Genomic DNA, 57671 nt, shown 5'->3' with positions numbered 1-57671 from the left:
GGTGATATCACGCTGCGGGGCAGTAATACGCTGGAGTCCGGCCAATACCTCAACGGCCTCCGGCTGACGGCGAGCGATAGTGCCGATAACATCCGCATCGGCTACGACGGGACCACCCCCTACAGCGGGAACATCCTCATCGAGACCAACTCACTGCTGCAGCGCGCGGTCAATAGCGGAGCCGGCTCAATCAGCGTGCGAGGTACGGGGAGTCTGACCATCCGCCCGGTCGGCGCTAGCTTTACCCAACTGCGCGCCGACACCGGCAGCCTGAGCTTCGACAACGACTGGAACTTCGGCACCACGCTGTCTGGTTTCACGCTGGGCAAGGCCGGCAACACCTTCGATCTGACGCTGAGCAACCCGCTCAGCGTGGCCGGACCGATCGCGCTGTACGGCGGCAATATCACGCTGAATGGCAACCTGACGAGCACGCAGGCCGGCGCCGGCATGCTGGTGAAGGCGACGGGCAACATCGTCACCAACACCGGGCGCATGCTGCAGACCAACCAGGGCGCGCTCACGCTGTGGAGCGACAGCGACGCGACCGGCGGCGGGGCCATCCAGCTGGGCGACAACAACTCTCTGAACACGGCCAACGGCTCGACGAGCAGTAACCTGTCGGGCGGCGGCACCATCGTATTGGCGGGCGGAGCCGACAACGGCGCCAATGGCGGCGTCGCTGGCGACGGGGTGCCTGATGGCTATGCGTCCAGCAGCACCGGCATCGGCGTCAAGCTAGGCGCCACCAGGGCCAGCACCATGCAGATGTGGTCTGGCGGCGGTGACATCGTGATCCGCGGTGCCAGCACGGCCAGCTCCGGCTCGGTGAGCGACAACACCGGCATCCACCAGCCGGGCTTTTTCACCGCGAATGCGGGCACCGGCGCCATCCTTATGGCGGGCACCAGCACCAACTTCTATGGGCTGAACTTCGGCGACCCGGTGAACGACAACGACGGCCTCTCGCACCTCAGCCTCGTGTCCAGCAAGGCGTCGGGCACGGCCATCTCGCTGACCGGCACCTCGGCTGCCAACCACGGCCTGGTCTTCAACTACAACAACCCCAAAGAAGTGTTGGCCACCGGCGGGGGCTCCATCGCCATTGCCGGCACGGGTGCCGGCTCGGGCTACGGCGTCTACCTGCAGAACCAAGATCTGCTGGCCACGACCGGTGCCGTGCAGGTGGATGGCGGCACCAAAGGCATCTACGTCCACGGCACCGGCGCACGCCTGGGCGGCAAGGCGGGATCGAGCATCACCGCCAGCAGCAGCAACGTCACGCTCACCGGTGATGTGTTGACCCTGGACGGGACCATGGCCGTCAACACCACCGGAACCTTGACGGTGCAACCCTTCAGCACCAGCTTCAGCAGCGCGTTGAGCTGGCCGCGTACCAACTTGAGCGTGGCCTCGGGCCTGACCGGCCTGACGCTGGGCAAGGCCGGCAACACGGCCGACATCACGGTGACAGCGGCACAAAACATCAACGGCCCGATCGCGCTGTATGGCGGCACTATCACGCTGAACGCCGGCCTGGCCACTACCAACGCCGGGACCGGCAATGTGGCCATCACCGCCGGCACGGGCCTCACCGGCAACGGGAGCGTCGGGCTGGCCGATGGCCGCACGATGACGGTATCGCAAGGCGGCACGTCCACCTACAGCGGCGTGGTCAGCGGCACCGATGCCTCGTTCGTCAAGGACGGCAGCGGGACGCTGACCTTGACCGGCACCAACCTCTATAGCGGCCCCACCACCGTGTCGGCCGGAACGCTGGCCGTGGGCAACGGCGGCGGCACGGGTGTGCTGGGGACCGGCGCGGTCACCACCAATGCCGCGCTCAGGTTCAACCGCGCGGGGAGCGTTGCCCTGTCCGCGTTGGCGCCGCATGCGAGCGGCATCACCGGCAGCGGGACCGTCAGCGCCACCGCGGCCACCGACCTGACGGTGGATCGGCCGATTGCAGTAGCCGGCGCGGTGGCCCTCACGGCCACTGGCGGGAACCTCGCCATCGACCGTGCGGTCGCCAGCAGCGGTGGGGCCATCACGCTGGCCGCGGGCGGCACGCTGACCGACGGCCCGAGCGGCGCCCTGACGGCGCCGCAATTGGCCATCACCGGCGGCACGGTCACGTTGGATAGTAGTAGCTCCAATGTGGGAACGCTGGCCGCCAGCGGCGTGAGTAATCTGCGCTACCGCAACAGCGGCGCCTTGACGTTGGGCAGCGTGGGCGCCACGACGGGGATCACGGCCAGCGGCGACCTCGACCTCAGCACGGCCAGTGGCGACCTCACCGTCGCGGCTGCCACCACGACCTCTGCCACCAGCGCCAGTGCCCTGGTCCTCAATGCGGGCCGCGACACCGCGGCCGGCACGGCCACCGGCGGCAACCTCCTCATAAGTGGCAGCCCTACGATCAGCGTGGGCAGCGGCGGCCGGGCCACGCTCTATTCGGGCAGCGTGAGCGGCAGCACCGGGCTGACCACGGTCGTGGGCAGTGGCAGCGGGCGATTCCGCTATCACAGCGACGAGGCAGCCAGCAATTTTACGGCGGCGCTGGGCAGCGGACGGTATGGAGTGTATCGCGAGCAGCCGTCGGTCACGGTGACGGCTACCAATCAGACGATGACCTATGGCGGCTCCGTTCCTACCTTCACCCTGTCCGCGACCGGGGTCAACGGCGATACGGCGACCCAGATCTTCAGTGTGGCCCCCACCGCCTCGGTCGGCGGGAGTACCTCCACTAGCGGGCATCTCACGGCTGGAAGCCATGCCGTGACGGCGAGCGGGGGGACGGAGCAGCTCGGCTACGCGAGTGGGAGTTCGGTAGTGGGGACGCTGACGGTCAATCAGAAAGCCTTGACCTACACGGGGACGGCCACGGATAAAGTCTATGACGGTGCGACGACGGCGTCACTCTCGCATAACACCAGCGGGATTGTGTCCGGCGATACGGTGACGGTGTCCGGCAGCGGTGCATTTGCTGATAAACAGGCCGGCGTCAATAAGGCCGTCACCATTACGGGCCTTACAGTCGGAGGACTCGACGGGAGCAACTATGCGCTGGCCGCCACGGCGTCGTCCACGGCCACGATCACGCCCAAAGCGGTGACGGTCAGCGGCCTCACGGCGGCGGATAAGGTGTATGACGGCACCACGACTGCGACGGTCAGCGGCAGCGCGGTGAATTTTGGCGGGCTTGTCAGCGGCGACAACGTGACTCTCGCCGGCACCACCGGCACCTTTGCCACGAAACAGGTGGGCACGGGCAAGACCGTCACCTTGAGCAGCACCTACGGCGGCACCGATGCCGCCAATTACACCATCACCGACCAGACCACTACCACGGCCGCCATCACGCCCAAATCCGTGACGGTCAGTGGCCTCACGGCGGTCGACAAGGTGTATGACGGCACCACGACTGCGACGGTCAGCGGCAGCGCGGTGAATTTTGGCGGGCTTGTCAGCGGCGACAACGTGACTCTCGCCGGCGCCACCGGCACCTTTGCCACGAAGCACGTGGGCACGGGCAAGACCGTCACCTTGAGCAGCACCTATGGCGGCACCGATGCCGCCAATTACACCATCACCGACCAGACCACCACCACGGCCGCCATCACGCCGAAAACGGTGACGGTCAGCGGCCTCACGGCGGCGGATAAGGTGTATGACGGCACCACGACGGCCACGGTCACTGGCACGGGCAGCGTGGCTACCGGCGTGGGGAGTGAAACCCTAGGCCTCACTGGCGGCACGAGCGCCACCTTCAGCGACCGTCACGCCGGCACCGGCAAGACCGTCACGGCCACCGGCTATAGTCTCGCAGATGGCGCAGGTGGCGGCCTCGCGAGCAACTATCAGCTGAGCAGCACCACCGCCACCACCACGGCCGCCATCACGCCCAAATCCGTGACGGTCAGTGGCCTCACGGCGGCCGACAAGGTGTATGACGGCACCACGGCTGCGACGATCAACGGCAGCGCGGTGAATTTTGGCGGGCTTGTCAGCGGCGACAACTTGACTCTCGCCGGCGCCACCGGCACCTTTGCGACGAAGCACGTGGGCACGGGCAAGACCGTCACCCTGAGCAGCACCTACGGCGGCACCGATGCCGCTAATTACACCATCACCGACCAGACCACCACCACGGCCGCCATCACGCCGAAAACGGTGACGGTCAGCGGCCTCACGGCGGCTGACAAGGTGTATGACGGCACCACGGCTGCCACGGTCACTGGCACGGGCAGCGTGGCTACCGGCGTGGGGAGCGAAACCCTGGGCCTCACCGGCGGCACGACTGCCACCTTTACTGACGCAAACGCCGGCATCGGCAAGACCGTGACCGCCACCGGCTATAGCCTCACCGATGGGACGAGCGGCGGCCTCGCCGGCAACTATCAGCTGAGCAGCACGACCGTGACCACCACGGCCGCGATCACGCCGAAAGCCTTGACGATACAGGCCAACCATGATGCCCGGTTTGTCACGGAAAGCGACGCGGGTGGATATGCGGGCGTGACCTACTCCGGCCTGGTGAATGGCGAGACGAGTAGCGTCCTGAGCGGCACCCTAGCCATTACCCGCAGCAACGTCGGCACCACGAGCGCGGGCACCTACGCCAACGTTCTCCTCCCCAGCGGCTTGACCTCCAGTAACTATGCCATTGCCTATGGCGCCGGGACCTACACGATCGTGCCGGCGAATCAGCTCCTGGTCCAGGTGGCGAATATCGCCACGACCTACGGCACGGCCCCGATCTACGGCATCGCGCGCGCGCGCTATTTGTCCGGCACCAGTGCCACGATCGTGGACCTGACCGGCAATGTGAGTGCGACGGGGAATGCGATCACCATTACCGATGGCGCCGGCGGAGCAGCCCACTTTACCGTCGGAGTGCCCGGCGCGACCCTGAGCGGTGCTGGACTGGTGCCGGTGGGCATTCACACCATTGGCGCCACCAACCTCTCCACCACCAGCGCGAATTTCAACCACACCGTGACCCTCACCGGCCAACACGCCGTCACCCCGAGCACCTTGACGGTCTTCCCCAGTGGGGTGACGAAGACCTACGACGGTACGGCGCTCCTCACCGGAACGGGTGTCACCGTATCGGGGGTCTGGACAGGCGATGCGGTTTCAGGCACCGGCAACGTGATCTTCGCCACGAAGAATGCCGGCACGAATCTCGGGTACACCATCAGCGGCGTCCACGTCAGTGGCGCGGATGTCGGCAACTACTCACTAGCCAGCGGCACGACGGTGGCCGGCACGAATGGCACCATTGCGCGGCGTAGCGTCACGGTGTCGGGCCTCACTGCCGCCAACAAACCCTACGACGGCACCACCACGGCCACCGTCGATCATGGCGGTGCCACCTTCACCAACATCGTGCCAGGCGACGAGCTGACCGCCCACGCCACCGTCGGCACCTTTGCCGATGCCCAGGTGGGCGTCGGGAAGACGGTCGCGCTCAGCGGGACGCTCTATGGCGGCGCCGATCTCAGCAATTACACGGTCCTCGGCCAGGCCTCCACGACCGCCGATATTACCGGCGTTCATGCCCAAGACCAATCCGTCGATGCGATGGCCCAATTGAGCCGTGGCACCCAGCCGCTGTTCGGTTCCTCGTCGACTGTGCCGGTTGAGGGGTCTCAGGCCTTGCCGAACTATAGACTGGAAGGGACGGTGCGAGGCGCAGCCGACGCACAACTGACCTCGTTGTCCTCTTCGTCGACCGACGGTCCTCACACGGTGGTGTTGAAGTGGGAGCCGCGCACGTCGAGTGAGGACCCCGAAATGGTCTACGTCTCGATCCCACGGAGCCTGCTGACACAGGGAAGCACGGTGTCCTTCACGCTGCCCGACGGCCTGATTCAGAACATCGGTGGGACTCCAGATGCGCTGAGCGGCCCAGAGGGCGCGCCATTGCCGGCGTGGTTGACGTACGATACCCAGACGGCCACTTTCCACATTGAGGCCACGGACGCCGTGTCGCTCCCCACGACGGTTGCCACCACCTTCCAGGAGCACCGGATCCTGATCGTGATCGAGGCGCAGACGCAGGAATAGGAGCCACGCGGAGCGAGAGGGAACGAGGGCGCAGCCCCTCTAGCCTCGAAGGCGCGGAGATCCATTGAGAGCTGGCTGAGATGCAACTCGAGATGTGAGCGTGTCTGCGAGGGGCTGGAGGGGAAGGCCGAGCCCCTGCGAACGGATCCAGTTCACCGGGGCGTTTGTGCACGAGCGGATTACGCCGCATCGCCATCCCGTGAACAGGATCTTGCCGATCCTGGAGTCACGGCATCCCGCCACATAGAGGTCAAGTCTCTCGGCCATCCATCGCCAGGCGTAGCGACATCAGCACTCGTCTGTTACTCCACCATCGACATAAAAACTCCTGAGCTAGCCCCGTTTTCATGGACACCTCAAAGAGGGGGCAATGCATCCCCAGGAGGCGTCCGATGGCGAAGCGACAACCATTCACCAAAGCGGTCGTATACAAGAGGTCGGGAGTTTTTGTTTGGGGTGTGGCATGATCGCCGTCACATTTGCAATGAATCCGAATATACGATGCTGCCGCGCATGATTTTGTTAGGAGTGAATATAGATGGTGGCATTCCTGCGGTGCAATGGCGGCTGCGTGTGTGGTGTCGTCACGGGATACTGCAATAAAGGAGTTTTTGAACATGAGTGAACCAAAAGACAAGGCCCTCAAATTAAATGTGCGGTTGAAGCCGAGTGAATCAAGCGCCCATCCGCTCGCAACGAACTACACGAATGTCGGCGTGGCGCAGGGCATTGCCTATGTGGATTTCGGGTTCATCGAGCCCACGCTGCTCGGGGCGATCGCGAAGACGGCAAAAGATGGCCAAGTGGCGCCAAAAGGTTTGGAAGGTCATCTCGTCACCCGCGTGGCGATGGGGGTGGATGTGCTGGCGCGATTGCATCAGCAGATTCAGCAAGTGCTGGTCAGCATGCGCAATGCGAAGCAGTCGAAGCCGAAAGCGTGAGGGCGGCGAGAAACTGGAAAGGATGCCAGCATGACACACAGACGTAGACGATCGATCCTGGCGCTTGGAGTGGTGTGGTTGTTAATTGCCGATGTGGCGACAGCTGGAGAATATGTTCTTGTTTTGGGGAAAGGCATTGAGGTCTGCGAGGCCTTCTTGAAAAATCTGAATTCGTTTCCTGGCGACCCCCCGATGGTCTGCGAGCGGAAGGTGAATCCAAAGTTTCCCGAATTCAGCAAGCCGACCTGGCAACCGTTGGATGCGTTGAAACATCTCGATCTCATTGAGCAGATTGAACGCTGGAAACCCTACGAGACTGGATTCGAAGATCCGAATCGGCGCGAGGAGATTCTCACGCGAATCAAAGAACGCATCGCTAACGGGGACATTCGACTTGCGACGATCGAGCTTGATATCGAGCAGGATGGGGTTTCAGAGACAGTGCTGAAGTATGAGTATGCAGGTTGCGATCCCTCGAACGAATCTCACTTTTCGGGGACCTCAGGGCGCTCATTCTATGTGCTGACTTCAGATAAGACGAAACTCGACAAGGAAAAGAGTGGGAACTTTGCCATTGCCTTGAGAGCTGACATGTTCTTGTTCAACAGCCGCCCCTACATCACCGTCTGGGCTGGCAATCCAGGCTTTAAGAACGGATTGCTTTCGATATATCGGCCGTTTTCGCTTGTTGGCACTCAACCCGGTCGTTGTGACTACCGCTACAAGGCTGCTAAGACTCGGAGGCAATCATGATCTCAAGTTGGCATTTGATCACCGGTTCCGAGGCATACAACCAACAGCGGGGAAGAAAAAGGTGTCAGGAACCATTGTTCGTGGTAGCGGCATGAACTAGGGGGTGTCCATGGGGCGCCCGTTACGCGCGGCATCCGGCAATGTCGTTTGTCATGTCTTGAATCGCGCCAACGCACGCCGGACCTTGTTCGAAGACGACGGGGACTATGCGGCGTTTGAACGAGTGCTGGTCCAGGCTGGTGAACGCTTGTCGATGAGGCTGCTTGCCGACTGTGTCATGCCGAATCACTGGCTCCTTGTCGCGTGGCCTCGCCAGGACGGAGATCTCTCCCGCTTCATGAACTGGTTGACTCTTACCCATACGCAACGCTGGCATCAGCACCGACACACGGTGGGTGAGGGGCATGTTTATCAAGGACGGTTTAAGTCGTGTCCCGTCGAAACCAGCGAATATCTCCTGTCGGTCTGTCGCTATGTGGAGCGCAACCCGGTATGGGCGGGTCTGGTCGAGCGGGCGGAATAGTGGCGATAGAGCAGCGCGGGGGCAAACGGGGTAGTACCCCTTCATGAGGGGCCGTTGGAGCGTCCTGCGGATTGGGCCAACTGGGTGAAGGAGGATGAACCCAACGAACAGTTGGTGGCGGTCACTCAGAATGCTTCGGCGGCATGAGTTGGAGTGCCTCAGCTATCTCAATGCTGACGCGGGCAAGGGCCCGGCTATGGGCAGCAGCCAAGGCTTCATAGCTCGAGTTGTGAACCGGTTCTTCGATGCGCGAGAGTCCGGTCTTGGATGGGGTCTCGTTTCGGGAGACTTGCCGAATAGTCCAGCGCAGGCTGAGCGAGACTTTTTGGCCGTGTATGGATTCGAATTGTTGGACGTCTATCGCCACGCGATAGTCCGCGTGGTCGCTCGCTTTCTGTGGATACACAACGACCTGCGGTGTTCTCAGCAGCCGGGAGAGATTTTCTGCCAGGACTCTCAGGATATCACTCTGCAACGGTTCCGCCCATTGATGGTCCTCGACCAGCGTCACCTGATTGGGCCCGGTGCGCAACACGAATTGCGGACGCTCGATGACCTCGGGCATGGTTATGGGCCCGATCGCAATGAGGCGGTTGTCCTTGGCCGGGGCGTTGGAATCGAATGCGGCTTCTGCGCTTAAGGTGTAGAAATGGACCGGGGGCGAGTTTCCGCATCCGGCAAGCCAGAGGATTGATACGCATAGTGAGAGTTGGCGAAATTGACCGCTCACTTGTCGTCTCCCTTCCTTCCGCGAAGCAGGGATTCCGGATGGCGTTCCAGATAGTCCGCGAGCGACCGAACCGACTGTGCGCTTCGGTTGAGTTCGCGAAGCATGTCACGCAGATCCTGCTGAATCGGCGCATCGGTTCCGATCCCATGTTCCACTGTTTTCAGCGCGCTCTGCAAGTCCGTCAGCGCGAGTCGTGCGGTCGGCACAAGATCGGTGTCGAGCCGCATGACCAGTTGATTGGCGTTGTTCATTGTGTGGGTCCAGGCTTGCAAGGTCTGTCGAAGGTCCTTGCTGATTTGATCCAAGGGCACCTGGTCCAGTTTTCTGATTAATCGCGGGAGCGTATCCTGGATTTCCGTCATCGAACCCACGACGGTTGGTATGACAGGGGGCGTTTTCGTCCAATCGATTTGCTGTGCCGGCGCGTCGGGGAAGATCTCCATGGCCACATAGAGTTGTCCTGTCAGGAGGCTGCTGGGTTGGAGTTGGCCGCGCAGTCCATGCGCGACCAGCCTGTCCCACCGTTCCCGCCGCTTGTTGGCATCCGAGATGTTGTGGGCCTCATCCTGGGAGGCCATGGCCGCCAAGCGTCCAGGATACACTGCGATCCTGACCGGGAAGCGATATTCGGCCTGCGCTTCGTCATATTCTGCACGCATGGATTGAACTTCACCGACGGGGACCCCGCGGAATTCGACCGGTGCGCCGATGGCCAGGCCACGGAGCGAGTCCTTGAAATACATGATGAGGGGAACCGCGAGCTCGTCCGGAAGTTTCCTTGCCTGGGAGCGGTTGTCAGCCAAGGCGAAGGTATGGTTTTCCTCGGCCGGCGATCCCGGCGCACTATCGGGCGGGGTCTCGAAGGCGATTCCGCCGATTAAAATAGACGCGAGCGACTGCGTGTCCACTTTGAGGCCGGTCGCATCCAGAGAAAAATCGATGCCGCTCGAGTTCCAAAATCTGGTTGCGGCCGTCACATACTGATCGTATGGCGCATTGATGAAAATCTTGATCGTCACGGCCGTGCCGTCCGGATTGAGGCTGAATCCCGCCACGCTGCCGACGTCGATCTGGCGGTATTGTACGGGAGAGCCGATTCCCAGCGATCCCAGGGTATTGCTGATGAGGACGAAATGACGGCCAGGCACATCCGCAGCGACGATCGGCGGAGCCTCAAGGCCGATGTAGTCGCGCTGTTCGACGGTGGATTTACCGATATCCATCCCGATGAAGGATCCCGAGAGCAACGTGCCGAGCCCCGAGACCTGTCCGCCTGACACCAATGGACGCACGACCCAGAAACGATTGTCGTCAACCAGGTAGGGTTCGGTGTCTTTGCCGAGTTCGGCGGTTACCAATACGCCGCGCTGATCCTTGCTGAGGGCGATTTGTTTGACTGTGCCAATTTCGACGCTCTTATATTTGATTTTGGTTTTCCCGGCCTCAAGACCCTCCGCTGTTTTGAAGGTAATCGTGATGGTAGGACCGCGGTCCAGAATGCCCTTGACGATAAGTCCGCCGCCGATCAGCGCGGCGACGAGCGGCAGCACCCAGATGAACGGGATCGATCGGCGGCGCGGGGCTTCGGCGACAGCCGACGGAAGGTCTGGGGAGGGGCTATGGTCGAAGGAGTTACTCATGGTCGCGTGTCCAGTAGGGATCCCAGATCAATCGAGGATCAAAGGTCATGGTCGCCAGCATCGTCGTGATCACTACGGCTCCAAAGGCGACGGCCCCGGCGCCGGCGTGGATGGTGGCGAGTGAGTGAAGATGCACCAGCGCAACCGATATCGCCACGACAAAGACATCTAGCATTGACCACCGGCCGACGAGCTCAATGACTCGGTACATGTTCGTTCGTTGGAGCGGATCCCAGGTCGAACGGCGCTGCACGGAGACGACCAGAAAGGTCAATATTGCGAGTTTGGCAGTAGGGATCAACAGGCTGGCGATAAAGACAATGATGGCGAGGTGCCAATCTCCCGACGCCCAGAAATAGACGATCCCGCTCGCGATCGTATCCGATTGTGTGCCGAACAGTGAGTTGGTGTGCATGATCGGGAGCAGGTTTGCCGGGATGAACAGGATATAGCTGGTGAGCAACAGTGCCCAGGTCCGTGAGATGCTGTTCGGCTTCCGAAAATGGAGTGGAGTGCCGCAACGGGCGCACCGGCTGCCGCCATTCATCGGTTCCGCTTGGGTCAGCAGGGAGCATAGAGGGCAGGAGAGGAGTCCCCGCCGGGCTGCCGTTTGTGCGAGGGTCGCGCTGGTTACTCGTGCATGTCCGACCATAGAGCCTCCGGATCGAACGAGAGCGATGCCACGATCAGCAACGGGATCAGGCCTACATATGCCCACAGGGCGATTCCCACCCGCACCTCGGCGAGGTGTTCGAGCTTGACGAAGGCCACAAGAATGCCAAGGAGAAATACCTCCACCATGCTCCACGGGTGGACGGCCTGCAAGAAGCGGAGGACGGGGAGCGTTCCTTCCGTCACACAATGGAGTTTCAATGGAAGCAGCAGGTAGATAAGAAGAGCGATCTCGATGGCTGGCATTATCAGTGCGGTCAGGCAGACGAGGATCGCCACTTCTCCGCGCCCCTCCACCCATAACATATGCACGGTGTCGTAGAGATTGGCCGCCTGTCGCTCCCCTTGCACCTCAAGGCCGACGATGGGATAGACGTTCGCGATCAAGAACAGTATCGATGCCGCAATGGCGCAGGCCAACGGTTGATCCACCCCGCCCTGCCGAGTTCTATACAGCACGGAATGACAGCGCCGGCAGCGGCCGACTCCCCCTTGAGGCAGGACGATCCTTCGTTGCAAGAGGTCACATTCATGACAAGCGATGAGTGAAAGGGGAGCCATGGGTGTCTCTTTTGGCGGCATCAAGCGAGCGTCTGCTGCTTGAGCGTGTTGCCTCGGTCTGACGTTGACTCATTCGAACTCGTGGATTTCCACGCTGTCGTGCCTTGAATGTTTCGCCGTGGCAGATCGGCCACCACGGCCGTGTGGTTGTTTTTAATGCTGCTGGGATTTCTCCTAGCCAGCGGAACGTATCATTTCTCCACGACAGTTTCCATATGGTCTCCTACCGATACCTGCCGAACCTCGGCTTCTCTCCGAAGGGGACGTTGAGGCTGTTGAAGAGGATATCGCACGTCTCTGTGGGGATGTGTTGTCCGCGACGGCGTTTCTACGGAATCGTAGTTTGTGCAGTGTGAAGGAACGAATAGATTCCCTTTTTCTCATGAGAGTAGGTCTATGACGAGAGGCAAGAGACGTTTAATTGTCCGATTCATCAGATCCCATCTCGATAGCCCTGGCTCTATGGCATGGGCCGAGTTCGATGTTTGACGGAGGCGAGCGAGCGGGCTAGGGTTCAAAGCATCAGGTTAGGAATAGGTACAATGTTATATTAAACTCGTGGCGGTCTGGTTAGGTGGAGGAGAGTGTCGGGGGCGCAGAAGGGGTGCGAGTGCTATGAGTACGGTAAAAACAGACGATCTCGCTCGACGTGCGGGTGAAGCCGAGTGAATCAAGCGCCCATTCGCTCGCGACGAACTATACCAACGTCGGCGTGGCGCAGGGGATTGCCTATGTGGACTTCGGCTTCATCGAGCCTGCGCTACTCGGTGCCATTGCGAAGACGGCGAAAGATGGACAGGCTGCTCCAAAGGGATTGGAAGGTCATCTCGTCACTCGCGTGGCGATGGGCGTGGATGTGCTGGCGCGGCTGCATCAGCAAATTCAGCAAGTGCTGGTCGGGATGCGCGATGCGCGGCAGGGGAAGCCAAGAGCGTAGATGAGAGAGGGGTAGCGAATGGAATGGTTCGCCCAATAATGAGAAGACGGAGGTCTTGATGAGACAGACGCAACTCGGACTCACCCTGATTTTTCTGCTGGTAATGAGCTGTATCGCGTGGGCGGGGAAAGCGGGGATGGGTGCTCAGGCCTCTGCCTTGAATGATATGCAACAGGAAATTGTGAACATTCTGAGTCGGCTGAAGTTTCAACTAGCCGATCAGAGTAAATTCTGTCGACAGTTTCTAGCAGACTTCCGAACGCAGAACAAAATCAACTATGTCAAACCAATTGTTGTCGCGAATGACTACAGCGACGCAGCTTTTGATACGTACAAGCAGAAATGTCCGAAGCTGGAATTTAGAAAGAGGGTCCTTCTCCACCCAAAGATTGCTGATGACGTTAAGAGCTTGCCTGCCGAAGAAATGGAGAAGTACGGGGATGTATATGTGGGCACCACAAACTTCAAACTCTATAAGGTTGATATCAACAACAACCCGTCAGATGGTGACGAATTCATTTTCTATCATGAGAAGTTTCTTCATGTGAGCTCCGGAGGGCAAGAAGCACTTCAGGAGCCGGGTAAAGATGATTACGACAACAGAGGCGCATATCTTGTTATTAACTTCCACGATTGCAGGGTGTCAGATGGTCTTGAAGTCGATGGGCTGAGACAATTCTCAACGGTTCCGGACTACAGCGATATCATCAACTATAAAGGAAGAAATTATATTTTCGACCTGTACCCTGCTGGTGGGGCTGATACCTACTCGCTTGACATTTGGGAATACAACAAGAAGAGAACCCGCATGGGTGCAATCTGCATCATTCACCCAACTGTATCTAAATCGCATGATGAAAAGTAAGGAGTTCTTTCATGCCTACTAATCCATCTCCTATCTCGGGTGATTTTAACGAGGCGGTCTATCAGTTTCTGCGAAGAGAGGAAGCGTTTGTTCCTCGTATCTATACGGATACCAAGGGCATCCCAACGTTGGGCGTTGGATATGCCCTAGCTACAAGGCCTCAAGCAGGAGGTCCATTAGTTCTTAGAGGAAGAAAAAGGTGTCAGGAACCATTGTTCGTGGTAGCGGCATGAACTAGGGGGTGTCCATGGGGCGACCGTTACGCGCGGCATCCGGCAATGTCGTGTATCACGTCTTGAATCGCGCCAACGCACGCCGGACCTTATTTGAAGACGACGGGGACTATGCGGCGTTTGAACGAGTGCTGGTCCAGGCGTGTGAACGCTTGTCGATGCGGTTGCTGGCCTACTGTGTCATGCCGAATCACTGGCACCTTGTCGCGTGGCCGCGCCAGGGTAGGGACCTTTCCCGATTTATGAACTGGCTCACGCTCACCCACACGCAGCGGTGGCGTGTTGAATAGGTGGCTTCGAGAGTGAGCGGACAGTCGTTCCGGGTTCTACGCGGCCATCGACAGTGGATAGATGAACGAGAGGGTTTCTTGCAGTTGTCCTTGGGCTTCTTTCAGCAGCGTCGGGCGCTCTTCGGGATTGAAATGTGTGCAGGAGAGGGCGAAGGGATCAAAGGCCGGAGGCTGTTTAGCGCGGATCGGATCTAGTTCGGCGTGATCGGCGACGGCCCCGGCGAGGTGGACGATCGATGCATGGAGATTGTATTCGCCGGCTGCGTGCGGATTCAATTGATGACGAATGGCCAGTTCGATCTGGCCAGGCATACCCCAGAAGCGAATCAATTCGGCGCCGACTTCGGTAAAGTCGAAGCCGATACTAGACTGTTCCACTTCCGCCAGGGCGGTGCCGAAATTGCCCGCCTCGACAAGGGCTGACTGAGCCCGTTCCGGAATCGTTTGATACAACACCAAGTGCCCGATATCCCGCAAGAGCCCCTCGATAAAGAATCGTTCGCTATCTTCGATCCCGCAGGCCTTTGCCACCTTGCCGGCCAGCAAGGCGCAGAGCACACTTTTGCGCCAGTAGGCTGGGAGATCCATCAAGTCTGAAGTCATTCCGCTGAAGGTCCGTCCGATGGAGGTGGCGGCAACCAGATCGCTGACGGATTGCATCCCGAGCATGTTCACCGCGCGAGTGATGGTGTCGATCTGCTTGGGGAATCCGTAGAGTGGACTGTTGACGATGCGCAACAGCCGGGCGGAAATCGCCGGGTCGAGCTTGAGGGCGTTCGCCAAGTCATCCATGGTTGAGGTCGAGTCGTCGACAACATCGCGCACGCGAAAATAGATTTCGGGGAGCGTGAAGATGTTGGAACAGGATTGGACGAGTTCTTGCGTCGAGGACATCACCGTACACCCTCCCTACGTCTTGTACGTACGACCGGTTTGAAGAGGCTCTCGGCTATCTCTATCGGTTGTGACCCAGTCGAACTAAAGGGGGAGGCAGAAAGAATCTGCGAGGGCGAGCCGGTACGAGGCGGAATGCGGCGGGTGAAGGGGGCTATTTCACCAGCCAGGCGCGATAGGTTTTACTGCCGGCCGGTTTGGTGACTTTGAGGACGGCGATGGCGCCGGGACTCATGACATCATCGCCGGTCGCCGTGCGCCTGGCCTGGTAGCGCTCGGTCTTGATGAGCAAGCCTTGTTCATCATAGAAATCCACCATGATGTCCGCGGATTCCCGCAACCCGCCTTGATAGTGGGTGCCGAGCCAGTCTAACCGCTTGAGGGCCTGGTACTGGATCGCAATGACGCCATTGGCCTCTTCCTGCACGGTGAGAATGCGCAATGCGCGGTTTTGGTCGATCCCCTCCGTCGGCGACGGTCCGCTCGTCAGCTGTGTGCGAATGACGCGCGCACTCTCGTCTGTCTGGAGATACCCCTGCACGCGGCAGGAGAGGGTCCGCCCCCGTTCTGTCTGCTCAACGATCCGGGGATCGTACACATGGCGATTGGCGAGAGTCGAGGACAGCTCGCGTAAGAGCGGTGAGTCGATGACGGCGGCGGTGTATTCACGATAGAGCGATGAGCTGGTCACGGCCTGGCGCCAGGCTTCCCGGCAGGCGAAGGCTTTGGCCTCGGCGATAGGCTCTGATTCGCGTGCGGCGTACCGATATTCGCCGATGATTTCAAGCCGGCCGTTCATCGTCTCTGCCGCGTGCAAAGGAAGAGAGCCGCCGATCAGTGCGGAGAAGAGCAGGACACCGGTGGTGGAGAGACGGATGGACATAACGCCTCCTCTGCGAGGGACAGATGCGAACGACTCGCGCTACCCATGCGGATGAGCCTCATGCTACCACGCGAGTGACGGCCTCACAATGGCGAGTCGGTCAGAGGCGAGTCGGTCGGAATGGCGAGCGCTTCAAGCAAGGCCTGGACGGTCAACGGGCTGCACCCCTCAGATCGATTGTTCACGAGGACATACGCGGATCGCCCCTCGGCCGCCGCTTGCTTGACCAGCTCGACGGTTTCCTGCCGCATACGCGGCTGCGGCTGTACGATGCGATTGTAGGGGGCGTAGCGTTCGACCGCGTTGGCAAAGGCCAGCCCCAGCGGAGTCAGGAGCCGAAGGACGGTGAAGGGGGCGGTGAATGTGCGCGTCAGGCGCAGATGTTGTTCGGACAGCGGAGGCATGGCGGTCCAATGATTGTATACGTGAGCGACCGCATGAGCGCGAAGGATGTCGTGATAGCGCGGGCCAAGGATGGCGGGCGTTCGCACTTCGATCGCATAGGCGGGGCCGGATGGCAGCTGTCCGAGAAATTGATCGAGTTGCCGGAGAAAGGCGTCTGGGTCGAGCCCCCAGCGCTGAAATTCGAAGATGAAGGGCCCGAGTGTCTGGCCCAAGCCATCCAAGGCGGGTTGCAGGACAAGATCGCGAAAGGTCCCGACATCGAGAAATCGAGGATTGGGTTTGCCGGCCTTCGCGCCGTATCGCGGAAGGTTGGCATAGGCGGGGATGGTGATCTCTTCCCACACCTTCTGACAAAATCGGAACGTGTCCGGCACTTGTTCGGCGTAGTGGGCGAATTGCTTGGCGCTGGCCGGGCGATAAAATGAATGGTCGATGCCGACGGTTGAAAAGAGGGGCGCCTCGTGCCCGGGATACGCGGCATATTCCGCAAGTGTGTCCTGGCTGAATCGACTCTTTGGATAGGTTCGATGGTAGACGAGTCCTTGCCAGCCTTCGTAGGCCCATGAACTCGTGCCAAAGCGGGGAGAGGCGATATTCAATGGCGTTTCGAGCAATCTGAAATAGACTAGGGAAACAATAGGATAGCTTGACTTACGGCAGGTCGTCCCGCACACTCTCGCCCATGTATGACCTGCCAGAAGCGGAGCTCCTGAATCTTCTCTCCGACCGTGCCGGTGTTGCCGCAGACTATCACGACATCGCTGGGGTTCGCCATGTTACGACTGATGACACTCGCCGGGCCATTCTCTCGGCCATGGGGTTTCGTGTATCCGATCGTTCCGCGCTGATTGAAGAACTCACCGCATGGGATCAGCGGCCGTGGGAGCGGGGATGCGATCCGGTCTGTGTCGTCAGGGCTGGGCAAGCTCCCCGTGAGTGGCCGTTGCACGTGCGCTGCGAGGCTTCGGAAGATGGGCAGCTGTACGTCCATTGGATGGCGATCGACGAGCGCGGTGAAAAGCACGGTGAGCGAAACGAGGGGCCGAGTCTTCCGATTCATGAGGAGCGGGTGATCCAGGGGCGTCGCTCTGTGCGATTGATGCTCCCCCTGCCGTTGGATTTGCCGATCGGCTATTACGATGTGAAGATCTGGGTGCGGGGCGGATCGACGCCGATTGAGTTCCAGTTTCGTTTGATCATGGCGCCGGCGCGCTGCTATGCCCCTGAATCGTTCCATACTGGTGCTCGGACCTGGGGGTTCGCCCTGCAACTGTACTCGCTGCGCAGCGAACGGAACTGGGGCGTCGGAGATTTTGGCGACTTATCCAAGTTCGTCGAGTGGGCCGGCACACAGTTGGGCGCCGGTGTCATCGGGTTGAATCCCTTGCACGCACTGAAGAACACCAGGCCCTATCACATCAGTCCGTATTCACCGAGTAGCCGGCTGTATCTCAACGAGCTCTATATCGACATCGATCAGGTGGCTGAAGCCAAGACGACGCCGGATGTTCAGAGTCGCCTGGCCGATCCCGCGTTTCGCGCGCAACTCACGCAGGCTCGAACGAGTGACTACGTGGATTACGAAGCGGTGGCGGCTCTCAAACGAACCGTGCTGGATCTTTGTTATAGAACTTTTGTGCATGACAACTTTGAGGGGGTAGAACCGGATCTGAAGCCGACGACTGCCCGGGGCTGGTTTTTCCATTCCTACGTTCAGCAAGAGGGAGAACCGCTTGCTGAGTATGCGCTGTTCCAGGCGCTTGAAGAAGAGCGGCAATTGGTGCAGTCCAGCGCTGTCGTGTGGGCGGATTGGCCGGAGGCCTATCGTGAGCCCGCGAGTGACGCCGTGGCTGAGTTTAAGCGCCGGCATATGAAGCGAGTGCGGTTCTTTCAGTATGTGCAATGGCTGGCGGCTGAACAGCTGATCGCCGTCGGGACGCAAGCCGGTCAGGCCGGAATGCCCTTAGGCTTATATCAGGACCTCGCGCTGGGCGGTGATCGCTACGGCGCCGACGGATGGCGATTCCAGAGGGTGTTGGCGCATCAAGCCGATTGCGGGGCGCCCCCCGATGCCTTTGCGCCGGAAGGGCAGAATTGGGGGCTGTCGCCGTCCGATCCGGTGAAGCTGCGCGCCAGCGGCTATCAGTTCTTCATTGAGCTGCTTCGAAATAATCTCCGGTATGGCGGGGCAATTCGCATCGATCATGTGATGGCGTTATTCCGGCTCTTTTGGATCCCGCGTGGGATGCCGGCGTCCAAGGGGACGTATGTCTATTATCCGGCAGACGATCTCCTGGCGATTCTCGCGTTGGAGAGCACGCGAGCCAGAACGCTGGTGATCGGCGAAGATCTGGGGACCGTGCCTGATTGGGTGCGTGACCGGTTGGCTGCGGTCGGCGTGCTCTCGTATCGCGTCCTCTATTTCGAACGGAACGGGGATGGCAGCATGAAGTCTCCCTCAGCCTACCCCTCTCAAGCGCTCGGGGTCGTAACGACCCACGATTTGCCGACATTGAGCGGTTACTGGGAAGGCACCGATATCGAAACGCGCGTCAGTCTTGGGCTCTGTCCGACCGAGGAAGCCCGTCAGCACGCGCTCGCTGAACGGCACGTCGACAAGGCGCGTCTGTTGGCAGCGCTCAGCTCCGAGGGGTTGCTGCCGAACGGCATGTCGGCCGATCCGGCACAGAGTCCGGTGATGACCACAGAGCTGATGGTGGCGCTGCATCTCTATCTCGCCCGCACGCCGGCATGGGTCGTTCTTGCCAATGTGGAAGATGTGCTCGGGCAACGGGCGCAGATCAATGTGCCTGGGACCGTCGATCAGCATCCCAACTGGTCGAGGAAGTTGACCGCTACCATCGAACAGATGATGCAGGATTCCCGCTTCGCCTCGCTCGCCGCGCAGTTGCGTTCAGCCCGTCCACCCGTGTAAGAACGACGCGCCTGCGCCATCGTTCCTCTGCCCCGTCCACCGGAGTGAGTGCTGCACGATGAAGACCCGCAATTGGCTGGTGCTGAGTATCGCCGGCGCCTGTTTTCTCACCATCGTCATTATCGAAAAGCTCGCCCCGGCGAACGTGGTCGGCGCCTACGGCTATGTGCTGCCGATTCTCCTTGTGGCGATCTTGCGCAATCGTACGCTGATGCTGGTAACGGTGTTGGCCTGCGTGGTGGCGACCTATGCCGGGCTCCTCCAACCGACGAAGCCGGGACGGTTCCAATCCGCTGTGATCAATCGCACCGTTGTCGTCGGCGTGTTGCTGATCGTGGCCTATATCGGCATGAGCTGGGAGGAACGGAAGGCCCGGGAAGAAGCGGCTCGCGCTGCGCTGGCTCGTCAAACGGAAAATCTGTTGCGCGCCAATGCGCAGTTGGTCGATGTGAAGGATCAGCTCAACCGGTCTGAACGGCTCGCGGCCGTCGGGCAATTGGTGGCGTCGGTCGCGCATGAGGTGGGCACGCCGTTGCATTCGATCGCTTGGCATGTCCAGGCGCTGGCTGAAGAGCCGACGGTCACGCCGGATATGAAAAAGCGGATCGACGTGATCGATGGGCAGCTGACGCGCGTGGTCGGCATTATTCAAGATCTCTTGTCCTCGACCCGGCAGCGGAAGCCCGATCCCACCTGGCTGCCGGTCGAGCATGTCGTGAGTCCCGTGGCGGCGTTAATGGAGCCCGCGTTCCAAGCGAAGGGGGTGGCGCTCCGGGTTGAGCTCGGGGGCGCGTTGCCGCTGGTCTGGGCCGATGCCGAAAAGCTGCACCAAGTGCTGGTTAATCTATTTGCCAATGCGCTCGCGGCGACGTCGGAAAGTGGGACTGTGACGATCACTGCCGGCAGCCGCCCGGCCACCCCGGAAGAAATCGAGGTCGGCTTGCGCGTGGGAAATGCGATGTTCATCACGATGGTCACGATCGTCGTCAGGGATACGGGATCGGGGATGCCGGAGGAGGATCTTCAGAAAGCGTTCACGCCGTTTTTTACGACGAAGGCGATCGGGAAGGGAACCGGACTGGGGTTGTTCATTAGTCGGGAAACCGTACAGGCGCATGGCGGGACGCTGACGCTGGAGAGCGTAGTAGGGAAAGGGACGACGGTTGTGATATCGTTGCCCGGACAAAGCGCAGCAGCCACATTACTGATCTAGGGGGCGGAATGCCGGCAGCAAAGATTCTCGTGATTGATGACGACGCCGTGGCCCGCGAACTGCTGGCCGATGCCTTGAAGAAAGACGGGCATGAGGTGGAGTCTTTTTCCAACGGGACGGATGCGCTGGTCCGCGGGCAACAGACGGTATTCGACCTGGTGCTCACAGATATTCGCATGGGAACCGTGGATGGGCTGACCGTGTTGCGGGAGTTCAAGCGGTTTAGTCCGGATACCTCCATCGTTCTCCTCACGGCGTTTGGGTCATTGGAGGGGGCGATCGAGGGAATTAAACAGGGGGCGTTCGATTATCTGGCTAAGCCGTTCCGGAAGGAAGAGGTCAAGCTGGTTGTGCAGCGCGCGCTTGATCATTGTAAATTAGTGAGAGAAAACAAGCGCTTCAGGGTTGAACTGAAAGAAAAGGAAGAATGGTCTCCGTTGGTCGGGAGCAGCCCGGCGATGCTGGATGTGTACAAGCTAGTCGCGCGAGTGTCGGAGAGCCGGAGTACGGTGCTGTTGCAGGGGGAGAGCGGGACAGGGAAAGAGCTGATCGCCCGGGCGATTCATGCCAATAGTCCGCGTCGCGACAAGCCGTTTATTCCGGTGAATTGCGGCGCCTTGCCCGATACGCTGCTGGAGTCCGAGATGTTTGGCCATGAGAAGGGAGCCTTCACCGGCGCAGTGGGGTTGAAGGCCGGATTGTTCGAGGCGGCAACGGGGGGGACACTGTTTCTCGACGAGATCGGCGAACTGGGCCCGGCGCTTCAGGTAAAGCTGCTGCGGGTGATGCAGGATCAGGAAGTTCGGCGCGTGGGAGGGACCGCATCCGTCAAAGTCGATGTGCGCATCATTGCCGCGACGAATCGCGACCTGGAACAGTTGGTCAAGGAAGATAAGTTTCGGGACGATCTCTTCTACCGCTTGAACGTGGTGCGGATTACGCTGCCCTCGCTGGTGGATCGCAAGGAAGACATTCCGATGCTGGTCCATCATTTTCTCCAGAAGTATGTCGGCGGGACGCCGTCTGGGGTGCGCGGATTTCTTCCGGAAACAATGGCGCGGCTCAAGGAGTATCGGTGGCCGGGCAACGTACGAGAGTTGGAGAATGCGGTAGAGCGTGCGGTGTCGTTGAGCCATGGTCCATTAGTCACACCGGACGATTTGCCGGAAAGTATCCGGACTGCCGCACCGCTGGATGCGAAAGCCGCTTTGCTGTCTGAAGAGGATGAGGTTTGTCTGACGCTCGAAGAAGTGGAGAAACGGCATCTGATCCGCGTGCTGAAGGAAATGAAGGGGAACAAGGTAAAAGCGGCGAAGATCTTGGGCATTGACCGTCGGACCCTGTATCGGATGGCCGAGCGGTTCGGACTTGATTTGGGAGACGATCCTGAAGCCGGGGACAAAGAGCCGGCAGAGAAGTTATAGCAGTTGCAGGGCGTTCTTGATGAGCCGCAATTGATTGTCGGCGGCTTGCGGCAACGCGCTGGGAACCTGCTCCCAGCTGGTAAAGATCCCATCCTTTCCTTCTGATCTCACTTCCAGTTTGAGCGCGGTATTTTGCTCATCAGCCGCTATTACGGTTGCATTCACCTGGCTCTTGATCGTGCCGAAGCGCCAGCGATAGAGCCAGTTCCAGGGGCCATGCATTTCTTCCCGATAGCCGGTCTCCAGCGTGGAGGTATTCTTCCAGTCGACTTCGTAGCCGCCATCGGTGAGGACCTGTGTGAGCGCGGCTTTGACGCTGTCGAGCGGAGCGGCTAAGCGCGTTTCGATCAGATCGGCAGGAAGAGGGCGGGGCGTTCCGCTGCAACCGATCAGCAGGGTCGTGGCTGCGAGGAGAAGGCCGGTGCGGAGATTCATTTTGCGTTGCTTTCCGGTGTGCGGTAGACGAGATGGGTATCGGTTTGCGTCACGCCTTCAATGCCATGAATCTTGCTTAGAACCAGTTGCGTCAGCGCATCCTGATCAGCCACATCGGCGACGACAATGATGTCCGGCTTGCCCCAACAGGGGTCAATCGTCCTGATTGCTTTGATCTGCCCAAGTGCTTTGACGACACTGGAGGTCAGGCCGGGATTCACATTGATCATGATGTAAGCCCGGTCGGACATCAAGGGCGCTCCCGCACTCGGCGCGTGAATCGTAAAGGGGATAGCCGGTGGACCTGGCTGCGGCTCACCGTAGCGAACTCCCTGCGGCGGTGTCAATACGGACGTCGCGCGGGTGGATGAAGCGGCGGTGGATTTGGGTTTTCGTGGCATAGTTGTTCAGGTCTCACTTCGGTGCGATGAGGACATCCACAGTGAAGGAGTCGCTCACGCTGGTTAGGTCCGTTTCGAGCCGCGTCGGACTGCCGATACGCCCCTCCGGATCGTAAATAAAGCAGAACAAGTGGGCACAGGGTTTACGCGAGGCGTAGTGGGCCGTGTCGGCGGCAACCTGCTCAGCCAGCTCTTTGGTGGTGAGACCTGAGCGGGTTTTCTTGGCGACGACGACCAGACGGTCCTGATTCAAGAGTAAGGTCGTGCGCGTAGAGCCGCCCGTGTAGGGAGGCGTCCATTCATCAGTGCCCACTTCATCGAATTCCACCTTTAATAGCGCGCATAGCAAATCTTGCAGATCGTAGTCATCTTCGACTTCCAGCGTCGCGCGATAATCCTTTCGCAAGCGCAGTTGTCGGGCTACGGCGTGGAAGCGCAGGCAGACCCTTCGGAGCGCATCGACCGGATCCGCCGCGGATGGGTTTTTGCTCGTCACGACGGAGGGTACGGCCGGCGTCGGATTCGGCGGTGGGACCGGTGATGCCGGCGGCGCTGCGATAGCTACGTCCGGAGCGCTGGGTTGACCGGGCGACGTCTGGCTACTCTCGTGCGTAGGGATCGAAGTCGCCGGGGGCGAGGCTGCTACGGATGAGGCGAAGACATCTGCCTGCGGTTGAGGAGGTGCGATCACGTGATGCTGGGCAGTCAGTGGTGAAGCGATGGCGATGACGGGTTCCTGCCGGGGGGCCGGCATTGGTGGCAGTACTTCTAGCGCTGGCGTCTGTGGAGTCGGTACGGGTGGTTGGCTCAAATTGGCTGTGCTGGCGACTGGCATTATCACCGGTGGCGTACTCCCTTGAGTGGATTCATGGGCCATCGCTATCTGGTCCGATGGCGGCGAGGGAGGCACTATGGTCATCTGTGGTGGGCTGGAGGGTGTCGGACGTTGTCCAGCCGCGGGAGTCGGAGTCGCAGGAGCAAGACCTTGCAACTCCAGTTTCTTGTGCTCCAACGCCGCGATGAATGATTTGACCAGGTGCACACTCTGTGTTGTTTCAGCCGAAGTGGAGATCTTGAGCTTATGCGCGCGGTGCGCCTGATATTCCGGAGAGCGCTCGCCGAATAGCCGGCGAACCGTCTCACGGATCTGCAGTTCGGTTTTGGCCCGTGCGCCGTCGCGATAGGGAAAGCCTTCGCGGCTGAAGTCTTCAATCGAAGTCAGAATATTCTGAAAGGTAGCAAGACCCTGCGCGATCTCGTCGATCGCGGCGGCCTTCGAACGTGTGCGGGGAGACTCTGCGGAGCGTGCGCGTGCCATACGATTGACAGAAGCTTAGCCCAGGGTCCAGACCCTGGCAAGAAAACGAGGGATTCTCGCGGCGATGTCCGCACTAGGCTGACGTGACTGAGGGGGAATGGGAAGGTCGAGAGAACGGATACGGGCGTCGAGGTCATTGACCGAAGCTTGATGAACGCCTGGGACGACACGGCCTTTCGCGCTGCCGTTGAGAAGGCCGGCAAAAAACGGCTGATCGGCGGCGCACTCTATACCGAGATCTATCTGGCGTTCCCGGTCGTCGACGCGATGCGTGATGGGTATGACTCCATGTTCGTCATCGAACGGTCGGCGGTATGCCGCAATTGGCGAACCGGACCGCGATCGAACGTCTGACGGCGGCCGGTGCGGTCCCGAACACATCGCTCGCACTGGTCACCGAACTGTCCTATGACTGGAAGTCGGCCCTTGCCGATCCGGCCCGGGAAATCATAAAGTGGTATCAGCCCGAGGCTAGAAAACTCGCGGCGGCAAAGCGCGTGATCAAAATTGCCGAGCAAGTCCCCGCGCCGAGCCCCGGTGGGTGAAGACGCCGACGCCATGCTATGCGCCGCCCGCGAGAAGTCCGATGCCGAACTAGATGCGCTCAGGCTTTACATCGCCGGCTTTTCAGCTTTACCGGATTGAAGACGGGCGTCTCGCCGAGCATTGGGATGTCGCAGATTTCGCGACGCTGATGCGGCAACTCCAGGAGTGATGGGACTATGATCCGTTTCAGGGATCGCGGCGCGCGCGGTCGGCACCAGAGCGGGCCAATCGATGCCCAGCACAGCTTTTCGTTCGCCGACTATCATGATCCCAAGCATATGGGATTTCGCGACCTCAGGGTGCTCAACGAGGACCGCATCGTCCCCGGCGCGGGCCTGGCCGAACATGCCCATCACGATATGGAGATCGTGACCATCGTCCTGAAAGGCGCGGTCGAGCATCGTGACGACCTTGGCAACACCGCGGTGATCCGTGCGGGCGAGGTGCAGTGCATGAGCGCCGGCACGGGCATTCGCCATAGCGAACGCAATCCAAGCCCCATCGAGCCGACCCACGTGCTCCAGATATGGATCATTCCCGCCGAGACGGGCGGCGCGCCGTCCTATGCGCAGAAATCCTTCGCCTCTGACGAGACGCGCAACCGCTGGATTACCATCGTGAGCAGCGACGGGCAAGACGGGTCGTTAACGCTGCGGCAAAATGCGTCGATGGAGATGGTGCGGCTTGACGAGGGCGTTGTTCTTGAGCGCGAGCTTGACCCGGGCCGCGGCTATTGGGTCCAGATCGTTGCGGGGATCATCGGTCTCAACGGAACCGAAATGCGCGAAGGCGATGGCGCCGCAATCACGTTGGAGAAAATGCTTTCAATCGAGGCAGACACCGGTGCGGAGATACTGTTGATCGACTTGCCCTGACGAGTCGCGCGTCGTCAAAAACGCATCGGCGGTGAAGATCCTGCTCAAATATGCCTTGCGTGCTCAACCTCGTTCCGCATTCGGCGACAGTGTTTCCCGCATCTGCGGCTATCACGATCTGCTCCCCAACCATACTGTCGAGCAAGCCACGACGTCTTTGACGGAATGGAGGACCGCAGTATGAGGATCGGCTCGCGCGATCGGCAGGAGGGCCACAATGGAACCGTCGCGCTCGCGAGGGTGTGCGGACTCTATGGTGCCCCCGATACGAATTGAACGTACGACCTTCGGTTTAGGAAACCGCTGCTCTATCCAACTGAGCTACGGGGGCATTCAATACGTGTCAATACCTTACACCACTGCATTGGGCGCCTCAAGCGCCGAATGCGGCTCGCCGTACCAAAGTCGCGACAGCCACCCTGCCCCTCTGCATCTGAAGCCGCGACGGGGAAGGCGTATCCCCTCCATGTGTCGTCGGCCTGTGATGGGGCGGAGGGCGCGTGGGCCAAAATCTTGACGAAAAGTTAATCGAGTCAAGATCCAAAGTTTACGCAAGTCTCACTATTGGCTTCTACAATGGGTTTGCGGGGATGCTTCTGTTCGAGGCTCGTTCCCAAAGGGGACGTATGACGAACTAATTGACGCGTATCGGGTTGTCTTCACATTTACACCGGGGCGAACTCACGGAGTTTGTCTCACAACAAAAGGAGTTCGCGATGAAGGGTTTACTTGTACTGGCAGCGGTGGCCGCAACGGTGATGATGTCGCTCGTGGGACTGGAGGGGCGTGCCCATGCAATCTCGATCGGTCAATTGGAATTTACCTCGGGCGCTGTGAATTGGGGCGGCGAGCATGGCCGTACGCTCGATCGGCTGTTCGACCGTGACGGGATCATTAAGCTAGGCTCGTTTCAGTCGATGACGGAGATCGTGGATCCGATCAACAAGCAATGCACTACGTATTCGCTCTTTACCAGCGGTATGACCGGCGCTCCGGCGCCCTCCGCCACGATCACTGGGGCGTCACTGAGCGTTGATCTCTCATCATTGTTCTTTGGCTGGTCGCGCGGGAGCGAGGTGCATGCCTGGAACATCGGCGGTCTTGCCAAGGGTTTATTCAATCAGGAGACCTCGGAATTCAGCCTGTCTTGGACGCATGCGTTTGAGCGTGGTGGATTCAAGGGCGAGCACGAGTGGTCCCGCAAGGGTGAGCACGACCGGAATGCCACGTTCTTCCTGCAAGGCAAGGCGGTCGGATTAACCCCGGCGCCAGTGCCGGTTCCTGCTGCGTTCCTGTTGTTTGCCAGCGGGGCGATGGGCGTCGGCGGATTCGCCTGGAAGAAACGCCGTGAGCTGGCGGCCTAGCCTGGCGATGAAAAAAGTCCGGCAGCGGCGTTCTCGGAAGATGTGATGCGTGAGTCTGCTAGTCGTGGTTTGGTCGAATAGACGTACCGCTGTCCACTATCGGGAGGAGCGGAAAGCGCTCCTCCCGGCCCGTTCGGAGTGGCCACGCAGATGGCTTATCGGCTGGGAATGGCGGGGATGGGAGAATACGGCTTGAAGCAGATTTGTCGATCATTCGGGCCCCCCGCCACAGCCCACAGAGAGACGGCACGCCCTACTTCCGCCCTGACTCTGAGGCACACCCATTCGGCATCGAGTGCGCGATAGTAACGGAATTCATTGGCGCCGGGCGGTAACAACGCCAGAGGTGTCCAGCGAAGATCGAGCGACCCGCTGACTTCAATCCTATAAGAGGGACCAGTAAGAGCATCGGGATGTCCCCACGAGAGGGTGAAGCCGTGATGGAATGCGGTCAGTCGAGCCGATTCCGGTTCGTCTAGGATCGTCGGCGCAAGGATCGGCTGCTCAATGGTTGTGAGCGGCGTCGGTTGTGCGCAGAATTGCTTGTCGTCCGGCCCGCCGGCCTTCGCCCAATCAGAGACGAGCGCTCCTCGTTCCCCCCGGACCCGGTAACAGACCCATTCTGCGTCGGTCATCTGAAAATAGGAAAACGTCGGGACTCCAGGAGGTTGCACGATGGCAGTGGTCCACGTTGGAGTCAGCGAGCTGGCTATTTCAACTCGGTGAGACACCAGCGGCGCATTGAGATCGTCCCAGACGAGGAGCGCTCCCAGTGGTGTATTCACAAACCGCGTCGACGACGGTTCAAGAATCTCCGTCGAAAGCGCCGGGTCCGGCCATCCGGCGATCTCAAACGGGACCGCTTGCGCCGGCGCGCTTTCGTTTCCGTTGTGATCGTAGGCGGTCACCGTGCCGAACCATTGCCCGTTGGCCGCCGCGCCGACATCCGAGCATCGGATGCTGGTGCGTAGGCCAATGTCCATCATCCGGTCGAGGCGGTTTGCGCTGCGTCCCAGATACAGACGGTAGCCGGCCAGATCGGATTCGGCATTTGGATTCCACGATAGCGAGCAGTCCCGATAGGCCACCGGGCCGACGGCATCGGCCTGCTCGACGGAAGTCACGGAGCACGAGAGCAGGGTGCAGAGGAGAATGCTGAGCCGCACTGTCACGGAGGGGCCAGTATGCATGTGTTCACCAGTATCCATGGGTAAAGCCGTCGCTCTATGAGGCTTCTGTCTATCACAACGAGCTGCGAGGGTCTGTAAACAGTTGGTTAAAAATGACGCAGAGGAATTGTCCTGGGACTTGCCGAGTGAGGCCGTTCTGAATGCGTATCGTCATCCTATCTGGATGCCGCAAGGTGTCTTCCTCAGCCATTTGCTTCTCAAGCCGGGTGTTTTTAATTCCGCATCCCGCCCAGGCTTTTCGAACGATACGGGTTCCATGCTGGTCTTGGCGTATCCTGTTCCGTACCGACCCTAGAGGTGATCGTTCATCAGGGTGAGGGAGATTTCGACTGTCGGTAAGCAGGGCTTAACGAATTTGTAACAGCGAAGGAGTAGGGTTCTGAGGGGACGCCCCCTCGACTGGTCTTGCCGGTGGCTTGTCTGGTGGGGCCGGTGAAGGGATAGGTTCCATGCTCATCGCGTTTGCGCTACTGATTGTGGCTCTGTTGGCAAAGGATGCCACGCCGCTTGGAGACCGATTCGTGCTCCGCGCCTTGTCCGAAGGGACGGCGTTAGTTGTCGGCGGAGGATGGCTTGCTTTATCCGGCGGCCGTATCTTCAACCGGTGGCATCTGGTGCTGGGGCTGTATTTCGCCGCCTTGGTATTTGCCATTCCCCAAGTCGCGAGTCCGTGGTTTGTCTCCTTGCAAGTGCTGGCGTTGGCCGCGATTCTTCTGTTCGCATTGGCCTTTCTGGATGCGGCAAAACTGGATGTTCGGCAACCCCTCTTAGTGGCCCGGACCATGCTCATTGCCCTGACCGTGGTGTGTCTTGTCAGCCTGTTGTTGCGGGTGTGGTATCCGGCTTTTACGTTTGAACAGACGTTCGAAGGGCCTCGCTTTCGGGGCGTGTTTAGCAAGCCGGCGATGATGGGCGCCGCCTCCGGACTCCTGCTCGGACTCTGCCTGTTTGTCCCGTGGCATTGGAGCATACGAGCGGTCGGCATCGCAGCAAGTCTTCCCTGTCTCTTTCTGACCGGCTCGCGAACCTTCTGGGTCGCGGCCGTCGTCAGTATGGGTGCGATGGGAATTCGGTATGTGCGCTGGAGCCGGACATTCGTGCCGATGGTTGCCGCGCTGATTGTGGCGGTCCTCTGCCTGGGGATCGTCGTCGGCACGCAGGTGACGTCGGAGCAGCGGGCCAAGATATTCAGGCAGGGTTCGCTTGAAAATCTCTCGGGCCGTACTGCGATGTGGACTCAGGCGCTTGAACGGTACTGGGAGCATCCATGGCTGGGCTACGGGTTCACGGCCGGCGGGGTGGTGCTCAGTGAAAGCGGATGGAGGGGGACGGGGAGCGCATCGTCCAACTCACCGTCCCAGGGCGCGGTCACTCTTCACAATGGATACGTACAGGCCCTCTTGGACTCAGGAGGAATTGGCGCGGCGTTGTATGTGGCGGTGATTGTCTCTGCGCTGCTGTGTTTTCTCCGGTACGACGGCGCGAAACAATATGCCGCTGAGTTCTATTGCCTCCTGTTTCTGGCCATCGCCAACCTCGGCGAAACCGTGATCTTTGGCGCGGCGGTGCTGCACGGAGTGTGGTTTTGGTATGTCACGGTGCTAGCGCTCACGCTTCCTTCCCTGGCATCGCCAGTCTCTTCGCCAGTACAAGCAGACTCTCTCAACAGAGAGACCCCACTGGAAGTGGAGACGGAGCGGGTCTCTTCGCCAGCGACTCCGGAGCCCAGACGCTTTCCGCTGGTGCAGTCGAGAGAGGCGTGGCGGTGACCAGGTTACTCCTCGCATGCGCCATCGGGTGTGTGATCGCAGCGGGTCCGTTGAGTGCAGGCGCGCAACCTTCACAAGGGAGCGTCGTGGCCCCAATGGCCGGAAAGCGCGCGATCCTGGATGAAACGTTTCAATTCTGGACGACCCGCGAAGCCGCCGATCGCACCTTGAGTCGCATCAAAGAGGCCGGATTCAATGTGTATATTCCGGTCGTGTGGTATGGCGCAGGCACGACGTGGCCCTCCCGATTGGCTCCATGGGATCGCGCGCTGACGGCGCAGGCGGCGACGGGCTTCGATCCGCTTCGCTATGTGATCGAGAAAGCGCATGCACTGGGGATCGAAGTGCATCCGTGGTTCACCGTCGTCCTCCGCCGGTCCGACCTGTTCCCGGAGTTTGCGCTGCAGGGGGTGCTGGAGGGTGGCAAGCTCGGCATCTTCGATATTCATAATCCCCGGTTCCGCGCGTGGATCACAGATCTGATCGTCGAGGTCGTGAACAACTACGATGTCGACGGCGTCAACCTCGACTATATCCGTGCCATGGGCATGTGTCGTACGGCGACATGTGGGGACGAATATCACGCCCGGTATCAGCGGGATCTCGAAAAGGACGCGCTATTGTTTCGAGTGGCGCCTCGAATGGTTCCATCGCTGATCGAATATCAAGAATCGGCCGTCACCGGCCTGGTTCGGAAGATCGGCGAGGCGGTGCGGGCCGTCAAGCCGCGCGTGCTCATCAGCGCCGATGCCTATCCGGATCTGACGGATTATCTCAACGGACAGAACAGTGTGGAGTGGGTGAATCGCGGGTATATCGACGTCCTGTTCCGCATGGACTACGACAAATCCATCAACGGTCCCGGCACGGAGGCGGTCCGGTCGCGCCTCAAGAATCCGGACCGGTTGACGATTATTGCCGGCAACTACGATCTCGTTCAAGACGGCGCGTTGCCGCGGTCCGGACGATGGCTCCTAGACACCTTCCATGGGATTGCGTCCCGTTGGCCTCAATCCGGTGTGGCGTTGTATCTCTACAATCAACTGTCCGACGAGCAGGTCGAGGCCTTGAAGTTATTCGATCGGCGCAGGCCGGCCGATGATCTGGGCGCGCCGAGGGATGTCCCAATCCGCTGAGCCCGTGGCGAAGGGGAGTCGAGATGCTGACGATGCTGCACATAGTGGAAGTCATGACGCCCTTCGGCGGTGTGCCGGTCAAGCTGCTCCGTCTTGCGGAAGCGGTTGACCCGGAGCGGGGCCGGTTGGTCTTCATCGTGTTTCAGCCGGCGGCGTTGGACGAGGTCGTCAGTCGATTGGGTTCGCCTGTCCGTCAAGTCGGCTCGGTTTCGCCGGTGCGCATTGTCCGGGCGCTCGACCGGGCCATCGAAGAGGAGCGGCCGGATGTGGTGTGTTCGCATCATACCCGCGGATTGATTACGGGCTATCTCGCGGCCAAACGGCACGGCCTTCCGCTCATTCATCATGAACACAGCAGCGCGCACTATCGCCAGGGCATCGGGCGGCTTGCGGCCCAGGCTATCATGCCCCGGGTCGACCGGGTCATTTGTAATTCACTCTATACACTGCGCACGATTCAAGCGGCCTATCCCGGCATTGCCGGCCGGCTCTGCCATCTCCATGACCCTGTGGTAGAACGCCTGGCAACCACGCCTGCGCACGCGATTCGAACAGAACTCGGCCTCAGCGAGACCGATCTGGTCATCGGACATATCGGCGGGCTGATTCCGGAGCGCGATCAGTCGTCGTTGATTCTGGCGATCGACCTCCTGAGACGATCCAACCCTCACGTCAAATTGGTGCTGGTCGGCGACGGGCCTGAGCGCGCACGGCTGGAGGCGCTCGTGCGAACGCGGCATCTGGAGGCGCTGGTGCGATTCGCCGGGTATCGGGATCCTGGGGATTTGCTTGGAGTGATGGATCTCTATGTCAATCCCTGCGTCGACGAAGGATTCGGCATCGCGGTCGTCGAGGCGATGCTCGCGGGGCTTCCGGTCGTGATCGCCGAGGCCGGCTCCCATCCCGAATTGATCGTCGACGGAGAGTGCGGATTATTATATGAGCCGGGCAACGCCGTGGATCTTGCCGCACGGCTGCAATGGCTGATCGACCGGCCAGCCGATGCACGCGGTATGGGTGCGCGCGCGCGGCTGCATGCGCAACGGGAGTTTGCGACGGGCCGGTTCATGACCGGCTATCTGAACCTCATGCAGCCGGTTGCCTGCGACCTCGAACCTAGACTTCAATGAATGTATCGGCCCTCCAGCAGCAGTTATTTCATGGATCGATGGCGGGCCTGTTGCGGGTCGCCCTGGCGATCCCGGTCTATCTGGTGCTCACGCCGGCGGTACTGCATGCCTTGGGTCCGGAACAGTTCGGCATCTGGACGTTCAGCACGCTGGTCATCAGTTTGATGAACATGACAGATTTCGGTCTCAAAGATAGCCTGGTCTATCACGTCGCGACGCATCGTGAGCAGCCGGACGAGGTTCGGCGGTGCTTCTCCGTCACGCTCTGGGGCTATGTTGCCATCGCGTTGTTGCTGGTGATGGGAACGGCGGCATGGGGGGCGACGGCGTTTCCGGCCCTGCTCAACGTCCCGGCGTCTCTCCAGGAGGCCGCCGTCTTCGTCTTGTGGGTGACGATCGCCGGATTGGTCTGGCGCCTCCTTGCGTTGCCGTATCAGGCGGTCGTCGAAGGGTATCAGGAGCTCTTCCGATCCCAACTGATTTTTTTGGCGTGGTTGGGCGTGCATTTCGCCACGACGCTGATTGCGCTCGCTGTCGATCCGACGGTGTACGGGCTTGGATGGGCTGGCCTCTGTGGGAATGTGTTTATTTTTGGAGCGTTCTTCTGGACGGTCCGACGACGGTTTCCGCATATCACCCTCCGCTGGTACGGATTGTTCAACGAGTCTGTGCGTTCCATGGCGGGATTCGGTCTGGGCATACAGGTCGCCGCAATCTGTATCGCGCTGCGCGAGCCGATGTACAAAGTCCTGATCGCGCGATCCTCCGACTTGGCATCAGTGGCGAGCTTCGATATTGCGTACAAGATATGTACGCAACTGATGTCGGTTGTGACGATGCCGCTCCTCGGTCTTTTCGGCGCGGCAGCTTTGCTGGCGGGACGGCATCAGGATCTCGCCGACCTGCTGCGTCCGCTGATCGGCTGGACCCTCGGGGCGTTGTTGCCCGGCGCGATCGGAGTCGCATTATTCGCCGAGCCGGTGATGCAGCGCTGGTTGGGCAGGAGCGACCTTGCTTCCGGGTTGGTGCTTCCGGTGATGTGTGCCGGGTTCGCCGTGTACTACGCGACGGAGGCGCTCTATAAAACAATCGAAGGATCCGGGCGGTCGTGGTATAGCGCCGCCGTCCAGGTCGCAGTCTTGCTCGTCCAGGGCGGCGTGTTCTGGCTGCTGGCCCCCGGCCAGCCTCAAGCAGCTGCCTGGTCGCTGGCGGCAGGCTATGGGCTCTTCTCTCTCTCTAACCTCTTCATGTTTCGATTCCTGTTCCCGGAGATTCGGGTGCTCAGTGGTCGGCAATGGGCGGCGTTGTTCGCACCCTCCTGTATGTACGTGATCGGCATCAGAATGTTTCCGCTGAGCGACGATCCATGGCTGTTCGGCAGCTATGTTCTGGTGCATCTGGCGGTGTTGGTCACGGCCGGGATTATCGACGTTGACGCAATCCGGAGACGGCTGGCGGTAGCCGGAACCGGCGCGCGATGGGCGTTCCAGGCCGTGAATAGGGGGGCGAAATGAAGCTCGCAATCGTCACGAATATTCTGACCCCCTATCGTATCCCGCTGTTTGCGGCGATGGCCGGGCAGGTGGACCGGCTGACGGTTCTCTTGATGGCTGAGCGGGAAGAAAATCGTCAATGGGAGCTGGGGGCGATCCCGTTCGAGGTGCAGGTGCTGCCTGGATTTCACCTTCGACCGCGCCGGGCCGATGTCTCGATTCATCTCAATTATGGAGTGATTCGGGCACTGCGGCGGCTGAATCCAGACGTGGTGCTGAGCGGAGGATTTGCCGCGGCGAATGTGGCGGCGTTCGTCTACTGCCGGCTGTTTGGAAAGAAGTATGTGGCCTGGACGCATCTGACGTTGCAGGATGGCGCCGAGTCGTCTCGCCTCCGGCGGTGGATCAGGCATTTCGTGATCGGGTCGGCTCACGGATCGATTGCGGAATCTTCGGTAGCGCGCGAGGCGTTTGTGCATTACGGGGCGCCGCCGCGCCGGGTCTTGCGGGCGGTCATGCCATTTGATGTGTCGAGGATTCATGAACAAACGGACGCCGTCAGGCGGAGTTCCGGCTATCAGGCCTTCCGGAGCCGCTATCCCGGCGTGGTTCTGCTGTCCATCGGCCAGCTCATTGCCCGGAAGGGCTGCCGGGAAATGCTGGAGATCTATCGCCGGACTGCACAGGTTCGTCCGGACGTCAGTCTGGTGATGCTCGGCGATGGGCCGGAACGGGCTTCGTTGGAACGGATGGTTGATGAACAGCGCATTCCCCATGTGTTTTTTGAAGGGTACGTGCAGTCCGAAGACCTCCCGCAGTATCTCGCCTGTGCGGATCTGTTCGTGTTTCATACCTTGTACGATGCGTTCGGACTGGTACTCAGCGAAGCCATGGCCGCAAGCCTGCCGGTCGTATCGTCCGTGCATGCCGCCGCCACGCGCGATCTGATCAAGGAGGGAGTGACGGGGGTGTCGATTGATCCGCATGCCGCAGCCGCGTCGGCGGAGACCATCGTCAAACTGCTCGATCTTCCTCGCCGCGATCTCGTCGGCATGGGCCGCGCCGGATACGAACATGTGCGGGCCTTCGATGCGGTGCCGTCCGCCGCTCGTATCGTGGAGTTCATGCGAAGCCTCATGGGTCGATCCGATTGGCTTCCGATGGTAGAAGGCCAGGAGGGAAATCCGTGAGGGGACTAAGGGCGACATGTCTGACAAGCCGAAGCTGCTGATCATCGGTCCGACCCCGCCGCCGTTTCATGGCGTGTCGGTCGCCGTGCAGACGCTCCTACAGTCGAAGCTCATGGAGGCGTACGATGTGACCCACCTGGAGCTTGCCGACCGCCGGGGGATCGGCCATGTGAATCAACCGGATCTCCAGGATGTCTGGTTGTTTCTTGGGCAATGGGCGCGGCTCCTTCGTCTCCTGATGCGCACCCGGCCGCAGGTCGTCTATCTCGTCCTCTCTCAAACGACAGTGGGGTTTTTGCGGGACAGTTTCTTTCTCTGGCCGGCGTGGTTGTTCGGGGCTCGCGTGGTCGTCCATTTGCACAGCGGCGCATTGCAGGCGTGGTATCGAAGCCGGTCGCTTCCGATGCGAGGCTACGCGCGAGTGGTGCTGGCGCGAGTGACGAAGGCGATTGTCCTGGGAGACCAGCTGCGATCAGAATTCGACGGGCTGCTGCCTGCGGACCGGATTGCCGTCGTTCCCAACGGTGTGGAGTGCGTCGATGAGTGGATCGACCGGGCGCCGCCGGTGTCTTCTCAGCCATGGCGTATTCTGCACCTCAACACCCTGAATCGCATGAAAGGCACGCTGGTACTGCTGGCCGCGATTCCCGCCGTTCTGCGTTCCCGCCAGGATGTGGAATTCATATTGGCCGGTCCCTGGTCACACGAAGACCATCGCGCAGAAGCTGAACGATATATCGCGCAGCACGGGTTGGGGCGGTATGTCACCTTCACCGGACAAGTGTCCGGTGATGAGAAGCGGAGCCTGTTGCGGTCCGCCGATCTCTTCGTCTTTCCCGGCATTCAGCGAGAGGGGCAGCCGTTCGTGGTATTGGAAGCCATGGCCGCCGGACTTCCTATCATCTTCACGAATCAGGGCTGTTTGCGGGAGACGGTGGTGCATGGAGACAGCGGTCTCGAAGTTCAGTGTAACGATCCCGACGATCTCGCCCGGCAATTGCTCTGGCTCATGGAACGCCCGGACGAATGTCTCCGACTCGGAAAGGCCGCCCGGCGCCGCTGTCAGGCTGTCTTTTCAAGAGATGGGCACATCGAACAGATGCTCCACCTGTTTCAAGATGTTTTGACCGACGCGTCGACGCATCGGCGACCCTCAATCAGCGCTTCTCAACCCCGCTAGCCGACAGTCTTTCTGTCTTCCGACCGGTCTTCACTCGCTCAGATTCGTGTGCGCCGCCTTGTCACAGTTTAACGATCCGTTAACACAAACTTGAGGTTGGCGTGGCCTGTCGAAGGGACAGACTCGCTAGACTTGCTCACCCATGGATCGGGCGTTGTGAGTCACACAAGGAGGTCAGGGATGGCTTCAGCGGCGGTTGAGCAAGAGCAAGCGAGTCGATTCTGCCAAGTGCCGATTCTCGGACTTCCCGTGCATATGATTCAACTTCCCGACGTCGTGTCGGTGATGACGCATTGGGTCATGCATGAGCGCTTCCGCCCCCATTGGGTCGTGGTGGCCGACATGCACGCGGTCGTCGAGGCGCACAATCGGGCCGACTTTCGGCGCATGGTTCGGCAGGCGGATCTGACTGTTCCTGACGGCATCTCGCTAGTGAAGGTGGCGCAGTGGAAGGGTGGAGCCGTGCGCTCCCGCGTTGCAGGCACCGACCTGATGAAGGCTTTCTTCTTCGGCACCCAGGGCCTCGGATTCCGACATTATTTTTACGGCGATACCGATCGGACGCTTGAGCGTCTGACGGCCAATCTGACGCAGCAGTATCCAGGGCTCACGGTGGCAGGAGCCTATTCGCCGCCGTTTCGCCCGATGACGGAGGAAGAAGATGAGGCTGCGATCCAGCGGATCAACGACGCGAAGCCGGATGTGTTGTGGGTGGGACTCGGGCTCCCCAAGCAAGAGCAGTGGATCTATACCCATCGCCATCGGCTGAACGTGCCGTTGGTGCTCGGCGTCGGCGCCGCGTTCAAGTTTCTGGCTGGCACTGTGCAGCGCGCGCCCGAGTGGGTCGGTGACATGGGATTTGAGTGGCTCTGGCGGTTTGCCTGCGAGCCGCGCCGATTGTGGAAGCGAGTCATGATCGGAGGGACGCAATTCGTGGGGCTTGTCCTGTTGGAACTGGCCGGCTGGCGAGACTTTTCTTGAGGAGCGATGGGGCAGCGGCACGAAATGGAATTGTCCGGAGCGACGGCCATGCAGACTAGCGGGGTGGCGCTGTCCGATGTCTCCGGCCGGGAAATACCGCGCCAGCGGCCGCTCCTGCTCTGGGGCGCGGCGGCACTCATCCTGGTGCTGTTCGGCGTCGCCTATGCCGAGAGTCTGAAGTATTTGGTGACGCAGTGGATGGAGGACGACAACTACAGCCACGGATTCTTCGTCCCCGTCATCACGGCCACCCTCATTTGGTGGCGGCGCGAACGGATTGCGGCAGCCGGTATTGCGTCGTCCTGGTGGGGCCTCCTTCCTGCCGCGCTCGGTCTTGCGCTCTATGTCTTCGGTGGTTTCTCCACGATGTATTCGTTGCAGCAACTCTCCTTGTGGTTAGTGATCGTCGGATTAGTGTTAGCGGTCACCGGTCCTCGCGCGACGCGGGAGATGGCGTTTCCCCTCGGGTATCTCCTTACCATGATCCCCTTGCCGCAGATGCTGCAAACCAATGTCTCGTCTTCGCTCCAACTCATGTCCTCTTCTTTAGGTATCGGCGTGTTGCAAGCGATCGGGGTTACGGCCTTCCGCGAGGGCAATGTCATCGACCTCGGCCCGATCCAGCTGCAAGTGGTCGAAGCCTGTAGCGGCCTGCGGTATCTCATTCCATTGATCGCGCTCACTTTGCTGAGCGCCTATCTGTTCCAAAAGCGTTTATGGAAGCGGGTCGTCTTGGTCGCCTCGGCGATTCCTCTCGCCGTACTTTTAAACGGTCTCCGGATCGGATTGATCGGGGTCCTCGTCGATCGATTCGGTCAGGGCGCGGCCGAAGGGTTCATGCACCTGTTTGAAGGCTGGCTTCTCTTCGTCTTGAGTCTGGCGATACTCAGTGCGGAAATGTGGTTGCTGGGGAAGATCGGCGACGGATCGGCGCCGGATAGTGATCGGCCTGGCGCACGCCCGGCGGCGGCGGTGTCTTCCGGTCACGCCGTAGGTCTCATGAGCGGCCCGGCTGTCGCCTGCATCGGACTTCTGGCCGTGACGATGGCCATGTCGATATCGTTTCGTGCTGACGGACAGGGCCACACGGCGCCCTCGCGCCAGAAGTTTGTCGATTTTCCCATGCAATTGGCCGGACGGCAGGGTGAATCGGTCGTGATGGAGCGCATGTATGTGGATGTGCTGCGGTTCGACGACTATTTGCTCGCCAACTATCAAGGAGCCGGCGGCCCGATCAATGTGTATGCCGCCTATTACCGCTCGCAGGAAAAAGGGTGGGCCGTGCATTCCCCGAAGGCCTGTATTCCCGGTGATGGCTGGGAAATTACGTCGCTCAATGAGGTGGCTGTGCCCGGTGACGTGAAGGCTGGGATCCCATTTCGAGCGAACCGAGTTCTGATCCAGAAGGGTGGGCAAAAACAAGTGGTGCTCTATTGGTTCAAGCAACGGCACCGATTGGTGGCGAGTGAGTATTTAGTAAAGTTTTTCCTATTTGTGGATGCTCTGACGATGAAACGGACAGATGGAGCCCTGGTCCGGTTAGTGGCTCCGGTGCAGCCCGGCGAATCGGAAGGCGCGGCGGATCAGCGGGTGCTACAGATGGCGGCGGCCGTCCAGCCGCTGCTGCCGGCCTATGTGCCCGATTAAGAAAAGGCATATGAGTCTGTGGTGATGTCGACCGTATTATTCTTCAGTTTCATCGGTTCGCTGTTGATCTGCATGGCGCTGATCCCGGCCCTGACGGCCTCGGCCTGGCGCTTTCAGTTCATCGATGTGCCGCGCGACCGCCGGATGCATGCGGAGCCGATCGCCAAGGTGGGCGGGATTGCTCTGGGGGCCGGCACGATCGCGGCGGTCTTGCTGTGGGCGCCACAGGACCGGATGATCCTTGCCAGCCTTCTGGGCGGCGTGGTGATTTTGCTGTTCGGTATATGGGACGACCGGGTCGGTCTCGACCATCGGATGAAATTTGCCGGACAGATTCTGGCGGCGGCGATTGTCGTGGCCTATGCCGGTGTGCGAGTGACCGCGATCCCCTTCGTCGACGATCAGGCGCTCCCGCTCTGGGCCGCGGCGACAATCACCATGGTCATCATCGTGGGGATGACGAACGCCGTGAATCTTGCCGACGGCCTCGACGGGCTGGCCGGCGGATTGTCGTTGATCAGTTTCACCGGGATCACGTATCTGGCCTACCAGGCGAACGACCAAATGCTGATGGTGCTGATGGTGTCGGTGCTGGGCAGTCTTCTGGGATTTCTTCGGTTCAACACCTATCCGGCTCGCGTGTTTATGGGTGATGCCGGGAGTCAGTTTCTCGGGCACTATCTCGCCGTGGCCGCGATTTTATTGATCGATCCGGCCCGCGCGCCCTACAGCCCGCTGCTGGTGCTGTTTCTCTGGGGCATTCCTCTGCTCGATACCGTCGGCGTGATGGGGCAGCGTCTCTGGCAAGGCCGGTCGCCATTTGTCGGAGACCGCAACCATCTGCATCACAAACTCTTGGCCATGGGTCTGTCTCACCGGCAGGCTGTGACGGTCATCTATCTGGCCCAGGGGTTGTCGGTCTTGTGCGCCGTTGTGCTGCGCTGGCAAAGCGACGCGATGCTCCTGGGAGTCTATGCGGTCTTTGCGACGGCGGTGCTGTCCGTATTTGTCTGGTCTTCTTGGCGGTCGGCGAGTCCGACCCCCGCAGCCGTTCCGTCCGGGGAGGCTCCGGCAGCCGGAGTTGCTCCCGACGCCATGCGTGCATGGCCGCTGCAAGGGCTCACGCTGTTCGTGCCCCTGTATCTTCTCGCCTGTCTGGCGACGCCGGGAAAGATTCCCGCGGAAGTTGGGCTGATCGCTGCCGGACTCGCCGCTGTTGTGTTGGGGAGTCTGGTGATTGCGCGCGGCACGGCATTCGCCGTGCGGGTCGGTCTCTATATCGGAAGCACCTGCGCGGTGTACTACGCGCAGATGTCGTCACGCCAGTCGCCGGCCGAGTGGCTGTCGCCGTTGACGCTGGGGGGCGCCGCCCTGGCGGTGCTCGTGGTCCTCACGATTCGATGGATGGGCGATGCGCGATTCCAGACGACGCCGTTGGATTATCTGATCGTCTTTCTGGCGGTGGTGATGCCGTTTCTCTCGGACCTGACGGTCGGCGCCGTCCAGTTGAGCGTGGTGACCGCGACGCTGATCGTGTTGTTTTTCGCGTTTGAGCTCCTGCTCCAGATGCACCAGGCCATGGTGACTCGGCTTGGGTGGCTGACGGCCGCGATGCTGGGCGGTCTGGCGGTTCGGGTGTGGTGGGCATGACGGGAACGGAGAGGTGAGGAGGGAATGGTCATGAATCGATATCTGATGGGCGTCGTGACGGCGATTACGGCGGTCAGCCTGGTGGCCTGCGGCGGTCCGGAAGAACGCAAGGCGAAATACCGGCTGCGCGCGCAAGAATATTTTCAAGAAGGGAACTATCCCAAGGCCCGGGTGGCCTTGCGGAATGTCCTCAAGATCGATCCGAAAGATGCGGAGGCCTACTTTCTCTATGCGCAGGTGGAGGAAAAGGAAAAGAACTGGCGCAATGCGGTGACGGGATATCAGCAGGTGGTGGAGTTGAATCCCGCGCATGATCGCGCCTGGATCAAACTGGGGAAGTATTTTCTCGAAGCGCGGGCGTTGGAGCGGGTGGATCAGGCGGCGGATCGCGTGCTGGCTCTGCAGCCCGACCATGTGGGAGCGCGCTCGCTCAAAATCGCTGCGGTGGCCGTGGGTGGACAAGTGGAAGAGGCGACGACGCAGGCGGAACAGCTGCGGGCGGCCGCGCCGGCCGATATCGATGCTGCGCAGTTGCTGGCCTCGTTGTACGCGTCACGCAAGCGGACGGCGGACGCGGTGGCGGTGCTTCGGCAGGTATTGGACGCGCACCCCGACAACGTCGAATTGCTAGGCGCGCTGGTGTTGGTCTACGTGCGGGCCGGCAATCCGGCCGAGGCGGATCTAGCGTTGCAGCGTGTCATTGCGCTCGAACCGAAGGTGCTCGATCACCGGCTTCGTCGCGTCGCCATTTTCGACCAACAGCAACAGTATGCGCAGGCCGAGGCCGTCATGCGCGAGGCGGCGCAGCTCGATCCGGACAGCGATGTCCGGCGCCTGGCCCTCGCGGAGTATTTGGCGCAACGGCGTGGATCCGCCGAAGCGGAAACCGAATTGCGGAAGGCCCAGGAAGATCTGCCCCGTTCCGCGAAGATCCGGTTTGCGCTGGGCACGCTCTATGAGCGGACGCAACAGCCGGAAAAAGCGCAATCGGTCTATGAGGCTATCCGTAAAGAATTTTCGGGAAAACCGGAAGGCTTGGATGCGCAAGTGAAACTGGCTGGCCTGGAACTGGCAGCGGGACGGCAGGACAAAGCTGAGCAGGCGCTGGAGCAGATTCTCAAAGACAATCCTCTTTCATCGGATGCCTTGTTGCTGCGCGGGAAGATCGCGTTGCAGCGCGGGAACGGGAAGGCGGCGGCTCAGGATTTTCGATCGGTCTTGAAGGATGCGGCTGAAGCGGCGGAAGTGCACGTCCTGCTGGGGCGCGCGCAATTATTGAGCGGCGACCTCGCGCTGGCGCGTGAAAGCTTGGAGAAGGCCGTCGCCCTGTCGCCGGCCCTGTCCGAGGCCCAGATGATGCTGGTGGGACTGGACGTCACCGGCGGCCAGTTGAAGGAGGCGCGGAAGCGGCTCGACCCATTGTTGGCCCGCGATCCGGGCAACCTCACGTTCTTGGGCCTCCTCTTCCAGATTCAAATGCAGGAGAAGGATTGGGACCGTTCGCAGGACACGCTGACCCGTCTCCGTTCCGCTGGAGCCGATCGCGCCAAGGTCGATTTGGCGGAAGGCCAGATGGCCGCGGCGCAACAGCAATGGGATCAAGCGGAGGCTGCGTTCAACCGGGCGTTGACAGAACAGCCGCTCGCGGCTGAACCGCTTCTCGCGCTGGTCCGTCTCGGGGTCCAGCGCGGAGCCCTGCAACACACGCAAGCCCGGCTCGAAACGATGGTCGCCGAACAGCCGAAACATCCGTTTGCAGCGGGGTTTCTCGGTGAAATGTTGTTGATGAAGGGGGAGGCCGAGCCTGCCATGGCGCGGTTCGAAGCGGCCACGCAGATCAATCCGTCGTGGACGACCCCCTGGGTGCATCTCGCGCAGTTCCGCTACGCCAAGCAGGATATGGCTGCCGGGGATGCGGCGCTCAAAAAGGCGTTGGAGGCGAGTCCGGATAATGAACAGCTGCGGGTGATGCTGGCGACCAGTCTGGAGGGGCGAGGCCTCATCGACGAGGCGATGGCGCAGTACGACCTGGTGCTCAAATCCCACCCGAAGTCGCTGCTGGCCGCCAACAATCTGGCCTCGCTTCTGGTCGATCGGAAGGGGGATGCGGACAGTTTGCAGCGGGCGCTTCTGTTGAGCCGGGATTTCGAAACCCAGACCTCGAATGCCTATCTCCTCGATACGCTCGGGTGGGTGCATCTCAAGCTGGGGCATCAGCCGGATGCGCTCCGGCTGCTCAAACAAGCGCTCGCCAAGGCGCCGAGCCATCCGGTGCTCAGCTATCACCTGGGGGTGGCCTATGTGCAGTCGGGTGAGAAGGCCGAGGCGCGGCAGCTGTTGAGTCAGGCGCTTGAATCTAAACAGTCCTATCCCTGGTTTGAAGAGGCCAAATCTATGCTGGCAAAGATCGATGGATAAGAGGACACAGTTGTCACTCATTGCGCGGGCGCTGTTCCGGATGTTGCTCGGAGGGCTGCTGTTTTGGAGCGCCGGGTGCGGCACGGTCGAGTCTCCGAATATGTCAGGGACGACACCCGTATCCGGGGCCGGTGCCGAGTATCTCCTGGGGGCGGAAGACGTGCTGGCGATTGCCGTCTGGAGAGATGAACACCTGACCAAAGAAGTCGTCGTCAGGCCTGACGGGTTTGTATCGTTTCCCCTCGTGGGTGAAGTGCAGGCGGCGGGGCGGACGGTTGAAGAGGTGCGCGCGGACATCGCCAAGCGGCTGGCGAAGTTTATTCCCAACCCGAATGTCTCGGTCGCGGCGACCAAAGTGTTGAGCTATCGGATCTATGTGTTGGGCCGCGTCAATAAGCCCGGCGAGTTCATGATCGGTCACACGACGGATGTCTTACAGGCATTGAGCCTCGCCGGCGGTCTGACGCCGTTTGCGTCTGAAAACGATATTCGCATCATCCGGCGGATCAACGGGGAGCAACGGTCGATTCCCGTTCCCTATGGGGACCTGAAGCAGGGAAAGAACTTGGAGCGTAATGCGCTGTTGCAGCGCGGTGATGTGGTCATGGTTCCTTGAGGGATCACCCTCCATCGCAACGATGTAGATCTATGATGTGGCGATGGCTTGTGACGGCGGCGTTGGTGGGAGGCAGTTGCTGCGCGGGCGGGCTTGTCCTGAACGGGGACGCGGCAGAGTGGTCGGCCGAACCGTCGCTGGGCGTGAAAGGTGAGTACAACAGCAATCTTCTGCTGGTGGCCGGTTCGCAAAAGCCGGTCTACGGGCACTGGGTCTCGCCGGGTATCCGGTTCGCCGGGTCGACGGAAAATCTGGAGGTCAGCGGGAAGGCGGCGGCCGATGTGGTGCGCTACTACGGCGGCCGGAATCAGGACCTGCTCAATCTCTATTTTCCGCTCTCCGTGAAGTATGGGCTGGCCCGGGAAACGTTCGGGTTCGACGGCGGGTTTACGAGAGACAATACGTTGATGGGGGAACTCTTGCGGACCGGTGTCGTGCTCAGCTTCACCCAGCGCAATGTGTGGAACTTGGCGCCGTCGTGGTCGCATGCGTTCACGGAACGGCTGTCTCTCCAAGCCTCCTACCAGTATTCCAAAGCCACGTACGAGGACGGTGCGCGGTTGGGGTTGGTGGATTATCAGGTGCAGACCGGATCCGCGGGACTGGCGTACCAACCGACCGAAAACGATCGCGTGCAAGTGACGGGGGTGTACACGAACTTCAGCGTGTCCACGGCCAGCGCGCTGCGATCGCATATCGTCGGCGCGCAAGTCTCATGGTCGCATGCGTTTACTGAAACGCTGACGGCAACGGTGACCGGAGGGCCGCAGTTGGTGTCCTCCAGCATCTCAGCCGGACCGGAGCGGCTTACGGATACGCAAACGTTGTGGGTGGCCAACGCCAATGTCCGGAAGCAATGGGATGCCGGATTTGCGGAAGTCGTCGTAAGCCGTGAAATCAATCCGAGCGGATTCGGCCTGCTGCTGAAAACCGAGCGGGTCGGGCTGAATGTGTCGCATAGCCTGACGGACCGGTTGACCGCGTCGGTGAATGCGCAGGTGGTGCTGGCGTCTTCCATTGCGTCGAAAGCGGTCCCGTTCACGTTTCCTGAAAACCGCTATATCAATGTGACGCCTCGGTTGACCTGGAAATTCAATCAGTGGTGGTCGGTGGATGCCGCCTATACGTATGGGCAGCGCGAGGTGGAGAGCTTCGGCGAACGGGCGTTTGGAAGCGCGACGACGGTGATGTTGACGTACTATCCGCCCAAGTTGTCGGTCGGGCGTTAAGGAGAGGTTGTTATGGCGATGGCGCAGTTCCTCGGAGCAGATCGGTCGATCGACGCAGGTCACAGTGTGAAACATTTCTGGCAGATGGTGCGCCGCCGCCGGGCGGTCATTGTGTCCGCCGTGTCGATTATCGCGGTCATCGGCCTGGCCACGGCGTTTCTGTGGCCTCCGGTGTACCGGTCGAAGGCGACGATCCTCATTGAGGAGCAGGAGATTCCCGCCGATCTGGTTCGTTCGACGATCACCAGTTACGCCGATCAGCGGATTGAAACGATCAAGCAGCAAGTCATGAGCCGGGCCAGTTTGTGGAGAATTGTAGAGCAGTACGGGCTGTACCAACGGCTCAGGAAGGGAAGTCCGACCGAGGAGGTTTTGCAGCAGTTCATTAAGGATATTCAGATCGAAGTGATCAACGTCAAAGTGGTCGATAAGCGCACCCAGACTCCGACCCAGGCGACGATCGCGTTCACGCTGGCCTATGACGGAGAAACCCCGGCCCTGGCCCAGAAGGTGACGAACGAGCTGACGGATTTATTCTTGGGGGAAAACCTGAAGTCGCGGGAGCGCCACGCGCAGCAGACGACGGCGTTCTTGAAGCAGGAAGCCGAAAATCTTGCCCGTCACATCGAAGTGCTCGAAGGGAAGATTGCGGTGGTGAAGCAGAAGGCCGATGGAGCCTTGCCCGAACTCACTCAGCTCAATATGCAATTGCTGAATCAAGCGGACCGGGAACTGATCGATGTCGATCGGGACATTCGGAGTCTCGAAGAGCGCAAGCGGTTTCTGGAAGGCGAGTTGGCGACGCTGAAACCCAACACGCCCATGATTGCCGCTAGCGGCGAGCGGATCTTCGATTCGGGGGAGCGGCTCAAGGCGTTGCGCGCGCAATATGCCAGCGCGAGCGGGTACTTGTCCGAGGACCATCCGGACATCATCAAGATGAAGCAAGAGCTTGCGGCTCTGGAGCGGGAAACGGGGGGCGATGCGCCGGGAGAGGATGTCCCGAAGCGATTGGAGGGAGAGCGGTCCCGATTGGCGACGCTGATGGAGCGCTATGGCGCGGATCATCCGGACGTCACCCGTACGCAACAGGTGGTGGCGGGTCTGGAGCGAGACTTGGCGCAGATGGCGCAACGCCCGCCCAGGACGGCGCAGTTCAAACCGGAGAATCCGGCGTATATCAACATCCAGTCTCAACTCGCGTCCACGTCGGCCTCGCTCCAGGCGCTTCAAAAGTCCAAGGTCTCGCTGAAGAAGCGCGCCGGGGAGATGGCCAGACGGGTCGAGCGCCTGCCGGAAGTGGAACCGGAATACCAGGACTTGATGCGCGATCGAGAGGGCACGGCGCACAAGTATCAGGAAATTCGCTCCCGCCTGATGGAGGCCCAGGTTTCGGAAGGGCTCGAAATCCAGCGCAAGGGAGAACGATTCTCCCTGATCGATCCCGCCGACCTTCCTGAGCGCACGGAGCGTCCGAACCGGCCGGTTATTTTGATTCTTACGGGGTTGCTCGCGGTGGCCGGCGGGGTAGGAGCCGGGGCGGCGGCCGAACAGTTGGACGAAACCATTCGCACGCCCCATCAGTTGGGTCTTGCGGCAGGAACGGCCCCGCTGGCGGTCATTCGTTATTTGCCGATGGAAGAGGAGGTCTTGGGTGTGATACGCCGCCGCCGCTATTGGCAGTGGGCGGGAGCCGGAGCGGTGGTGATCGCCGCGGTCGTGGCGCACTATCTCTGGCTGCCTCTCGATATCGCCTGGTTTGCCGCGCTCAGAAAACTCGGTCTGTCCTGATTGGGATAAGGAGAAGACGCATGGAAGAACTCTCGCACGCCATCGAACAGTATAAGCAGGAATCCCGGCAGGGAGCCGGAGGGCGCTCCGAACCCTATCCGTCTTCCCGGCAGATTCCGCCGCCGATCGTGTACTCCAAGACGCGCGTGGTGGAGTGCCGGGAAGAGGTGTTGCGGCGTCACCGCGTTGTAGCGGCGTACGATCGGGGGGAATTTGCCGAAGGGTATCAGTTGTTGCGCACGCAGGTGCTGCATCGCTTACGGGAGAATCACTGGAATGTCCTCGGGGTGACGAGCCCGCGAGTGCAGGAAGGGAAGTCGCTGACGGCGTTGAACCTCGCCATTACCCTGGCGATGGAAACGACGCAGACCGTGCTGTTGATCGATGCCGACTTGAAACGCCCCGTCATCCATACTTTGCTGGGATTCGGGAATTGCCAGGGGCTGGCGGACTATGTGTTGGAAGATTGTCCGTTGGAAGAGATTCTGATCCATCCGGGGTTGGGGCGGTTGGTCGTGCTCCCCGGCGGTCGTCCGATCAAACGGTCCGCCGAGGTGCTGACGTCCACGCGGATGTCGGCGCTGATCACGGATGTGAAGCATCGCTATCCGGCCCGGGTCATCGTGGTGGACCTGCCGCCATTGCTGGTCAGTTCGGATGTGCTGGCCTTCGCGCCTTCGCTGGATGCGCTCTTGCTGGTGGCCGGAGAGGGGATGACCACCCGGCACGATATTAAAGAGTCGCTGGCCCTGGTGCGCGGGGCGGTGCCGGTGCTCGGGACGGTCTTGAATCAATCGGGGAAAGACCAACGGAACGTCGATGCCATGCGCGCGCTGGCCGCAAATTAACCGACTGCCTGCGAGGCTTGTATGTACGAATCGTTTTACGGATTTCGAACCAATCCCTTTACGCTGGTGCCGGATCCTCGCTTTCTCTATCTGGGAAAGCAGCACAAGACGGCGCTGAATTTGCTGGAGTATGGCCTATTCAACCGGGCCATCTTCACGGTCATCACTGGCGATCCGGGAACCGGCAAGACAACTCTGCTGAACACGATTCTGGAGCAGTCTCAGCACGAAGTGACGCTGGGGGTGCTCTCGCACACGCACGCCGGTCTGGGAAGTCTGATGCCGTGGGTGCTGATGGCGTTCAATCTCGACGGGAAGGGCATGGACAGCGTCGAGTTGTTCAAGACGTTTGCGGCCTTCATCGGCCGTGAGCATCAGCGCCAGCGGCGGGTCGTTCTCGTGGTGGATGAAGCGCAGAATCTCGGTCCGGCCATGCTGGAAGAATTGCGCCTCCTGTCGAACGTGAACAACGGGCGGAATCAGCCGTTGCAGATCGTGCTGTCGGGCCAGCCGGGTCTCCGGGGTTTGCTCCAACGCGACGATCTCGTCCAATTCGCTCAGCGTATTTCCGTCGACTATCATTTGCAGGCGCTCGGTGAGGATGAAACGCCGTCCTATATTCGGCACCGCATGGCGATGGCGGGCGGCGCCCGATCGGTCATGACGACCCAGGCCTCGGTCATGGTGCATCGCCTGACCGGCGGCAATGCCCGTTTGATCAATCAAGTGTGCGATGTGTCTCTTGCCTATGGCTATGCGGAACGAGCGGCGCTCGTGACCGCCCACATCGTTTGGCGCGCGACCAACGACCGGCGGGCGGGCGGGATTCTGCCGGTCGCGCCGCATCCGTTGAGCGATCTGCTGAGTCCGGAGGATGCGGTCGCCGAGGAGTTGGAGGTTGCGGCAGTGGCTTCGGTGGCTCCGACGCCCGGACAGACAGAGGCGCCATCCCAGCCGTCGACTGAGCCGCCTGCCCCGTCGCAGCAGTCGTATTACGAGCAGGGGCTTGCGTTCAAACAAGCTGGATCGTACAAGCAGGCGATTGATGCGTTTGAACGAGCGGCGACGGATGTGCCGCAGCAGGTTCGGGCGATGTCTCAAGTTGCGGTGTGCCTCAGTGAGGTTGGCCGGCACGAGGATGCGGCTAAGGAACTTGTGGCCCTCTTGAAAAGCGGCCAGGGAACCGAGAGCGAGCGGCTCAATCTTCGCTATTTCCTCGCCCGCACCTTGGAGATCCTCCAGCGGCCTCAGGCCGCGCTCGAACTGTACACGACCATTCATAAGAAAGATCCAGAATTTCGGGATGTCGAGAGCCGTCTTCGCCGCCTCAGTCCGGGATGGGGCATGGGTTCCTTCAGCTCGCCGGGATGGATCAAAGGCGTGGCGAAGTATTATAGTCAGCGCCTACGGGCCTGCTTGTAGATTGTGTTTGGGGCGTTCTCTTGATGGTTCGTTCGGCACGGCCGCGCTCCGGATACTCCCTTTCTTCTGAGCTACCCGGGACCCGATCCACGTCTCACTTGGCCGGAATCATCCTGTCCTACTCTGCCGGTGTGGTGCGTGGCGATGAAGGAAGGACTGCGCATGAAGACGGCGGCAGCGGCGATTTCTATATCCGCTTCGATTCGTGTCATCGGCCTGTTGGCCATTCTTGTCAGCCTAGTCTTCGTGTTTGATGATCCGCTGGCCCGCGCGGAACTCTCAGCGCATCAGGTGATGCTCGTCGCCAACGCCAATAGCCCGGACAGCCTCATGGTGGCCGAGCATTATGCCTTGCGCCGGGGAATCTCTCCGCAGAGTATCGCCAAATTGGATCTCCCGCTCGCCGACACTATGAGTCGGGAGGACTATGAGCGCCGGCTAGTGGCGCCCCTGCGGCAGGCGATTATCGCGCAGGGCTTGCACAAATCGATTCGTGTGATTGTGACGGTCTATGGCGTCCCTCTCCGGGTCGCCGCCCCAAGACTCACGGACGACGAAGAACGCTGGCGTCGTGATGCGGCCGACCGGCTTGGCGCCGCGCGGGTGCGACTGGAGGCGCTTGAGCGTCGAGCCGGAGCCATTGCCAGGAACTCCGCCACCGCTCCCGCCGTAGCGCAGGCGGAGAATCCTATCGCCTATGAACGCAACATCGCCTTCTTGCTGCGCATCGACGAAGCCGTTCGAGATTCCGCCAAGCGGGTCGGGCAGCTCAAGCCGCCGGCCGATGCGCCGTGGTCCGCACGGTTGGAGGCGGTTGTTCGGGATCATCAGGGGGTGGCCGGGCTCTCGCAACTGCGGCATGAATTTCCACGGAAGGGGCAGGAGTCCGAGAGCGATGCCGCCACGCAGATGCGCGCGCAACAAGCGGAGGGATTGCAGCTGCTATTGGGATCGGTGGCTCTTCCCATTCGCGACCGGCGGGCGGAGTTGTATCGCCAGGTTGAGCAGATCTACGGAGTCTATGGTGTGTTCGGTCTGGCGGCTATGGAATTGAATCAGTTGTCTGACGAGTATGCCGACGCGAGCGTCGACAGCGAATTGAGCTTGTTGTGGTGGGATCGGTCGCTGTACGCCACGGGGTGGCGTCGGGAAAATCCGCTGCATCATGCGGCCAAGAAGTCCGGGGGAAGCCGTCGGGAGATTCCTGTTCTCATGGTAAGCCGGCTCGATGCCGCGACCGCCGATCTGGCGAGCCGGCTGGTGGATCGCGCGATGGAGGCGGAGCGGCAGGGGGTGGCCGGAACCGTCTATCTGGATGCGCGAGGGTTGCCGGTCAAGGGGCCGTCCGATACCTATGGGCGGTATGATCAAAGCCTGCGGGACTTGCATCAGTTTGTCACGCAGCGCACTACCTACCGCTCGCAACTCGACAACACTGAGGCGCGGTTTCAGCGACCCGGCGATGCGCCGGATGTGGCGCTGTATGCGGGTTGGTATCGGCTGAGGCAGTATGAGGATGCGTTTACCTTCCAGCCCGGGGCGATCGGTTATCACATGGCTTCCGCTGAAGCGGTCAGTCTGCATGGCTCTGAGGAGACAGGCTGGTGTAAGAATGCGTTGGATCGCGGAATTACCGCGACGCTCGGCTCTGTCGGGGAACCTTATCTGGATGCGTTCCCAGAGCCGCTCGAATTCGCCGCGCTGCTGCTGACCGGTCAGTATTCATTGGTCGAGTCCTACTATCTGACCAGTCGCTGGGTGAGTTGGCGCATGGTGCTGGTCGGTGACCCGCTCTATAACCCTTGGAAGAACAACGCCGCGGCCAAGCGCTCCGCCTTGACCATGTTTCCGCTGGCCCCCGTTGCCCCGTCCGACCAGGCATTTGCCGATCCGCTTCTTGCCAAAGATGATGTGAAGCGTGTGCAGAGCCAATCCCGCATTAGGCTCGATGCGATTCTTCGAAATCAGACTCGAACGGGAGAAGCTTCTTGAGACGACGAATCGGAAGGGGCAGAGGTTCGCTCGATTTCTAGATACGGATATAGCGTCGAAAGAGATTAGTGCCTGGGGAGTGGTTCAATGAGTTTGTATCCGAGCGACTTCACGCCCACGATCGCCTCATTCAGCAGAGGCAGTTTCTGTTTCAGGCGCCGGATGTGTACGTCGACGGTTCTTGTGGTGCCGAAATAGTCGTATCCCCACACGGCATTCAACAGAACGTCGCGGGTGAGTATCCGACCTGGGTTTTGCAGGAGGTGTTCCAGAAGGCCAAACTCTTTCGCCGTCAGGGTGATTTCTTGCCCGTCGTTGATGACTTCGTGGCGTGAACGATCCAGGACTAATGGCCCGAAGCTGTACGCCGCTTGCGGCGCGCCGGTGGTGCGATCGAGGCGGCGGAATAGGGCGTTGACTCTTGCCGCCAGACTCTTGGGGGTGAAGGGTTTGGTGACGTAGTCGTCGGCGCCGAGTGCGAGCCCGATGATCGTGTCTGGCTCTTCAGTCTTCGTGGTCAGGAGAATGACGGGGAGGGAGGCGGTCTCTCGCAAGCTCCGGATCTTCTTGCAGAGCTCTAGTCCGTCCATCTCAGGGGGCATCAGATCCAGAAGAATCATGTCTGGACGCTCGCTCCTGGTGAGCTGGAATCCTTCCTCTCCGGTTTTCGCGTAGACGGTTCGAAACCCCTCTTTCTCCAAGTAGATCGTCGCCAGCCGTGCAACGTCAGGTTCGTCTTCGACGATGAGAATGGTCTTTGGCGCGATCGTGGTCATGGTGTGCGATCCGGTGAATGTGAGCTCTGACCGGTTTCCCATGCACGATCAGTCTTTCTAGGATAGCGCGCCAGTGTTACGGCTGTATCAAGCCTTGTGAAACCGGTGCACCGCGGATCCGCCGATCCGGTGTGCATGCATGAATCTTCGTGGGCACGCGTGGCGGGGCAGGCAGTCGCGCTGAGTTGGCCTGGGATCCGAGAACGTTCAGGCTGAGATGGCGTTTGAATACTTGACATAGTGTAAAGTATGCGTGTACTTGTATGGGATGGGTGAACGGCATCGAGCTGAGCCAGTCAGCAATATCGACAATCGGCTGAAGGCCCTTCGGGTCGCAAAGGGCTTGTCCCAAGGGGATTTGGCGAAGTCTGCCCATATCACCCGTCAGGCGGTGTCTTCCATTGAAAGCAGCCAGTATCTTCCCACCACGGCCGTAGCATTGCGCTTGGCGGGGGTCATCGGCTGCCGGGTGGAAGACCTCTTCAGTCTGCGGGCAACGGGAGAAATTGTCATCGGTGAACTGGTTGGGGAGCAGGATCGGTGGGACGATAATCAGATGCCGCTGCGAGTCAAGGTGGCTAGAGTCGAGGACCGGTATGTGATTCGACCGGTCACGGCCCTAGGCGAGCTGCTCGCCTATACGGTTCCGGCCGACGGTCTGCTGGTAGCCAATGACGTGTCTGCGAAGGCTCGCGGAAAGGCGGCGAAGCGCGCACGGGTCCAGCTTCTCAGAGATCGTCGTATCATCGAGCAAGAAATTGCCATTGCCGGCTGTGATCCCGCGATCTTCCTCGCCGGAGAATATTTGCGCCGGTATAAAGAAACGGCCACGGTAACCGGCTGGACCATGGGGAGCAGCGCCGCGCTCGAGGCGTTGAAGCGTCGAGAAGTGCATGTGGCCGGCTTGCATATCGTGGATGGGAAAACCGGCGAGTCCAACCTGCCGTATCTGCGCCAGCACTTGCGGGGCGATGACTATCTGATTGTGACGTTTGCCGCCTGGGAGGAAGGATTGATCGTGCGGCAGGGAAACCCCAAAGGCATTCGCAAGATCGAAGATCTCTCCAGGAGCGATGTGACGCTCATCAATCGCGAAGAGGGCGCCGGGGCGCGCCACTTATTGGACCAACGGCTCGAAAAAGAAGGGATGCGGAATCGGGATGTGCGAGGCTACAACTTGATTGCGGATTCACACTTTCAAGTCGCGCGGCGCATTGCGGAAGGGCAGGCCGACGTCGGAGTCGGTGTCCGGTCGGCCAGCAATATGTTTGGATTGGATTTTATCCCCTTGCAGCAGTCCCGCTACGATCTCGTCGTGCCCAAGCCGTATTTAACGGCCCATCCCAGTATCGGCAATCTTCTTGAGGCGATCGTCAGCCGCCAGTTCCGCACGGAGATTGAAGCACTTGGGGGCTACGATACCACGGAGACGGGAAAGATCCGGCAATTGCGGCCGGAGTAAATCAGCCGCTTCACTCGGTCTTCCACATGAACAGGGTTACAGGTTAGCGTTGGCAGGCAGGCAGCCGCGCCGGCGGTCTGATCCGCCAGCACGGCCGTGTGTGTGAAGAGTTTGGATTCTCTGTTTCCTCCATCGTCACGATCCGGTCCATATCCGTCTATTGTTCATCGCGCGTTTGAGCAGGCTTGATGCGATATCGCGCGGAAAGAGCTTCGGCCGGGGTGTGTCTCCACGGAGCCCCTCCCGCTGCCGCGCTCTTCATGGCGCGCGCGCGTGGTTGGCGTACGCTGACGGGTTGGGGTGTAAAGGCCTGAGCCACGAGAGGGGATGACTGATCGACCGGGGTCTTGCTGCGGGCAGAGGCCGATCGCAGTTTGAATCCGAGTCCCCTGACGGTTGACACGAAATCCGACGATACGCCATAGGGGACAAGTTGCTGCCGGATTGAGGAGATGTGAACATCGAGCGTGTGCGGGCAGAGGGCGTAATCTTCACCCCAGACGCGATCAATCAAGGCATTGCGGGACAGGAAGTGTCCGGGCGCAATCGCGAGGCTTTTCAAAATGCGAAATTCAGTCGGCTTCACATTGACCGGTGTCCCGGCAACGCTGACCGTATAGTTCTGCAAGTCGATAGTGACGCCGTCAAACCGGTAGAGGTCTGAAACCGAGCGATCCCATCGCTGGCGGCGAAGGATGGCTCCCGTCAGGGCGACGACCATTGCGCTGCTTGCGTTGCACACGGCTCTGGCCGCGCCATTCTCGAGATCTTGGATGCAATGTTGTTCATCGCAGCCTTCGGCGTGATGGGCGATGGTCACGATGGGAATGCGGAAGGGCGTTTCGTGATGCAGGCGCAAGAACCCGGATTCGTGACGGTCCACGACGATGATCGACAAGTCGGAGGTTCGCAGCTTCCGGAGTGCTTCATCCTGATTCCGAACCGCCATAAACATATAGCCGGCCTGCAGCATCGCCGTCCGGAGGTTGTTCCTGAGGCGCTCATTGAGGGTGACGAGGAGCACAGTGCCCTTGAACATCTTGATGCGCATGGTGGTACCTCTTTTCCGGTGTGACAAAATAATGGGACTGAAATAGTCGCGTCATGACATCGAGGCCGCCGCTCGCGAGCGGTCGTGCTGCTGAACGAATCCCAGAGATCGCGCTTCGTCGAACTCGCTGGAGAGTACGATGCAGCACGGCACGATAGGGCCTTGAGCCTGTTGTCGCACCCATGCGTCGCCGTGGCCGATGTTGACTTCGAGCGAATCGCCGACCTGCCAGGCGGCTGCCGAGGCCGTGCCGACCTCAATCAGAACGGAAAGCGTCACGTCGCCTGCGCTTAGTGTCAGATGAAGCGCGGTAGGCATGGCGCGTACGGCGCGGACGACGGTTCGCAGCCACACCGAGGTCGGCGTCCCAGCGGTATTCGCCGGCAGGCGAGACGGCGGCGTGTGGACGGAAGCCCGGGTGCAATGGCAGACCTGTATGCGCTGGGGATCGATCACGACGTTGACCGTATCCCAGGTCGTCAGCGGCACGCGCGCGCCGATCACGGGAGCGGAACTTTTCAGCGTAATGGGATCCTGATGGATCTTGACGGTCGTCGAGCCGGCTTTGCCATGTGGGCTCGCCAGGACAACACGTCCGACCCACCGATTCCACCGTTGCTTGCCGCGGCGAAATCCGCCGGCCTCCAACTGAACGGCTTCCTGCGGGATTGTGAGGTGCACGGGTTGACCGGCCTCAAGCGTTCGACGCGCCGGAGCGGCGAGCGGCCAGCGTACATGAAGGTCGGTACGTTCTCCGATGCGGATGCGATACGTCGTCTTGGTGAGTCCGGCCGCACCGGAGATCACCACGCCGGTCAAGACATTGGGACGCAGCGCTGCTGCGGCCGCGTCATCTCCGCAGGGAGGCGACGTGTGACTGTGAGGTTCGCTCCATTCTGACGGCTGACGGTTAAGATGCGGCATGATGATCCTCCCTTGATGAAGCCTGGGACGCTTAAAAAAACAATCGGTACTGAATTCTGATCGCGTTCTCGACCAATGTGCCGCCGACGGCATCGACTGGAATAGAGGCGTTGGGAAACGTTGCCTGGGAAGAATTGATGACCGGTAATGGGTTGCTGCGTCCAATGGCAAAGCCACCGGTGCCCATGGCAACATTCGAGTAGGTAATTTGGACCGCATGGTCGTAGGTGCCGTTGATAAACCAGTTCAGCGACACGTCCGCCTGCTTGATCAAGTCGGCTGCGGCGTTGGTATCGGGGTCCCAGTAGGAATAGCGTGCGGCCAATTCCAGATAGCGGGGGATGAGGTAATAACCGCTTTGGGCATACCAGCCATAGGCATTTCCCAATTCGCCCGGTGCCTGGCGTGTGCAGGTGAACGGAGTGCCTGCAATGAATCCTCCAACCCCTAGTTGCTGGGAGTATTCTACGCAAGGCGGGCCCTTCTCGCGGCGGATGACATTCTTGTAATAAAACTCTCCTTGTAGGGAGAATCCGCGGTACTTGAACACGCTGTCTACCGCCCACGTGGCATAGTCCACGACGCCCCAACCCAACTGACGGCCGTTGCCGCCCGCCGCGATCTGGCGCCGCACGTTTAAATTCGCCAGATCGACTCCGATGAAGGCATTGTTCGTGCTGGTGTTGACGCGCGGGTTGTAGGCATAGCCGCCGCCGATGGCGAACTGCGGAGATTTCGAGTAGGCCATATCTCCTTCGCCGTATCCCGGTCGGCCCAGCACGTTCCAATTAAGCCGGGCTGAAAACATGAGCCGGTCGAGGCTCCGGCGGGTATCGGCATTCAGGTTGCGTTGCAGGGGGCTCACCTGAAGGGTGGTGTTCGTAATATCGCTGCAAGTGACCGCACCAGGTGGGAACGGCACTGTCTGTTGTCCCCCTGGGCAGCCCTGCTGAATCTGTTCACTGTCGAAATTCCCCAGCCGCGTAAAGTTGGGGCCCGCGCCGCCGAACACGCCGAGGTAGTAATTGACCGGATGGCGTTCCTCGTCGTTCATGATTGTGAGGCCGATGTCGCGGCGGTCCAGGCCGCTGGCGGTGAAGGCGTCCTGCACGAGGGCGCGCTCAGCGAATTGCATTGAGGCGGTCGAGTTGATTTGCGCGCGATTGAAATAGACTTTGTACTGGCCGATTTGAGCGTTCGCCCAGTCCAGCTTGGTGTTGAGGATGTAGTAGTCGTACAGTTGGACGGCGCTCTGCGTCTGCGAGCTATCGCCGGCGGAGTCCATGCGGATCTGAACAAAGAACTTCATGTCCGGGTCGAACACATGCCCCATGAAGTATAGGCGGGCGCGACGAAGGCTCATCGTCGAGGCGTCCTTCTCCGACCGATTGACCCGGTAGTCTCCGAATACACCGACGAGATCCGGGAAGTTTTTTCCGTCGCCCGGGTCCCTCCATGCCTCGTTGCGCGCGCGCTGTACGAACTGCGCGTCAAGGCGCCCGCGAATGCGTAAGAGAAACGCATTGTCGGTCGTGCCCAAATTGAACCCCCGGTCGTACCAAAACTTGAAGGCCGGTTGGCGGAGATAAGCCTGCTCCTCGTAATCCCGCATCAGGGCTGCGTACCGCTGCTTTGTGACGCGGCCTTGGGCCAGCGCGTCGTCTAGTAGAAACTTTGTCACCGGGTCGATTCCGTCCGCGGCGGCGGCTGGAGGATCCTTGATGAATGGACCGTTGGTTTCGCCGGCGATGGCACCGCCTCGAGAGTCGATGCCGCTCGCAACGCCGATGCACAGCATGAGCATTAGTCCGATCGTGCGCCGCCGACGGGCGGTTGCCGCCGGCGTCACCGGTGTTATCTTGTTCCGCATGACCAATTCCATGATGCAATCCATGATGACTGTGCGTTCATGGGACCTTTCGCGGGGCCCGATGCGCGTGTCACGCCGACGATTGTGTTGTCCTTACGGCGACGTGGCGCCGGTCAATAAGTTCAGATCCACGGCGGAATCGTTCAACAGCGGGTCGATTCTGTAGAAACGACCGGGTTCGAAATACACCGAGTACGTTTTCTCGGGAGTCCATGGACTGGGATAGTTCCGATCGTAGGCGTCCGCCTTACGGATCGGCTGTTCCGCATGAAAGTAATCGATGTGCAGGTGCAGATAGTGATCCCGCACCTTGATCCATCCGCCGGTGACATCGCGCCAATACCGGGGGTTCCGTCCCGGCGAGACCACTTCAAAGCGGACCCGCTCTCGAAATCCCACTGTCTGCAAGGCCTCGCGAAGGACCGGGGCCAGCGCCGTGAGTTCCATCTCTCGAAACAGCTTTCTGGGCGGGGTGTCGTCGACCAGCAGGCGGACCGGTGCGCGCGATTCGACGCGAACGGAATAGCCGCGCAAGAGCGTGAGGATGTGCTCCTGCGAGAGCTCGGTTGGGCTGGTGTACGCCTTGAGGGGGGCATCAAGGTCGGTTTCGAGCCGTACCGCGACGCGATCGTCTTCGTGCAGCACGCGTGTCGTCTCGGGGAGTCTGGCGCAACCGGCGAACGTGAGGCCGAGCGACAAGAAGAGGAGCGTTGACTGTAACCCGATCGTAAGCGATGCCCGCATGGCGATTCCTGGTTGCACTTCGATGATTCGTAGAAATACAGAATACATTACATCATTGTCAACTATACGATAGGGCTAAAAGTCAGTGCGTGGTCGGGTAGATGTGGTCGTGAACGCGAGGGTTGTGATCTGAATGGCATAGATGGGGCGGATATTCGGGAGCGGTGGAGTCATGTTACGAGCCGATCAAATCTAGTCCATCAATATTGACAGTATGACAACTATACGCCTATAGGTCACTGGTGGGACGGA

At 60.4% G+C, this 57671-nt stretch carries 48 protein-coding genes and 1 tRNA gene (1 of these 49 only partly in view); 32 read left to right on the top strand and 17 right to left on the bottom strand.

Going from position 1 to position 57671, the window contains the following annotated elements; all coding sequences use genetic code 11:
• The 4 genes from NITLEN_RS00520 to NITLEN_RS00505 form a co-directional block, all read left to right on the top strand.
• Positions 1-6072: the 3' portion of a YDG domain-containing protein gene (locus tag NITLEN_RS00520; RefSeq protein WP_245924351.1), read on the top strand. The gene continues 1947 nt to the left of window position 1, outside the view; only the last 6072 of its 8019 coding nucleotides appear in the window; the start codon falls outside the window, past its left edge; the stop codon is at positions 6070-6072.
• Between the two features lie 617 nt (positions 6073-6689).
• Positions 6690-7013, top strand: coding sequence for a hypothetical protein (locus tag NITLEN_RS00515; RefSeq protein WP_121987630.1), 324 nt, complete (start codon positions 6690-6692; stop codon positions 7011-7013).
• A 30-nt stretch (positions 7014-7043) separates the two neighbouring features.
• Complete coding sequence (locus NITLEN_RS00510; RefSeq protein WP_121987629.1) at positions 7044-7766, top strand: hypothetical protein; 723 nt, start codon at positions 7044-7046, stop codon at positions 7764-7766.
• A 109-nt stretch (positions 7767-7875) separates the two neighbouring features.
• On the top strand, positions 7876-8289 hold the full coding sequence (locus NITLEN_RS00505) for a transposase (protein ID WP_121987628.1): 414 nt from the start codon (positions 7876-7878) through the stop codon (positions 8287-8289).
• A gap of 121 nt (positions 8290-8410) precedes the next feature.
• Here the strand turns inward: NITLEN_RS00505 and NITLEN_RS00500 are convergent, their stop codons facing one another.
• Genes NITLEN_RS00500 through NITLEN_RS00485 form a run of 4 tightly spaced genes read right to left on the bottom strand, consistent with a single transcriptional unit; the run spans position 8411 to position 11892 of the window.
• Positions 8411-9019, bottom strand: coding sequence for a PqiC family protein (locus NITLEN_RS00500; protein WP_181416544.1), 609 nt, complete (start codon positions 9017-9019; stop codon positions 8411-8413).
• Positions 9016-10659 (bottom strand): PqiB family protein, encoded by a 1644-nt coding sequence (locus NITLEN_RS00495; protein ID WP_121987626.1) that lies wholly within the window; start codon positions 10657-10659, stop codon positions 9016-9018. The genes NITLEN_RS00500 and NITLEN_RS00495 overlap by 4 nt, the downstream gene beginning before the upstream one ends.
• Positions 10652-11311 carry a paraquat-inducible protein A gene (locus NITLEN_RS00490; protein ID WP_121987625.1) on the bottom strand — a complete coding sequence of 220 codons (660 nt, stop codon included), beginning with the start codon at positions 11309-11311 and terminating at the stop codon, positions 10652-10654. The genes NITLEN_RS00495 and NITLEN_RS00490 overlap by 8 nt, the downstream gene beginning before the upstream one ends.
• Entirely contained in the window at positions 11290-11892 is a 603-nt protein-coding gene (locus NITLEN_RS00485; protein WP_181416543.1) for a paraquat-inducible protein A, read from the bottom strand. The genes NITLEN_RS00490 and NITLEN_RS00485 overlap by 22 nt, the downstream gene beginning before the upstream one ends.
• Before the next feature lie 649 nt (positions 11893-12541).
• Between NITLEN_RS00485 and NITLEN_RS00480 the strand changes: the two genes are divergently transcribed.
• From NITLEN_RS00480 to NITLEN_RS00470, 3 genes are all read left to right on the top strand, one after another.
• A complete protein-coding gene (locus NITLEN_RS00480; RefSeq protein ID WP_121987623.1) occupies positions 12542-12829 on the top strand; it encodes a hypothetical protein in 288 nt (95 codons plus the stop codon).
• Positions 12830-12887: 58 nt separating this feature from the next.
• Complete coding sequence (locus tag NITLEN_RS00475; RefSeq protein WP_121987622.1) at positions 12888-13694, top strand: hypothetical protein; 807 nt, start codon at positions 12888-12890, stop codon at positions 13692-13694.
• A gap of 247 nt (positions 13695-13941) precedes the next feature.
• Positions 13942-14217: a transposase gene (locus NITLEN_RS00470; protein ID WP_121987621.1), complete on the top strand. Its 276-nt coding sequence runs from the start codon at positions 13942-13944 to the stop codon at positions 14215-14217.
• Positions 14218-14253: 36 nt separating this feature from the next.
• On the opposite strand, the gene NITLEN_RS00465 is transcribed toward NITLEN_RS00470, so the two are convergent.
• The 3 genes from NITLEN_RS00465 to NITLEN_RS00455 form a co-directional block, all read right to left on the bottom strand.
• The gene (locus tag NITLEN_RS00465; protein WP_121987620.1) at positions 14254-15111 is read right to left on the bottom strand and encodes an HDOD domain-containing protein; all 858 of its coding nucleotides are present in this window, start codon (positions 15109-15111) and stop codon (positions 14254-14256) included.
• A 154-nt stretch (positions 15112-15265) separates the two neighbouring features.
• Entirely contained in the window at positions 15266-15994 is a 729-nt protein-coding gene (locus tag NITLEN_RS00460) for a hypothetical protein (RefSeq protein ID WP_121987619.1), read from the bottom strand.
• 83 nt (positions 15995-16077) lie between these two features.
• Complete coding sequence (locus NITLEN_RS00455) at positions 16078-16998, bottom strand: DUF72 domain-containing protein (protein WP_181416542.1); 921 nt, start codon at positions 16996-16998, stop codon at positions 16078-16080.
• Between the two features lie 83 nt (positions 16999-17081).
• Here NITLEN_RS00455 and malQ point away from each other — a divergent pair, with 83 nt between their 5' ends.
• From malQ to NITLEN_RS00440, 3 genes are read left to right on the top strand one after another with little or no spacing between them, the layout of a single operon-like run.
• A complete protein-coding gene (gene malQ, locus NITLEN_RS00450; RefSeq protein WP_121987617.1) occupies positions 17082-19334 on the top strand; it encodes a 4-alpha-glucanotransferase in 2253 nt (750 codons plus the stop codon).
• A gap of 58 nt (positions 19335-19392) precedes the next feature.
• Positions 19393-20547: a sensor histidine kinase gene (locus NITLEN_RS00445; RefSeq protein WP_121987616.1), complete on the top strand. Its 1155-nt coding sequence runs from the start codon at positions 19393-19395 to the stop codon at positions 20545-20547.
• An 8-nt stretch (positions 20548-20555) separates the two neighbouring features.
• Positions 20556-21971 carry a sigma-54-dependent transcriptional regulator gene (locus NITLEN_RS00440; protein ID WP_121987615.1) on the top strand — a complete coding sequence of 472 codons (1416 nt, stop codon included), beginning with the start codon at positions 20556-20558 and terminating at the stop codon, positions 21969-21971.
• Here the strand turns inward: NITLEN_RS00440 and NITLEN_RS00435 are convergent.
• The 3 genes from NITLEN_RS00435 to NITLEN_RS00425 are packed head-to-tail and all read right to left on the bottom strand — an operon-like array spanning position 21966 to position 24125.
• Positions 21966-22406 carry a hypothetical protein gene (locus NITLEN_RS00435; RefSeq protein WP_121987614.1) on the bottom strand — a complete coding sequence of 147 codons (441 nt, stop codon included), beginning with the start codon at positions 22404-22406 and terminating at the stop codon, positions 21966-21968. The two genes, NITLEN_RS00440 and NITLEN_RS00435, sit on opposite strands and share 6 nt — an antisense overlap.
• Positions 22403-22807 (bottom strand): Lrp/AsnC ligand binding domain-containing protein, encoded by a 405-nt coding sequence (locus NITLEN_RS18350; RefSeq protein ID WP_245924350.1) that lies wholly within the window; start codon positions 22805-22807, stop codon positions 22403-22405. The genes NITLEN_RS00435 and NITLEN_RS18350 overlap by 4 nt, the downstream gene beginning before the upstream one ends.
• Positions 22808-22820: 13 nt before the next feature.
• Positions 22821-24125 carry a PD-(D/E)XK nuclease domain-containing protein gene (locus NITLEN_RS00425; protein ID WP_121987612.1) on the bottom strand — a complete coding sequence of 435 codons (1305 nt, stop codon included), beginning with the start codon at positions 24123-24125 and terminating at the stop codon, positions 22821-22823.
• Positions 24126-24275: 150 nt separating this feature from the next.
• On the opposite strand from NITLEN_RS00425, the gene NITLEN_RS00420 reads away from it, so the two are divergent.
• The 4 genes from NITLEN_RS00420 to NITLEN_RS00405 are packed head-to-tail and all read left to right on the top strand — an operon-like array spanning position 24276 to position 25546.
• A complete protein-coding gene (locus NITLEN_RS00420; RefSeq protein ID WP_121987611.1) occupies positions 24276-24479 on the top strand; it encodes a cysteine hydrolase family protein in 204 nt (67 codons plus the stop codon).
• Positions 24440-24670 (top strand): hypothetical protein, encoded by a 231-nt coding sequence (locus NITLEN_RS00415; RefSeq protein WP_121987610.1) that lies wholly within the window; start codon positions 24440-24442, stop codon positions 24668-24670. Before NITLEN_RS00420 ends, NITLEN_RS00415 begins: the two co-directional genes overlap by 40 nt.
• A 53-nt stretch (positions 24671-24723) precedes the next feature.
• A complete protein-coding gene (locus tag NITLEN_RS18750) occupies positions 24724-24840 on the top strand; it encodes an ester cyclase (RefSeq protein WP_121987609.1) in 117 nt (38 codons plus the stop codon).
• Between the two features lie 7 nt (positions 24841-24847).
• Positions 24848-25546: a pirin family protein gene (locus NITLEN_RS00405; protein ID WP_121987608.1), complete on the top strand. Its 699-nt coding sequence runs from the start codon at positions 24848-24850 to the stop codon at positions 25544-25546.
• 254 nt (positions 25547-25800) lie between these two features.
• On the opposite strand, the gene NITLEN_RS00400 is transcribed toward NITLEN_RS00405, so the two are convergent.
• Positions 25801-25877 (bottom strand) — tRNA-Arg (locus NITLEN_RS00400).
• Positions 25878-26262: 385 nt separating this feature from the next.
• Between NITLEN_RS00400 and NITLEN_RS00395 the strand changes: the two genes are divergently transcribed.
• The gene (locus NITLEN_RS00395; protein WP_121987607.1) at positions 26263-26910 is read left to right on the top strand and encodes a hypothetical protein; all 648 of its coding nucleotides are present in this window, start codon (positions 26263-26265) and stop codon (positions 26908-26910) included.
• A gap of 155 nt (positions 26911-27065) precedes the next feature.
• Here NITLEN_RS00395 and NITLEN_RS00390 read toward each other — a convergent pair whose 3' ends face one another.
• Positions 27066-28100: a fibronectin type III domain-containing protein gene (locus NITLEN_RS00390; RefSeq protein ID WP_121987606.1), complete on the bottom strand. Its 1035-nt coding sequence runs from the start codon at positions 28098-28100 to the stop codon at positions 27066-27068.
• A 449-nt stretch (positions 28101-28549) separates the two neighbouring features.
• Between NITLEN_RS00390 and NITLEN_RS00385 the strand changes: the two genes are divergently transcribed.
• The 16 genes from NITLEN_RS00385 (at position 28550) to NITLEN_RS00310 (ending at position 50592) form a co-directional block, all read left to right on the top strand.
• The gene (locus NITLEN_RS00385; protein ID WP_121987605.1) at positions 28550-29869 is read left to right on the top strand and encodes an O-antigen ligase family protein; all 1320 of its coding nucleotides are present in this window, start codon (positions 28550-28552) and stop codon (positions 29867-29869) included.
• A gap of 95 nt (positions 29870-29964) precedes the next feature.
• Complete coding sequence (locus NITLEN_RS00380) at positions 29965-31005, top strand: glycoside hydrolase family 10-like protein (protein ID WP_121987604.1); 1041 nt, start codon at positions 29965-29967, stop codon at positions 31003-31005.
• Positions 31006-31028: 23 nt separating this feature from the next.
• On the top strand, positions 31029-32135 hold the full coding sequence (locus NITLEN_RS00375) for a glycosyltransferase family 4 protein (protein WP_121987603.1): 1107 nt from the start codon (positions 31029-31031) through the stop codon (positions 32133-32135).
• Positions 32132-33649 carry a lipopolysaccharide biosynthesis protein gene (locus tag NITLEN_RS00370; protein ID WP_121987602.1) on the top strand — a complete coding sequence of 506 codons (1518 nt, stop codon included), beginning with the start codon at positions 32132-32134 and terminating at the stop codon, positions 33647-33649. Before NITLEN_RS00375 ends, NITLEN_RS00370 begins: the two co-directional genes overlap by 4 nt.
• Positions 33646-34818: a glycosyltransferase family 4 protein gene (locus NITLEN_RS00365; RefSeq protein WP_121987601.1), complete on the top strand. Its 1173-nt coding sequence runs from the start codon at positions 33646-33648 to the stop codon at positions 34816-34818. Before NITLEN_RS00370 ends, NITLEN_RS00365 begins: the two co-directional genes overlap by 4 nt.
• Positions 34819-34834: 16 nt before the next feature.
• Complete coding sequence (locus NITLEN_RS00360) at positions 34835-35998, top strand: glycosyltransferase family 4 protein (RefSeq protein ID WP_121987600.1); 1164 nt, start codon at positions 34835-34837, stop codon at positions 35996-35998.
• 180 nt (positions 35999-36178) lie between these two features.
• Complete coding sequence (locus NITLEN_RS00355; protein ID WP_121987599.1) at positions 36179-36979, top strand: WecB/TagA/CpsF family glycosyltransferase; 801 nt, start codon at positions 36179-36181, stop codon at positions 36977-36979.
• 6 nt (positions 36980-36985) lie between these two features.
• Positions 36986-38626 carry a VPLPA-CTERM-specific exosortase XrtD gene (xrtD, locus tag NITLEN_RS00350; RefSeq protein ID WP_121987598.1) on the top strand — a complete coding sequence of 547 codons (1641 nt, stop codon included), beginning with the start codon at positions 36986-36988 and terminating at the stop codon, positions 38624-38626.
• Between the two features lie 24 nt (positions 38627-38650).
• Positions 38651-40276, top strand: coding sequence for a glycosyltransferase family 4 protein (locus NITLEN_RS00345; RefSeq protein ID WP_121987597.1), 1626 nt, complete (start codon positions 38651-38653; stop codon positions 40274-40276).
• 30 nt (positions 40277-40306) lie between these two features.
• The gene (locus tag NITLEN_RS00340) at positions 40307-42694 is read left to right on the top strand and encodes a tetratricopeptide repeat protein (protein ID WP_181416541.1); all 2388 of its coding nucleotides are present in this window, start codon (positions 40307-40309) and stop codon (positions 42692-42694) included.
• Positions 42687-43310, top strand: a complete 624-nt coding sequence (locus tag NITLEN_RS00335) for a polysaccharide biosynthesis/export family protein (RefSeq protein ID WP_245924349.1) — start codon at positions 42687-42689, stop codon at positions 43308-43310. Before NITLEN_RS00340 ends, NITLEN_RS00335 begins: the two co-directional genes overlap by 8 nt.
• Positions 43311-43342: 32 nt before the next feature.
• Positions 43343-44539, top strand: coding sequence for a porin family protein (locus NITLEN_RS00330; RefSeq protein ID WP_121987595.1), 1197 nt, complete (start codon positions 43343-43345; stop codon positions 44537-44539).
• 12 nt (positions 44540-44551) lie between these two features.
• The gene (locus NITLEN_RS00325) at positions 44552-46330 is read left to right on the top strand and encodes a GumC family protein (RefSeq protein ID WP_121987594.1); all 1779 of its coding nucleotides are present in this window, start codon (positions 44552-44554) and stop codon (positions 46328-46330) included.
• Between the two features lie 20 nt (positions 46331-46350).
• On the top strand, positions 46351-47178 hold the full coding sequence (locus tag NITLEN_RS00320; RefSeq protein ID WP_121987593.1) for a CpsD/CapB family tyrosine-protein kinase: 828 nt from the start codon (positions 46351-46353) through the stop codon (positions 47176-47178).
• Between the two features lie 21 nt (positions 47179-47199).
• Entirely contained in the window at positions 47200-48600 is a 1401-nt protein-coding gene (locus tag NITLEN_RS00315) for an AAA family ATPase (protein WP_121987592.1), read from the top strand.
• A gap of 162 nt (positions 48601-48762) precedes the next feature.
• Entirely contained in the window at positions 48763-50592 is a 1830-nt protein-coding gene (locus NITLEN_RS00310) for a TIGR03790 family protein (RefSeq protein ID WP_181416540.1), read from the top strand.
• Positions 50593-50657: 65 nt separating this feature from the next.
• Here NITLEN_RS00310 and NITLEN_RS00305 read toward each other — a convergent pair whose 3' ends face one another.
• Positions 50658-51410: a response regulator transcription factor gene (locus NITLEN_RS00305; RefSeq protein ID WP_245924348.1), complete on the bottom strand. Its 753-nt coding sequence runs from the start codon at positions 51408-51410 to the stop codon at positions 50658-50660.
• A gap of 226 nt (positions 51411-51636) precedes the next feature.
• Here NITLEN_RS00305 and NITLEN_RS00300 point away from each other — a divergent pair, with 226 nt between their 5' ends.
• The gene (locus tag NITLEN_RS00300) at positions 51637-52830 is read left to right on the top strand and encodes a substrate-binding domain-containing protein (protein WP_121987590.1); all 1194 of its coding nucleotides are present in this window, start codon (positions 51637-51639) and stop codon (positions 52828-52830) included.
• A 157-nt stretch (positions 52831-52987) separates the two neighbouring features.
• On the opposite strand, the gene NITLEN_RS00295 is transcribed toward NITLEN_RS00300, so the two are convergent.
• The 4 genes from NITLEN_RS00295 to NITLEN_RS00280 all read right to left on the bottom strand — a co-directional run bounded on the left by NITLEN_RS00295 (position 52988) and on the right by NITLEN_RS00280 (position 57419).
• Positions 52988-53881 (bottom strand): response regulator transcription factor, encoded by an 894-nt coding sequence (locus NITLEN_RS00295; protein WP_121987589.1) that lies wholly within the window; start codon positions 53879-53881, stop codon positions 52988-52990.
• A 51-nt stretch (positions 53882-53932) separates the two neighbouring features.
• Positions 53933-54805, bottom strand: a complete 873-nt coding sequence (locus NITLEN_RS00290) for a hypothetical protein (protein ID WP_121987588.1) — start codon at positions 54803-54805, stop codon at positions 53933-53935.
• A gap of 31 nt (positions 54806-54836) precedes the next feature.
• On the bottom strand, positions 54837-56687 hold the full coding sequence (locus tag NITLEN_RS00285; protein WP_121987587.1) for a porin: 1851 nt from the start codon (positions 56685-56687) through the stop codon (positions 54837-54839).
• An 81-nt stretch (positions 56688-56768) separates the two neighbouring features.
• The gene (locus tag NITLEN_RS00280) at positions 56769-57419 is read right to left on the bottom strand and encodes a hypothetical protein (protein ID WP_146216046.1); all 651 of its coding nucleotides are present in this window, start codon (positions 57417-57419) and stop codon (positions 56769-56771) included.
• Positions 57420-57671 lie beyond the last annotated feature (252 nt).

Origin of the sequence: Nitrospira lenta (assembly GCF_900403705.1) — a bacterium.
Taxonomy (GTDB): domain Bacteria; phylum Nitrospirota; class Nitrospiria; order Nitrospirales; family Nitrospiraceae; genus Nitrospira_D; species Nitrospira_D lenta.
Note: the sequence above shows the minus strand (reverse complement) of the source record. Positions and strands in the feature narration are given on the sequence as shown.

What these genes read in the sequence shown, in the direction of transcription:
- NITLEN_RS00465 (WP_121987620.1), bottom strand. Translation starts at nt 15,111, where the DNA reads ATGTCCTCGACGCAAGAACTCGTCCAATCCTGTTCCAACATCTTCACG.
- NITLEN_RS00370 (WP_121987602.1), top strand. Translation starts at nt 32,132, where the DNA reads ATGAATGTATCGGCCCTCCAGCAGCAGTTATTTCATGGATCGATGGCG.
- NITLEN_RS00305 (WP_245924348.1), bottom strand. Translation starts at nt 51,410, where the DNA reads ATGGGAAACCGGTCAGAGCTCACATTCACCGGATCGCACACCATGACC.
- NITLEN_RS00295 (WP_121987589.1), bottom strand. Translation starts at nt 53,881, where the DNA reads ATGCGCATCAAGATGTTCAAGGGCACTGTGCTCCTCGTCACCCTCAAT.
- NITLEN_RS00505 (WP_121987628.1), top strand. Translation starts at nt 7,876, where the DNA reads ATGGGGCGCCCGTTACGCGCGGCATCCGGCAATGTCGTTTGTCATGTC.
- NITLEN_RS00310 (WP_181416540.1), top strand. Translation starts at nt 48,763, where the DNA reads ATGAAGACGGCGGCAGCGGCGATTTCTATATCCGCTTCGATTCGTGTC.
- NITLEN_RS00510 (WP_121987629.1), top strand. Translation starts at nt 7,044, where the DNA reads ATGACACACAGACGTAGACGATCGATCCTGGCGCTTGGAGTGGTGTGG.
- NITLEN_RS18750 (WP_121987609.1), top strand. Translation starts at nt 24,724, where the DNA reads ATGCGCTCAGGCTTTACATCGCCGGCTTTTCAGCTTTACCGGATTGAA.
- NITLEN_RS00285 (WP_121987587.1), bottom strand. Translation starts at nt 56,687, where the DNA reads ATGGAATTGGTCATGCGGAACAAGATAACACCGGTGACGCCGGCGGCA.
- NITLEN_RS00335 (WP_245924349.1), top strand. Translation starts at nt 42,687, where the DNA reads ATGGATAAGAGGACACAGTTGTCACTCATTGCGCGGGCGCTGTTCCGG.
- NITLEN_RS00280 (WP_146216046.1), bottom strand. Translation starts at nt 57,419, where the DNA reads ATGCGGGCATCGCTTACGATCGGGTTACAGTCAACGCTCCTCTTCTTG.
- NITLEN_RS00325 (WP_121987594.1), top strand. Translation starts at nt 44,552, where the DNA reads ATGGCGATGGCGCAGTTCCTCGGAGCAGATCGGTCGATCGACGCAGGT.
- NITLEN_RS00375 (WP_121987603.1), top strand. Translation starts at nt 31,029, where the DNA reads ATGCTGACGATGCTGCACATAGTGGAAGTCATGACGCCCTTCGGCGGT.
- NITLEN_RS00445 (WP_121987616.1), top strand. Translation starts at nt 19,393, where the DNA reads ATGAAGACCCGCAATTGGCTGGTGCTGAGTATCGCCGGCGCCTGTTTT.
- NITLEN_RS00320 (WP_121987593.1), top strand. Translation starts at nt 46,351, where the DNA reads ATGGAAGAACTCTCGCACGCCATCGAACAGTATAAGCAGGAATCCCGG.
- NITLEN_RS00440 (WP_121987615.1), top strand. Translation starts at nt 20,556, where the DNA reads ATGCCGGCAGCAAAGATTCTCGTGATTGATGACGACGCCGTGGCCCGC.
- NITLEN_RS00515 (WP_121987630.1), top strand. Translation starts at nt 6,690, where the DNA reads ATGAGTGAACCAAAAGACAAGGCCCTCAAATTAAATGTGCGGTTGAAG.
- NITLEN_RS00300 (WP_121987590.1), top strand. Translation starts at nt 51,637, where the DNA reads ATGGGTGAACGGCATCGAGCTGAGCCAGTCAGCAATATCGACAATCGG.
- NITLEN_RS00435 (WP_121987614.1), bottom strand. Translation starts at nt 22,406, where the DNA reads ATGAATCTCCGCACCGGCCTTCTCCTCGCAGCCACGACCCTGCTGATC.
- NITLEN_RS00380 (WP_121987604.1), top strand. Translation starts at nt 29,965, where the DNA reads ATGGCCGGAAAGCGCGCGATCCTGGATGAAACGTTTCAATTCTGGACG.
- NITLEN_RS00365 (WP_121987601.1), top strand. Translation starts at nt 33,646, where the DNA reads ATGAAGCTCGCAATCGTCACGAATATTCTGACCCCCTATCGTATCCCG.
- NITLEN_RS00415 (WP_121987610.1), top strand. Translation starts at nt 24,440, where the DNA reads ATGCCGCAATTGGCGAACCGGACCGCGATCGAACGTCTGACGGCGGCC.
- NITLEN_RS00485 (WP_181416543.1), bottom strand. Translation starts at nt 11,892, where the DNA reads ATGGCTCCCCTTTCACTCATCGCTTGTCATGAATGTGACCTCTTGCAA.
- xrtD (WP_121987598.1), top strand. Translation starts at nt 36,986, where the DNA reads ATGGGGCAGCGGCACGAAATGGAATTGTCCGGAGCGACGGCCATGCAG.
- NITLEN_RS00385 (WP_121987605.1), top strand. Translation starts at nt 28,550, where the DNA reads ATGCTCATCGCGTTTGCGCTACTGATTGTGGCTCTGTTGGCAAAGGAT.
- malQ (WP_121987617.1), top strand. Translation starts at nt 17,082, where the DNA reads ATGTATGACCTGCCAGAAGCGGAGCTCCTGAATCTTCTCTCCGACCGT.
- NITLEN_RS00490 (WP_121987625.1), bottom strand. Translation starts at nt 11,311, where the DNA reads ATGGTCGGACATGCACGAGTAACCAGCGCGACCCTCGCACAAACGGCA.
- NITLEN_RS00330 (WP_121987595.1), top strand. Translation starts at nt 43,343, where the DNA reads ATGATGTGGCGATGGCTTGTGACGGCGGCGTTGGTGGGAGGCAGTTGC.
- NITLEN_RS00475 (WP_121987622.1), top strand. Translation starts at nt 12,888, where the DNA reads ATGAGACAGACGCAACTCGGACTCACCCTGATTTTTCTGCTGGTAATG.
- NITLEN_RS00460 (WP_121987619.1), bottom strand. Translation starts at nt 15,994, where the DNA reads ATGTCCATCCGTCTCTCCACCACCGGTGTCCTGCTCTTCTCCGCACTG.
- NITLEN_RS18350 (WP_245924350.1), bottom strand. Translation starts at nt 22,807, where the DNA reads ATGCCACGAAAACCCAAATCCACCGCCGCTTCATCCACCCGCGCGACG.
- NITLEN_RS00425 (WP_121987612.1), bottom strand. Translation starts at nt 24,125, where the DNA reads ATGGCACGCGCACGCTCCGCAGAGTCTCCCCGCACACGTTCGAAGGCC.
- NITLEN_RS00345 (WP_121987597.1), top strand. Translation starts at nt 38,651, where the DNA reads ATGTCGACCGTATTATTCTTCAGTTTCATCGGTTCGCTGTTGATCTGC.
- NITLEN_RS00290 (WP_121987588.1), bottom strand. Translation starts at nt 54,805, where the DNA reads ATGCCGCATCTTAACCGTCAGCCGTCAGAATGGAGCGAACCTCACAGT.
- NITLEN_RS00395 (WP_121987607.1), top strand. Translation starts at nt 26,263, where the DNA reads ATGAAGGGTTTACTTGTACTGGCAGCGGTGGCCGCAACGGTGATGATG.
- NITLEN_RS00495 (WP_121987626.1), bottom strand. Translation starts at nt 10,659, where the DNA reads ATGAGTAACTCCTTCGACCATAGCCCCTCCCCAGACCTTCCGTCGGCT.
- NITLEN_RS00315 (WP_121987592.1), top strand. Translation starts at nt 47,200, where the DNA reads ATGTACGAATCGTTTTACGGATTTCGAACCAATCCCTTTACGCTGGTG.
- NITLEN_RS00360 (WP_121987600.1), top strand. Translation starts at nt 34,835, where the DNA reads ATGTCTGACAAGCCGAAGCTGCTGATCATCGGTCCGACCCCGCCGCCG.
- NITLEN_RS00355 (WP_121987599.1), top strand. Translation starts at nt 36,179, where the DNA reads ATGGCTTCAGCGGCGGTTGAGCAAGAGCAAGCGAGTCGATTCTGCCAA.
- NITLEN_RS00340 (WP_181416541.1), top strand. Translation starts at nt 40,307, where the DNA reads ATGAATCGATATCTGATGGGCGTCGTGACGGCGATTACGGCGGTCAGC.
- NITLEN_RS00390 (WP_121987606.1), bottom strand. Translation starts at nt 28,100, where the DNA reads ATGCATACTGGCCCCTCCGTGACAGTGCGGCTCAGCATTCTCCTCTGC.
- NITLEN_RS00420 (WP_121987611.1), top strand. Translation starts at nt 24,276, where the DNA reads ATGAACGCCTGGGACGACACGGCCTTTCGCGCTGCCGTTGAGAAGGCC.
- NITLEN_RS00470 (WP_121987621.1), top strand. Translation starts at nt 13,942, where the DNA reads ATGGGGCGACCGTTACGCGCGGCATCCGGCAATGTCGTGTATCACGTC.
- NITLEN_RS00405 (WP_121987608.1), top strand. Translation starts at nt 24,848, where the DNA reads ATGATCCGTTTCAGGGATCGCGGCGCGCGCGGTCGGCACCAGAGCGGG.